This is a genomic window from Mesorhizobium abyssinicae, from assembly GCF_049887195.1.
Taxonomy (GTDB): Bacteria; Pseudomonadota; Alphaproteobacteria; order Rhizobiales; family Rhizobiaceae; genus Mesorhizobium; species Mesorhizobium abyssinicae.
Genome location: NZ_JARAKC010000009.1, coordinates 108,275 through 162,025 on the forward strand (window position 1 = coordinate 108,275; position 53,751 = coordinate 162,025).

Annotated in this window: 63 protein-coding genes and 3 pseudogenes (2 of these 66 only partly in view); 41 read left to right on the plus strand and 25 right to left on the minus strand. The window is 64.8% G+C overall.

The features are described from left to right. Positions 1 to 52, minus strand: the start of a protein-coding gene (locus PU724_RS20565) for a YciE/YciF ferroxidase family protein (RefSeq protein WP_127285780.1). The gene continues 470 nt to the left of window position 1, outside the view; only the first 52 of its 522 coding nucleotides appear in the window; its start codon is at positions 50 to 52; its stop codon lies off the left edge, out of view. A 281-nt stretch (positions 53 to 333) separates the two neighbouring features. Here PU724_RS20565 and PU724_RS20570 point away from each other — a divergent pair, with 281 nt between their 5' ends. Continuing rightward, on the plus strand, positions 334 to 1,053 hold the full coding sequence (locus PU724_RS20570; RefSeq protein ID WP_127285778.1) for a Crp/Fnr family transcriptional regulator: 720 nt from the start codon (positions 334 to 336) through the stop codon (positions 1,051 to 1,053). A gap of 3 nt (positions 1,054 to 1,056) precedes the next feature. On the opposite strand, the gene PU724_RS20575 is transcribed toward PU724_RS20570, so the two are convergent. Together PU724_RS20575 and PU724_RS20580 are read right to left on the minus strand one after the other, a co-directional pair. Then, positions 1,057 to 1,338 (minus strand): hypothetical protein, encoded by a 282-nt coding sequence (locus PU724_RS20575; protein ID WP_426213561.1) that lies wholly within the window; start codon positions 1,336 to 1,338, stop codon positions 1,057 to 1,059. 8 nt (positions 1,339 to 1,346) lie between these two features. Beyond that, positions 1,347 to 1,655 (minus strand): DUF982 domain-containing protein, encoded by a 309-nt coding sequence (locus tag PU724_RS20580; protein WP_127285776.1) that lies wholly within the window; start codon positions 1,653 to 1,655, stop codon positions 1,347 to 1,349. 545 nt (positions 1,656 to 2,200) lie between these two features. Between PU724_RS20580 and PU724_RS20585 the strand changes: the two genes are divergently transcribed. Beyond that, on the plus strand, positions 2,201 to 3,172 hold the full coding sequence (locus PU724_RS20585; protein ID WP_354423488.1) for an SDR family oxidoreductase: 972 nt from the start codon (positions 2,201 to 2,203) through the stop codon (positions 3,170 to 3,172). A 35-nt stretch (positions 3,173 to 3,207) separates the two neighbouring features. Here PU724_RS20585 and PU724_RS20590 read toward each other — a convergent pair whose 3' ends face one another. Continuing rightward, positions 3,208 to 3,363, minus strand: a complete 156-nt coding sequence (locus PU724_RS20590) for a hypothetical protein (RefSeq protein ID WP_292106416.1) — start codon at positions 3,361 to 3,363, stop codon at positions 3,208 to 3,210. A gap of 307 nt (positions 3,364 to 3,670) precedes the next feature. Between PU724_RS20590 and PU724_RS20595 the strand changes: the two genes are divergently transcribed. The 3 genes from PU724_RS20595 (at position 3,671) to PU724_RS20605 (ending at position 5,863) form a co-directional block, all read left to right on the plus strand. Next, positions 3,671 to 4,027 (plus strand): SPW repeat protein, encoded by a 357-nt coding sequence (locus PU724_RS20595; protein WP_127285774.1) that lies wholly within the window; start codon positions 3,671 to 3,673, stop codon positions 4,025 to 4,027. Between the two features lie 176 nt (positions 4,028 to 4,203). Beyond that, entirely contained in the window at positions 4,204 to 4,371 is a 168-nt protein-coding gene (locus tag PU724_RS20600; protein ID WP_426213564.1) for a hypothetical protein, read from the plus strand. Between the two features lie 130 nt (positions 4,372 to 4,501). After that, positions 4,502 to 5,863 (plus strand): RtcB family protein, encoded by a 1,362-nt coding sequence (locus PU724_RS20605; RefSeq protein ID WP_483238247.1) that lies wholly within the window; start codon positions 4,502 to 4,504, stop codon positions 5,861 to 5,863. Between the two features lie 116 nt (positions 5,864 to 5,979). On the opposite strand, the gene PU724_RS20610 is transcribed toward PU724_RS20605, so the two are convergent. Further along, a complete protein-coding gene (locus tag PU724_RS20610; RefSeq protein WP_354423485.1) occupies positions 5,980 to 6,534 on the minus strand; it encodes an RBBP9/YdeN family alpha/beta hydrolase in 555 nt (184 codons plus the stop codon). 111 nt (positions 6,535 to 6,645) lie between these two features. On the opposite strand from PU724_RS20610, the gene PU724_RS20615 reads away from it, so the two are divergent. The 4 genes from PU724_RS20615 (at position 6,646) to PU724_RS20630 (ending at position 9,738) form a co-directional block, all read left to right on the plus strand. After that, on the plus strand, positions 6,646 to 7,116 hold the full coding sequence (locus tag PU724_RS20615) for an Lrp/AsnC family transcriptional regulator (protein ID WP_127285772.1): 471 nt from the start codon (positions 6,646 to 6,648) through the stop codon (positions 7,114 to 7,116). Positions 7,117 to 7,203: 87 nt separating this feature from the next. Next, entirely contained in the window at positions 7,204 to 7,689 is a 486-nt protein-coding gene (locus tag PU724_RS20620; RefSeq protein WP_354423483.1) for a hypothetical protein, read from the plus strand. Continuing rightward, positions 7,673 to 8,569, plus strand: a complete 897-nt coding sequence (locus PU724_RS20625; protein ID WP_292106403.1) for an HTTM domain-containing protein — start codon at positions 7,673 to 7,675, stop codon at positions 8,567 to 8,569. Before PU724_RS20620 ends, PU724_RS20625 begins: the two co-directional genes overlap by 17 nt. Further along, on the plus strand, positions 8,566 to 9,738 hold the full coding sequence (locus PU724_RS20630) for a hypothetical protein (RefSeq protein ID WP_354423481.1): 1,173 nt from the start codon (positions 8,566 to 8,568) through the stop codon (positions 9,736 to 9,738). The genes PU724_RS20625 and PU724_RS20630 overlap by 4 nt, the downstream gene beginning before the upstream one ends. A gap of 123 nt (positions 9,739 to 9,861) precedes the next feature. Here PU724_RS20630 and PU724_RS20635 read toward each other — a convergent pair whose 3' ends face one another. Further along, positions 9,862 to 10,644 (minus strand): hypothetical protein, encoded by a 783-nt coding sequence (locus PU724_RS20635; protein WP_354423479.1) that lies wholly within the window; start codon positions 10,642 to 10,644, stop codon positions 9,862 to 9,864. A 192-nt stretch (positions 10,645 to 10,836) separates the two neighbouring features. Next, a complete protein-coding gene (locus tag PU724_RS20640; RefSeq protein WP_354423477.1) occupies positions 10,837 to 11,307 on the minus strand; it encodes an Lrp/AsnC family transcriptional regulator in 471 nt (156 codons plus the stop codon). 151 nt (positions 11,308 to 11,458) lie between these two features. Here PU724_RS20640 and PU724_RS20645 point away from each other — a divergent pair, with 151 nt between their 5' ends. Continuing rightward, on the plus strand, positions 11,459 to 12,214 hold the full coding sequence (locus tag PU724_RS20645; RefSeq protein ID WP_354423475.1) for a tryptophan 2,3-dioxygenase family protein: 756 nt from the start codon (positions 11,459 to 11,461) through the stop codon (positions 12,212 to 12,214). 315 nt (positions 12,215 to 12,529) lie between these two features. Beyond that, positions 12,530 to 12,952, plus strand: coding sequence for a DoxX family protein (locus PU724_RS20650; protein WP_187331521.1), 423 nt, complete (start codon positions 12,530 to 12,532; stop codon positions 12,950 to 12,952). Positions 12,953 to 13,054: 102 nt separating this feature from the next. On the opposite strand, the gene PU724_RS20655 is transcribed toward PU724_RS20650, so the two are convergent. Beyond that, the gene (locus PU724_RS20655; RefSeq protein WP_127286845.1) at positions 13,055 to 13,360 is read right to left on the minus strand and encodes a hypothetical protein; all 306 of its coding nucleotides are present in this window, start codon (positions 13,358 to 13,360) and stop codon (positions 13,055 to 13,057) included. A 76-nt stretch (positions 13,361 to 13,436) separates the two neighbouring features. Continuing rightward, on the minus strand, positions 13,437 to 13,706 hold the full coding sequence (locus PU724_RS20660; RefSeq protein WP_127286844.1) for a hypothetical protein: 270 nt from the start codon (positions 13,704 to 13,706) through the stop codon (positions 13,437 to 13,439). 483 nt (positions 13,707 to 14,189) lie between these two features. Between PU724_RS20660 and PU724_RS20665 the strand changes: the two genes are divergently transcribed. The 9 genes and pseudogenes from PU724_RS20665 (at position 14,190) to msrA (ending at position 19,683) form a co-directional block, all read left to right on the plus strand. Further along, entirely contained in the window at positions 14,190 to 14,630 is a 441-nt protein-coding gene (locus PU724_RS20665; RefSeq protein WP_354423473.1) for a hypothetical protein, read from the plus strand. Next, a complete protein-coding gene (locus PU724_RS20670) occupies positions 14,623 to 14,979 on the plus strand; it encodes a hypothetical protein (RefSeq protein ID WP_354423472.1) in 357 nt (118 codons plus the stop codon). Before PU724_RS20665 ends, PU724_RS20670 begins: the two co-directional genes overlap by 8 nt. Next, positions 14,939 to 15,577: pseudogene (locus PU724_RS20675) on the plus strand (terminase large subunit domain-containing protein); the annotation flags it as partial. The gene PU724_RS20670 and the pseudogene PU724_RS20675, both read left to right, overlap by 41 nt. Before the next feature lie 340 nt (positions 15,578 to 15,917). Next, positions 15,918 to 16,970: pseudogene (locus PU724_RS20680) on the plus strand (phage terminase large subunit family protein); the annotation flags it as partial. After that, complete coding sequence (locus tag PU724_RS20685; protein WP_354423469.1) at positions 16,967 to 17,170, plus strand: hypothetical protein; 204 nt, start codon at positions 16,967 to 16,969, stop codon at positions 17,168 to 17,170. The pseudogene PU724_RS20680 and the gene PU724_RS20685, both read left to right, overlap by 4 nt. A 105-nt stretch (positions 17,171 to 17,275) precedes the next feature. Next, positions 17,276 to 17,515 (plus strand): ABC transporter permease, encoded by a 240-nt coding sequence (locus PU724_RS20690; RefSeq protein ID WP_128274808.1) that lies wholly within the window; start codon positions 17,276 to 17,278, stop codon positions 17,513 to 17,515. A gap of 178 nt (positions 17,516 to 17,693) precedes the next feature. After that, entirely contained in the window at positions 17,694 to 18,017 is a 324-nt protein-coding gene (locus tag PU724_RS20695; protein ID WP_127392067.1) for a hypothetical protein, read from the plus strand. 117 nt (positions 18,018 to 18,134) lie between these two features. Beyond that, a complete protein-coding gene (locus PU724_RS20700; protein WP_292101695.1) occupies positions 18,135 to 19,034 on the plus strand; it encodes an ankyrin repeat domain-containing protein in 900 nt (299 codons plus the stop codon). Positions 19,035 to 19,164: 130 nt separating this feature from the next. Beyond that, positions 19,165 to 19,683, plus strand: coding sequence for a peptide-methionine (S)-S-oxide reductase MsrA (msrA, locus tag PU724_RS20705; protein WP_127287090.1), 519 nt, complete (start codon positions 19,165 to 19,167; stop codon positions 19,681 to 19,683). A 287-nt stretch (positions 19,684 to 19,970) separates the two neighbouring features. Here the strand turns inward: msrA and PU724_RS20710 are convergent, their stop codons facing one another. Then, entirely contained in the window at positions 19,971 to 20,165 is a 195-nt protein-coding gene (locus PU724_RS20710) for a hypothetical protein (protein WP_126055200.1), read from the minus strand. A 168-nt stretch (positions 20,166 to 20,333) separates the two neighbouring features. On the opposite strand from PU724_RS20710, the gene PU724_RS20715 reads away from it, so the two are divergent. Then, positions 20,334 to 20,603 (plus strand): hypothetical protein, encoded by a 270-nt coding sequence (locus PU724_RS20715; protein ID WP_127311448.1) that lies wholly within the window; start codon positions 20,334 to 20,336, stop codon positions 20,601 to 20,603. Positions 20,604 to 20,611: 8 nt separating this feature from the next. Here the strand turns inward: PU724_RS20715 and PU724_RS20720 are convergent, their stop codons facing one another. The 4 genes from PU724_RS20720 to PU724_RS20735 form a co-directional block, all read right to left on the minus strand. Next, positions 20,612 to 21,121, minus strand: a complete 510-nt coding sequence (locus PU724_RS20720) for a hypothetical protein (protein WP_354423466.1) — start codon at positions 21,119 to 21,121, stop codon at positions 20,612 to 20,614. 511 nt (positions 21,122 to 21,632) lie between these two features. Next, the gene (locus PU724_RS20725; protein WP_127311446.1) at positions 21,633 to 22,103 is read right to left on the minus strand and encodes a GFA family protein; all 471 of its coding nucleotides are present in this window, start codon (positions 22,101 to 22,103) and stop codon (positions 21,633 to 21,635) included. 171 nt (positions 22,104 to 22,274) lie between these two features. Next, complete coding sequence (locus PU724_RS20730) at positions 22,275 to 22,565, minus strand: hypothetical protein (protein WP_292350521.1); 291 nt, start codon at positions 22,563 to 22,565, stop codon at positions 22,275 to 22,277. Between the two features lie 43 nt (positions 22,566 to 22,608). Continuing rightward, the gene (locus tag PU724_RS20735) at positions 22,609 to 22,776 is read right to left on the minus strand and encodes a Thivi_2564 family membrane protein (protein WP_127287442.1); all 168 of its coding nucleotides are present in this window, start codon (positions 22,774 to 22,776) and stop codon (positions 22,609 to 22,611) included. Positions 22,777 to 23,149: 373 nt separating this feature from the next. Between PU724_RS20735 and PU724_RS20740 the strand changes: the two genes are divergently transcribed. Continuing rightward, the gene (locus PU724_RS20740; protein ID WP_354423464.1) at positions 23,150 to 24,544 is read left to right on the plus strand and encodes a PAS domain S-box protein; all 1,395 of its coding nucleotides are present in this window, start codon (positions 23,150 to 23,152) and stop codon (positions 24,542 to 24,544) included. A 39-nt stretch (positions 24,545 to 24,583) separates the two neighbouring features. On the opposite strand, the gene PU724_RS20745 is transcribed toward PU724_RS20740, so the two are convergent. Then, positions 24,584 to 24,838, minus strand: coding sequence for a hypothetical protein (locus PU724_RS20745; protein WP_127286440.1), 255 nt, complete (start codon positions 24,836 to 24,838; stop codon positions 24,584 to 24,586). Between the two features lie 268 nt (positions 24,839 to 25,106). Here PU724_RS20745 and PU724_RS20750 point away from each other — a divergent pair, with 268 nt between their 5' ends. The 6 genes from PU724_RS20750 to PU724_RS20775 all read left to right on the plus strand — a co-directional run bounded on the left by PU724_RS20750 (position 25,107) and on the right by PU724_RS20775 (position 31,578). Continuing rightward, entirely contained in the window at positions 25,107 to 25,352 is a 246-nt protein-coding gene (locus PU724_RS20750) for a hypothetical protein (protein ID WP_127286441.1), read from the plus strand. Positions 25,353 to 25,537: 185 nt separating this feature from the next. Then, positions 25,538 to 26,764, plus strand: coding sequence for an anion transporter (locus PU724_RS20755; RefSeq protein WP_292350519.1), 1,227 nt, complete (start codon positions 25,538 to 25,540; stop codon positions 26,762 to 26,764). Between the two features lie 160 nt (positions 26,765 to 26,924). After that, a complete protein-coding gene (locus tag PU724_RS20760; RefSeq protein ID WP_292172793.1) occupies positions 26,925 to 27,923 on the plus strand; it encodes a LacI family DNA-binding transcriptional regulator in 999 nt (332 codons plus the stop codon). Further along, entirely contained in the window at positions 27,920 to 29,437 is a 1,518-nt protein-coding gene (locus tag PU724_RS20765; RefSeq protein WP_354423461.1) for a sugar ABC transporter ATP-binding protein, read from the plus strand. Before PU724_RS20760 ends, PU724_RS20765 begins: the two co-directional genes overlap by 4 nt. Further along, complete coding sequence (locus PU724_RS20770; protein WP_354423459.1) at positions 29,437 to 30,510, plus strand: ABC transporter permease; 1,074 nt, start codon at positions 29,437 to 29,439, stop codon at positions 30,508 to 30,510. The genes PU724_RS20765 and PU724_RS20770 overlap by 1 nt, the downstream gene beginning before the upstream one ends. A 78-nt stretch (positions 30,511 to 30,588) precedes the next feature. After that, on the plus strand, positions 30,589 to 31,578 hold the full coding sequence (locus tag PU724_RS20775) for a substrate-binding domain-containing protein (protein WP_320254276.1): 990 nt from the start codon (positions 30,589 to 30,591) through the stop codon (positions 31,576 to 31,578). A 57-nt stretch (positions 31,579 to 31,635) separates the two neighbouring features. Here PU724_RS20775 and PU724_RS20780 read toward each other — a convergent pair whose 3' ends face one another. Continuing rightward, positions 31,636 to 33,132: a helicase HerA domain-containing protein gene (locus PU724_RS20780; protein ID WP_354423457.1), complete on the minus strand. Its 1,497-nt coding sequence runs from the start codon at positions 33,130 to 33,132 to the stop codon at positions 31,636 to 31,638. Between the two features lie 237 nt (positions 33,133 to 33,369). On the opposite strand from PU724_RS20780, the gene PU724_RS20785 reads away from it, so the two are divergent. Continuing rightward, the gene (locus PU724_RS20785; RefSeq protein ID WP_292172633.1) at positions 33,370 to 34,662 is read left to right on the plus strand and encodes a mechanosensitive ion channel family protein; all 1,293 of its coding nucleotides are present in this window, start codon (positions 33,370 to 33,372) and stop codon (positions 34,660 to 34,662) included. A 172-nt stretch (positions 34,663 to 34,834) separates the two neighbouring features. Beyond that, on the plus strand, positions 34,835 to 35,836 hold the full coding sequence (locus PU724_RS20790; RefSeq protein ID WP_127310275.1) for a L,D-transpeptidase family protein: 1,002 nt from the start codon (positions 34,835 to 34,837) through the stop codon (positions 35,834 to 35,836). 79 nt (positions 35,837 to 35,915) lie between these two features. On the opposite strand, the gene PU724_RS20795 is transcribed toward PU724_RS20790, so the two are convergent. Further along, complete coding sequence (locus PU724_RS20795; RefSeq protein ID WP_127286070.1) at positions 35,916 to 36,188, minus strand: hypothetical protein; 273 nt, start codon at positions 36,186 to 36,188, stop codon at positions 35,916 to 35,918. A gap of 434 nt (positions 36,189 to 36,622) precedes the next feature. Here PU724_RS20795 and PU724_RS20800 point away from each other — a divergent pair, with 434 nt between their 5' ends. Genes PU724_RS20800 through PU724_RS20810 form a run of 3 tightly spaced genes read left to right on the plus strand, consistent with a single transcriptional unit; the run spans position 36,623 to position 38,801 of the window. Further along, positions 36,623 to 37,978 carry a selenium-binding family protein gene (locus PU724_RS20800; RefSeq protein ID WP_127310274.1) on the plus strand — a complete coding sequence of 452 codons (1,356 nt, stop codon included), beginning with the start codon at positions 36,623 to 36,625 and terminating at the stop codon, positions 37,976 to 37,978. Next, positions 37,975 to 38,346 (plus strand): 2Fe-2S iron-sulfur cluster-binding protein, encoded by a 372-nt coding sequence (locus tag PU724_RS20805; RefSeq protein WP_128275456.1) that lies wholly within the window; start codon positions 37,975 to 37,977, stop codon positions 38,344 to 38,346. Before PU724_RS20800 ends, PU724_RS20805 begins: the two co-directional genes overlap by 4 nt. Before the next feature lie 5 nt (positions 38,347 to 38,351). Further along, entirely contained in the window at positions 38,352 to 38,801 is a 450-nt protein-coding gene (locus PU724_RS20810; protein ID WP_189347483.1) for a CoA-binding protein, read from the plus strand. A 40-nt stretch (positions 38,802 to 38,841) separates the two neighbouring features. On the opposite strand, the gene PU724_RS20815 is transcribed toward PU724_RS20810, so the two are convergent. The 3 genes from PU724_RS20815 to PU724_RS20825 form a co-directional block, all read right to left on the minus strand. Next, entirely contained in the window at positions 38,842 to 40,071 is a 1,230-nt protein-coding gene (locus tag PU724_RS20815) for an NAD(P)-binding domain-containing protein (RefSeq protein WP_354423453.1), read from the minus strand. Positions 40,072 to 40,127: 56 nt separating this feature from the next. Next, complete coding sequence (locus PU724_RS20820; protein ID WP_127286161.1) at positions 40,128 to 40,685, minus strand: OsmC family protein; 558 nt, start codon at positions 40,683 to 40,685, stop codon at positions 40,128 to 40,130. Positions 40,686 to 40,936: 251 nt separating this feature from the next. Beyond that, on the minus strand, positions 40,937 to 41,590 hold the full coding sequence (locus PU724_RS20825; protein WP_354423451.1) for a TetR/AcrR family transcriptional regulator: 654 nt from the start codon (positions 41,588 to 41,590) through the stop codon (positions 40,937 to 40,939). 80 nt (positions 41,591 to 41,670) lie between these two features. Between PU724_RS20825 and PU724_RS20830 the strand changes: the two genes are divergently transcribed. Then, on the plus strand, positions 41,671 to 42,564 hold the full coding sequence (locus PU724_RS20830; RefSeq protein ID WP_354423449.1) for a crotonase/enoyl-CoA hydratase family protein: 894 nt from the start codon (positions 41,671 to 41,673) through the stop codon (positions 42,562 to 42,564). Here PU724_RS20830 and PU724_RS20835 read toward each other — a convergent pair. The 5 genes from PU724_RS20835 to PU724_RS20855 form a co-directional block, all read right to left on the minus strand. Beyond that, a complete protein-coding gene (locus tag PU724_RS20835) occupies positions 42,525 to 42,839 on the minus strand; it encodes a cupredoxin domain-containing protein (RefSeq protein ID WP_127286164.1) in 315 nt (104 codons plus the stop codon). The two genes, PU724_RS20830 and PU724_RS20835, sit on opposite strands and share 40 nt — an antisense overlap. Further along, positions 42,836 to 43,360, minus strand: a complete 525-nt coding sequence (locus tag PU724_RS20840) for a DUF4142 domain-containing protein (protein ID WP_127311607.1) — start codon at positions 43,358 to 43,360, stop codon at positions 42,836 to 42,838. The genes PU724_RS20835 and PU724_RS20840 overlap by 4 nt, the downstream gene beginning before the upstream one ends. Before the next feature lie 86 nt (positions 43,361 to 43,446). Continuing rightward, positions 43,447 to 44,124 carry an RNA polymerase sigma factor gene (locus PU724_RS20845; RefSeq protein ID WP_127311608.1) on the minus strand — a complete coding sequence of 226 codons (678 nt, stop codon included), beginning with the start codon at positions 44,122 to 44,124 and terminating at the stop codon, positions 43,447 to 43,449. A gap of 85 nt (positions 44,125 to 44,209) precedes the next feature. Next, a complete protein-coding gene (locus PU724_RS20850; RefSeq protein WP_354423446.1) occupies positions 44,210 to 45,289 on the minus strand; it encodes an HPP family protein in 1,080 nt (359 codons plus the stop codon). A gap of 216 nt (positions 45,290 to 45,505) precedes the next feature. After that, on the minus strand, positions 45,506 to 46,675 hold the full coding sequence (locus PU724_RS20855) for a cystathionine beta-lyase (RefSeq protein ID WP_354423444.1): 1,170 nt from the start codon (positions 46,673 to 46,675) through the stop codon (positions 45,506 to 45,508). A gap of 308 nt (positions 46,676 to 46,983) precedes the next feature. On the opposite strand from PU724_RS20855, the gene PU724_RS20860 reads away from it, so the two are divergent. From PU724_RS20860 to PU724_RS20890, 7 genes and pseudogenes are all read left to right on the plus strand, one after another. Further along, entirely contained in the window at positions 46,984 to 47,619 is a 636-nt protein-coding gene (locus tag PU724_RS20860) for a DUF1326 domain-containing protein (RefSeq protein ID WP_127287197.1), read from the plus strand. 7 nt (positions 47,620 to 47,626) lie between these two features. Next, positions 47,627 to 48,505, plus strand: coding sequence for a DUF2182 domain-containing protein (locus PU724_RS20865; RefSeq protein WP_354423442.1), 879 nt, complete (start codon positions 47,627 to 47,629; stop codon positions 48,503 to 48,505). Between the two features lie 439 nt (positions 48,506 to 48,944). After that, positions 48,945 to 49,973 carry an amino acid ABC transporter substrate-binding protein gene (locus tag PU724_RS20870; RefSeq protein ID WP_127284736.1) on the plus strand — a complete coding sequence of 343 codons (1,029 nt, stop codon included), beginning with the start codon at positions 48,945 to 48,947 and terminating at the stop codon, positions 49,971 to 49,973. 63 nt (positions 49,974 to 50,036) lie between these two features. Further along, the gene (locus tag PU724_RS20875) at positions 50,037 to 51,224 is read left to right on the plus strand and encodes an amino acid ABC transporter permease (RefSeq protein WP_127391495.1); all 1,188 of its coding nucleotides are present in this window, start codon (positions 50,037 to 50,039) and stop codon (positions 51,222 to 51,224) included. 4 nt (positions 51,225 to 51,228) lie between these two features. After that, entirely contained in the window at positions 51,229 to 52,386 is a 1,158-nt protein-coding gene (locus PU724_RS20880; protein ID WP_128346499.1) for an amino acid ABC transporter permease, read from the plus strand. 74 nt (positions 52,387 to 52,460) lie between these two features. Continuing rightward, positions 52,461 to 53,264, plus strand: coding sequence for an amino acid ABC transporter ATP-binding protein (locus PU724_RS20885; RefSeq protein ID WP_127284739.1), 804 nt, complete (start codon positions 52,461 to 52,463; stop codon positions 53,262 to 53,264). Between the two features lie 103 nt (positions 53,265 to 53,367). Next, positions 53,368 to 53,751, plus strand: a pseudogene (locus tag PU724_RS20890) (TIGR02117 family protein); it runs 283 nt beyond the window's last position.

A 53,751-nucleotide genomic window follows, 5' to 3' on the forward strand; every position in this document is an offset into this window, starting at 1 on the left:
CGAACAGGCTCTCCAGGCCGTTCGCCGCGCCGGACGAATTCTTCCTTGCCATCATTTTGCTCCATCGGTTGATGCGACTTGAGGGGGCAAAGAAACGGCGCCTGTGAAATCGCAAGCGCCGTTTCCTTGCATCACGATAAGCGCGGCCGGGAACAGATGTTCCCTCCGAAATATTTCGTGAACCCAAGCCGCGGACGGCGCGGCGCGCAGGCCTGGACGGCTCTCCTGTCTGCAAGTCTGCCGGCGCGCATGCCGATCGTCATCCGCACGGTGCTGCAACCAGGCGCCGGTTGCGGCGTTTGCTCTTGGCGGTGCACGCAGGATCGGAACCGAATGCTCGAATCCCTCTATCTGAACCTTGGCCAGCACGACCTCCTCTCGGAGGCGGAAAAGGAATTGCTGGCGGGTGCCATCTCGACCGAACGACATGTCGCCACGGGGCAGGACATCGTTTCCGAAGGGTCGAGGCCGATCCACAGCACCCTTATCCTCGACGGCATTGCCGCGCGCTACAAGGTGCTGGAGGATGGCGGACGGCAGTTCACCTCACTGCAGGTCCCCGGCGATTTCGTCGACCTTCACGCCTTCCTGCTGAAGACAATGGACCATGGCATCATCGCGCTCTCGCCCTGCCATGTCGCCGCCGCCGACCACGCCAAGCTGCGCGCCATCACCGAGCAGGCGCCCCATCTCACCCGGCTGCTGTGGCTGGACACGCTCGTCGACGGGGCCATTCACCGAGAGTGGATCGTCGCCATGGGCCGGCGTTCGAAGACCTCGCATCTCGCCCATCTCATCTGCGAGCTGTTCGTCCGTCTCCAGGTCGTCAAGCGCACGTCCGGGATGAGCTTCCAGCTTCCCTTGTCGCAAGCCGAACTGGCCGACGTGCTTGGGCTTTCGGTCGTCCATATGAACCGGGTCATCGGCATGCTGCGCAATATCGGCCTGGTCAGCTGGTCGAACTATACCGTGACCATCCTCGACTGGGATCTGCTGGTGGCGATGGCCGAGTTCGACCCGACCTATCTCAGCATGAACCGCGAGCCGCGTTAGACGTCAGGGCGGATCGCGAAGCACCGACTTCCAGGCAGCGACCGACGCTATGTCGACAGTGACCAGGCCGCCCGCCTTGAAGGTCACCCTGCCTTTGTCGTGGTCGACCTCAGTGACGTGACCCGCGATGGTGATCCGGTCGCCGGCCTTGGCGCCGGCCGGCGGGTCGATCGCACAGGGATAATTGTGGGTCGGGATGCGGACCCGCGCGCGACCGCTGCCGAGCAGCGTAAGCACGGTGGCGTTCACGATCACTTCGTCGCCGATCCGTACATCCCAGGCCATGGCGTGGTTCAATCGGGCTCTCGGTCGGGCTTGCTGCCCGGCGACCACAACTGGTCCAGCATGGTAAGCGCGGCACTCGGTGCGGCCGGCCTCAGCAGTCCTTGCTCGGCGGCGGCCTTCTTGAAGGCTGCGAAGGCGACGGCGGGCCGGCAGATCCCTTCGAGCGCGTCATCCACCAGACGCGCCGCCGCGACATAGGCCGGCGCGTCCTTATCCTTCCATGCCCGGGCGAGCGCCTTCTTCGCCTCGGCGATGGATGAAACGACCATCGAGCCGCCGTCGGCGAACCTGATCGTCAGGGGCAGGAACCGGCTCATCGCCGTTCACCAGCCGAACCACTCCCTCGTTCGCCACAGCAGCCCCGCGAAGGGCGCGATCGTGAAGGCGACGATGCCAAGCACCAGAAGCGGATGAGTCATCTCAAGCGATCTCATGTTTGCCGATTTCATCTCTGCCGATTTCATGCCTGCCCATTTCATGGTCTGCTTGTCTCCGCCTTGGCTGCGTCGAGTGGCTACATGTTGCTTGCCGGCCGGATCGGCGGCTGCGGCCGAAATGGTGGCCGCGGTCGCGGCTTCAGCGGGACGTCGGCGAGCGCGTCGCGGCTCGGCCTGAAGGGAGCCGGCGACGCGGCCGCGCGTTGGCGCAGCAAGGTGGAGGACAATCTGCCGATCAGATTTCGAACGTCCATGGGCTCCTCCCAGTGCCCCCCGCCGCAAATGAACTACCACTTCGCGCCTGCCGGCCGCATTTAACTTTGATGTATCCGCGGGACTGGCGGACCCGGTTCATTGCGGCCAGGTTTCGCCCGCCAACCTTTTCGGCCGGCATGCGTTGTCCCTTCGAACCGAAGGAGAAACCGATGCTGACAAGGTCCGACACGTCGAAAGCCGCCCAGAAGCAGCGCCGGGTGCAGCGCAAGGTCGATGCGCGCGACCGCCGCAGCCCGAAGGCTAAGGAGCCGCCCGCCATGCAGGCCGGCGCCCGCCGCTATCCCGAACCGCCCTTTCCGAAGCAGCATCATCCGAAGCCCGGCCAGGAGTGGGCGATCGAGCCGGCGCCGCTCTACGACGCGCCGTTCTGGCAGGGCTCGAAGAAACTCGACGGCAAGGTGGCGCTGATCACCGGCGGCGATTCCGGCATCGGTCGCGCCGTGGCGGTGCTGTTCGCGCGCGAAGGCGCCGACGTTGCCATCGCCTATCTCAGCGAGGATCGCGACGCCGAGACGACGAAGCGCGCCGTCGAGGCCGAGGGCAGGCGCTGCCTGGCGCTGCGCGGCGATGTCGCCAAGCGCGCCTTCTGCCGCAAGGCGGTCGAGCAGACCGTGAAGGCATTGGGTGGCCTCGACGTGCTGGTCAACAACGCTGCCTTCCAGGTTCATTCGACCGATTTCGCCGACCTCACCGAGGAGCATTTCGACACCACGCTGAAGACCAATCTCTACGGCTATTTCCAAATGGCGCAGGAGGCCGTGCCGCGCATGAAGCCGGGCTCGGCCATCATCAACACCGGTTCGGTCACCGGCATCGAGGGGTCGAAGCATCTGGTCGACTATTCGATGACCAAGGGCGGCATCCACGCCTTCACGCGCGCTCTGTCGGGCAACCTGATCGGCAAGGGCATCCGCGTCAACGCGGTGGCGCCGGGCCCGGTCTGGACGCCGCTCAACCCTTCGGAGAAGGAGGCCGAGGATGTCGCCCAGTTCGGCGCCAAGACGCCGATGAAGCGGCCGGCCCAGCCGGAGGAGATCGCGCCGGCCTATGTGTTCCTCGCCTCGCCGCAATGCTCAAGCTACATCACCGGCGAGATCCTGCCGATCGTCGGCGGCTATTGAGGAGGCTTGCGTGATCTTGAGATGCGGGGAGGGGCCTAACCCTTGCGCTTGCCTTCGGAGGGTGCCTTCACGATGACCTGCGCCTCGCGCATTATCCGGAGCGCCTCGTCGCGGGTCAGGCCGCATTTGCGGGCGAAGTAGGATGCCTCATAGGCCTCGGCCGCGGAGGCAGCCGGGATCGCGGAAAGCATCGGTCTTGGTTTCTTCTTGGCCATCGGTTCACGATACCACGAATCGTTTAGTCAGCTAATATGGCAACTTTGTTTGCCAAAGCAAATTTTTGCTATTTGCAATGCCGTCATGGGCGAACGTGCCGATGGCCCGAGGGTTCCTCCAAAAAAGCGACGCATCTCCAGCCGGCGGCACGGAGGCCGCGGGTCAGGCAAAAGTAGCCTAAACCTTGAAGGATTTTGAAACGTAATTATATCAATGACTAAGCGTGCTCTTGCACGCGAAACGTAGTGCTTTGGTCAAGCTTCATCTTCATGGAGGTTGTCTATGGCAATGATGATGGAAGGAAAGAGGGGCCAGGATTGGATCAATCTTGTCCTCGCGATCTGCCTGTTCATCTCCCCCTGGATCATCGGGTTCGCCGCTGAGACGATGCCCGCGTGGAACGCCTGGATCGTAGGCGTTGCGCTCGGCGCGCTGGCCTTGGCGACGCTTTCGGTGTTCGCGGAGTGGGAAGAATGGGTCAATCTCGTCCTCGGCCTTTGGCTGATCGTCTCACCCTGGCTGCTGGGCTTCATGGCAAACGCCAACGCGATGGCGACCCATGTTGTCCTCGGCATTCTGGTGGTTGCCGCATCGGCCTGGGCGGTCTGGGATGTCCATCATCCGCACGCGCATGCGTGACGGGTGATTAACTGGGAGCCCGCCGCGCGAGCGGCGAGCTCCTTTGAAGCAATTCCAGGAAAAGTGTGCGGCCCGTCCGGGACTGCGCAGGAGACATGCCGGGGCATGGGCTGAACGCCGGTGGCCGCGCCTTCACGAATTGCTGCAACCGGAAAGCATTTCGTGCATTCTTGGGAATGGCCTCGATGCTCCGCCCCGAAACGCCCGCGAAATGCTGCTCCTACTGCGGCGGCCGCGACCACGAATTCGATGACTGCCCCAAGCGCAAGGCCGATGCCGAGAAGCAAAAAGAGACGGCGCGCGAAGAGTTGGATCGCGCGGGCGAAAGATCTCCCTCGAACTGAGCGCGTCGCCGCCGCCGTCTGATCATGGCATGGCCACGGCGCTTCCGGCGCGATGGCGGTTCTGCCGGCTGGATCGCGCGGGCGCGATGTGGTAATCACCGCGCCTTTTTGGCGACGGGGAACGGCCGTGATTACCGGCAAGGATCTCATCCAGTGGGGCTTCAAGCCTGGGAAGTGGTTTCCCGGGGCGATTGACGATGCCCGGCGCATGGAGGGCGAGGGCAGGTCGCAGGACGAGATATTCGCCCATCTCCAGACGCTCATGCCGGTCGAGATGATGCCGCGCACCAACGCGCTGCCGTTCGGCGTTTTCCTCGAACCCGAGAATGATGTCGAGCGAGAAAATCTCGGGCTGGTCGTGGAAGCGATGGACGCGCTTCTGCGCACGCCGACCGTAGTGTCAGGTGTCGTCATGCCTGACGCATGTCCGGCCGGCACCATTCCGGTCGGCGGCGTCGTGGCGACTAGGAACGCCATCCATCCCGGCTTCCATTCGGCCGACATCTGCTGCTCGATGGCCATCACCGTCTTCAAGCGCAACGACGACCCGAAGAAGATCCTCGACGCCGCCTTCGAGATCACGCATTTCGGTCCCGGCGGCCGCAAGGACCAGCGCGGCTGGGCGATGCCCGCCGAGCTTTCGGCGCGCTTCAAGGCCAACCGGTTCCTCTCCGACGTGACGGCGATCGGCGACAGCAATCTCGGCACGCAGGGCGACGGCAACCACTTCCTCTATGTCGGGCATCTGCGCTCGACCGGACAGCCGGCGATCGTCACCCATCACGGCTCGCGCGGCCCGGGCGCCATGCTCTACAAGCGCGGCATGGCGGTTGCCCGCCGGCATACCGCGATCGTCTCGCCGAAGACGCCGCCGGGTGCCGCCTGGATCGAGGCCGACACGCCGGACGGCCGGGCCTATTGGGACGCGCTGCAGGTCATTCGCGAATGGACCAAGCAGAACCATTTCCGCATCCATGACCGCATCCAGGCCAAGCTCGGCAACCAGATCGCCGACCGCTTCTGGAACGAGCACAATTTCGTCTTCCGCCGCGACGACGGGCTTTTCTACCACGCCAAGGGGGCGACGCCCTCCTTCGCCGGCTTTTCGCCGGACGATGACGGCCGCACACTGATCCCGATGAACATGAGCGAGCCGATCCTGATCGCCGGCCATGCCGACAAGAAGGCGGCGCTCGGCTTTTCGCCGCACGGCGCAGGCCGCAACATGAGCCGCACGCGCTATCTGCGCGAGGTGATCGGCAGCCGCAACTTCGACGATGTGGTGAAGGCCGAGACGAACGGGCTCGACATCCGCTTCTGGCTCGGCACGCCGGACCTGTCGGAACTGCCGGCTGCCTACAAGAGCGCGAGCCAGGTGGTCGGCCAGATCGAGCGGCACCGCCTTGCAACGATCGACGACTTCGTCGACCCTTACGGCTCGATCATGGCGGGCGACTGGCAGAAGGACATGCCCTGGCGGGACCGGAGGTGAGTGGCTCGTGAGTGCCTGCGGCCATCCTCCGGTGCCCGCGGAGGCGGCAGCGACGAGCTTCAGCGCCCCGTGCACTTCGCCGCCTTGCTCAGGTCATCGTTCGTCGCTTCCGCCAACTAGGCCCCTGCCGTCTCGCTTTGCACCTCGCTCGCGAAAGCCGCCAACAGGTCCATTCCCTCGGTCCAATCACCCAGTCCGCTGTCGCCATTGATGTGGCCGAGCGCTCCCGCAACATGGAGGCCGCTTCCCCATTGCGCGGCCTTTGTCCCGGCATGATCCAGCGAGCCGTAGGGGTCGTCGCTGCTGGCGACGATGAGCGAGGGAAAGCGGAGCCGTCCCGCCGGCGCGCCGGCAAAACCGCGCACCGAGGCCGGAAAGGCCTGGCTCGCCGGATCGGGAACCGCGACCAGGAAGGCGCCGGCGCAGGCATCCTTCGAGACAAGCTGCCAATGCGCGACCAGCAGGCAGCCGAGGCTGTGGGAAATCAGCACAGGCGGGGCATTCGCCGCCGCCACCGCAGCGTCGAGGGCGCCGATCCAGTCGTCGAGATCCGGCTGCTCCCAACTTGCCGGGCTGAAGCGGCGCATGGCCGGGTTCGCCCGCTGCCAGCGCGTCTGCCAGTGTGCTTCGCCCGATCCGCCGATGCCGGGCACGATGATGAATTCGTTCATGGACTGCCTATTCCTGTCGATGCGATGCCGGCAATTCTAGGCCTTCCGCCAGCCGGCGGAATGAGAGATCATCGGAAAGCAGGCAGGTTTCCCGATGGATTGAAGGCAGGCATGGCAAACGGCGAGACAAGAGCGAGGCTCGACCCCACCGACATGGCGATCGTGGAGATCCTGCAGGAGGACGGCCGCATCGGCATTTCCGCGCTTGGCCGGCGTGTCGGCCTGTCCCAGCCCGCTACTTCCGAGCGGGTGAAGCGGCTGGAAGAGCGCGGCATCGTCTCCGGCTATCGCGCGGTGGTCGACCCGACCGCCCTCGGGCTCGGCACCATGGCCGTCATCCGCCTGCGCACCACGCATGAGCACATCCAGGCCTGCCTGAAGAAATTCGCGCAGATGCCGGAGGTGATCGAGGTCCTGCGCGTGACCGGGGAGGACTGTTTCCTGGTCAAGGTGCTCGTCCCGTCGCCGCCCGATCTCGAGGCAATCGTCGATGGCATCGGCCGCTACGGCGCGGTGACCACGAATGTGGTGCTGCGGGCCGAGCCGCCGAAGCGGCTGGGGCGGGAGCTGGTCATGAGATGAGCGCCGAGGTGCAGTCTACCGCCGCCAGTGGCGCACCGCGCATCGGCCACAAACGCGGCCTCGAGCCCTGACTTTTTCTGGGGGGAGTTGAAAAACGGGCGTCGAACCGGTCTATATCGGGGCGGGGGTGCGCGGGTGACGGATATCGTCTCGATCAGGGTGAGTGCGGAGCCTGCCGGGCGGCTGTCGGCAGGGCGCTTGCGGTTGTTCGCATTCATCGCCATCGCCGCGTTCATGATCGCCGGACCGGTAGCGGAGCAGGTCTTCGGGGTCCGATCGGCATGGCTGCGGTCCTGGACCATGTTCAGCGCGATCGGGATGGGCGTGATCGACGCTTCCTTCGAAATCCGCCGGCCCGACGGCGCGCTTGTCCCGCTCGACCGCTTCATGCTCGGCGCCTCTCGCCACGGCAGGCTTAAGCGGATCGAAAGCCGCGACGGACTCGCTTCCGTCATCAAGCGGCTCTGCACGGCCGCCGGGCAGGGCGCCGACATCCGCGTCCGCGCGCGCCAGGCCGCGCGCGGCGGCTGGCAGACCATCCATAGCGATGCTGAAAATGCCTGCGCCGACTGACGCTATCGCCGGCTGGCGTCCGATTGATGCCGTGGCGGCACGCTTCGTCGGCTGGGCGGTCGACACCGAGGGCTCGTCGCGTTCGTCCGCGTTGATCCGCATCGGCCTGGCGATGCTGTTCTGGTCGCGCTGGGCGGGCGAACTGCTGCTCTACATCGACCAGTCGCCGGCCGGCCTGTTTCTGGCCGTCAACTTCTTCACGGCGACAGCGCTGCTCTTCGTCGGCTATCACAGCCGCATCGCCGCCGTCTGGACCGGCTCGGTCGGGCTGGCGATGTACTATTATTTCGGCTTCCAGCTTGGCCACGAGCCCTGGACCCACCATCATATCTATCTGCTAGCCGTCGCAGCCCTTCTGATCGCTCTCACCCCCTGCGGCCGCTCCTATTCGCTGGACCGCTACCTGGCGGTGATGCGCGCCGAACGCGCCGGCCTGCCGCCGCCGGCGGAACGCGGCAATCTGTGGGGGCTAAGGTTGATCGTGGTGCAGCTCTCGGTGCTCTATTTCTTCGCCGCCTTCGACAAGTCGAGCTACGCCTTTCTCAGCGGCGCGCGGATCGAGCAGATATTCCTCTGGTACTACGCCGGCTCGGACTATCCGGCCGGCCTTGCCTGGCTCGCAATCGTCGTTTCCGTCGCCGTGGTCGTGCTCGAATACTGCCTGGCCTTCGGCCTGCCGTTTCGCCGCAGCAGGCGCTACCTGGTCCTGCCTGGCCTGGCCTTTCACGCCATCATCTATCTGACGCTGCCGGTCTATACGTTCAGCGCCACCATGGCGTTGCTCTATCTCGCCTATTTCGATGCCGATGCCGTCGACAAGGTCATTGCGCGTCTCCAGGGGAACGGATTGGCAGGGACTGCCGGAGAGGAAATTTCGTGAAGCGTGGTTTGTTGTTTTCGGGCGCACTCGTGGTCGCGGGGGCCATCGGCCTGGCCATGGTCTGCGGCGCGGCCCGTGCCGGCAGTGCTGAAGCCTATTATCCCAAGCGCGCGTGGGGTTCCTTCAACGGCGGCCAGATGAACACGTCGCTGCTCGTGTTCCGCGACCTCAACAGGAACGGCGTCTACGATCTCGGCGACCGGCCGATGTCGCGCGCGGCCGTCGAGCTCGACAAGCCGAACGGCAGCAGCATCATGCGGTTGACCAATGTCGACGGCTTCGCCAATTTCCGGATGTCGGTCATCCAGCGCGATCTCGAAGTCGTCGACCCCGGACATTACGCGTTCCGGGTCGTGCCTCCGCCGGGCTTCTCAGTCACCACCGGCAACGCCTCGCAGGAAAGCGACTATGTCGTTTCGCCCGGATCGCCGGGCGATATGATCGCGCTGCGCACGACGCACCCGGTCGGGCTCGCGGCGGATCTGACGATCAGCGGCGCTGTCGCCGCCGGATCGCGCGTTTCCTTGACAGGGCCGGACGGCGTCACGGCCGCTGCCAAGGTCGGACCGGACGGGCGCTTCAGCGCTCCCGCGACATCGGGCGAATGGCTGGTAGACGTCTCGGTCGGCGGGGCGACGCAGCGCCGGCACGTTGTCGTCGGCGCGGCGCCGGTGGTGCTCTCAGCGTTTTCAGGCAAGGGCGGACCTGAGGAGGAGCCGCTGCCCAACCAGCATATTGTAGGCTTCGACGACCTGATGACGTCGCCCGGCGTGTTCGAAATTCCGTCCGGTTATGGCGGGCTCAACTGGTACAACCTCGTTGCCATGCACCAGAGCTTCACCGCAGGCCCGGGCTACATCAACACCACCATGTCGGGCGAGTTCATCGCCTACAACAGCTCGGGACACCCGGCGCAGGTGTTCAGCGACAAGCCGTTCGATTTCACAGGCGCCTATTTCGGCGTGGGCTGGGACGACGCGGAGGGCGAGACGCTTGTCCTCAAGGCCTGGCGGGGCGACCAGCCTGCCTATGAGGATCAGTTCGTGCTGTCCGCTAACGGGCAGGTCTACTTCGCGGCCGACTACAGACGCGTCACGCGGCTCGAGATCCGGACACTGCATTACTGGCAGGCGGCGATCGACGATTTCGCCTACCGCACGGGTCAGTAGCGGTTCAGGGAGCGACCCGCCGCGTTCCGACGTTTGCCCGGCTCCGGGCCTGATGTTTGTCGCACGGGCGCAATGCATCAAAACGGGAACCTGAAGCGCGACGCCCTTCAAGGCCAGGCCGGATCAGCAGGACGATCCCTGGGAGGTTGCGCAGGAACGCGGGCCGCCATCCGAATGGCCGGTATCGTGACGGCTGCCGCCATGTCCGCCGGAGTTGCCATTGCCGCCCGAGCTGCCATTGCCGCCGGAACCACCGTTTCCTCCGGAACCGCCATTACCGCCGGAACCACCGTTTCCACCGGAGCCGCCGTTTCCACCGGAGCCACCGTTTCCACCGGAGCCGCCGTTTCCACCGGAGCCACCGTTTCCACCGGAGCCGCCGTTTCCACCGGAGCCACCGTTGCCGCCGGAGCCGCCATTCCCACCGGAACCACCGTTTCCACCGGAGCCGCCGTTGCCGCCGGAGCCACCGTTTCCACCGGAGCCGCCATTTCCACCGTTGCCGCCGTTCCCGCCGTTTCCACCGGCGTCGCCACCGTTGCCGCCGTTTCCACCGGCGTCGCCACCATTGCCGCCATTGCCGCCATTGCCGCCGTTGCCGCCTGCGGAGCCACCGTTGCCGCCGTTGCCGCCATTTCCGCCTGCGGCTTGCGCCAGAAGAGCGCGCTTGGCCTCCTGCAACTGGGCAGCCGGATCCATCGACCGCTGGAATCCGTCGCGCGGCCCCGGCAGCACCGACGCCGCCCGAGGTGCCGTCGGCAGCAGCATGGTCGACGCGAGCAGCGCCGCTGCCAGTACATGGCGCGCAGTAATGGCATTCGCCCTGAATGCGAAAAGCCGCGGCAGTCCTCCCACCGCCCGCCCGGCAGGCTCCGCACTGATTCTGATCGAGATCACATCCACCACCCGCGATTCCCCGTCCCTACATAGACCGGTTCAACGCCCGTTCCGAAACCCTCCCAGAAAAAGTCAGGGCTCGACGCCGCGCGTGCGCGGCCGGCATCCGCGGCCGGCATCCGGGGTGAGATTGGGCCTCAGGCCGGCCTTGGGCCATTTTCCTGGCGGGGGTGCTGCTCTCAAGTCATCTGGTTTGCGCGCTCATCTCCTCAGCGCATGCGTTGCCGCATCGGCAAACGAGATGTCGCCCTTGATCTCGCGCATCGCCATCGAGGTGATGGTGCGGCGCACGCCGGGCAGCCGGCTGAGCTCCTCGCGCAGCATGCGGTCGAGCGCCATCATGTCGACGGTCACGATCTGTAACAGATAGTCGGCCTCGCCGGTCGTGGCGTAGCAGCGGCGGATCAGAGGATGCCGCTTCACCGCCGCCTCGAAGGCGTCCGACACCTCGAAGTCGATCGACACCTGGATGAAGGCCTCGATGCCGAAGCCGATTGCCGCCGGATCGACGCGGGTGGAATAGCCGCGGATGACGCCGGCGTCCTCCAGCGCCTTGACCCGCTTCCAGCACGGCGTCTTGCTCAGCCCCACCGACTCGGCCAGTTCGCCGAAGGAGAGGCGCGCGTCGCGCTCGAGCGCCGCGACGATCTTGCGGTCGAGGGTATCCAGCATGGATCGTTCTCCAGGTATAGCAATATTGCAAGCATTCGTCCTTCAATTCTTGCCATTTGGATAACAGAAAGGAACAATGTTCAAGCCCAAAGGGTCTATCATCGATTTCAGGACCCAACACATGCCCCGGGCCGGGGCAGGGAGAAGAACCATGCTGAAGTCGGAATATCACGCCCGCATCGAGGCGCCGGAGATGCGCGACTACGGCGTCTATCTGCAGTGCGACAAGCTTCTGCAATGCCAGAAGCCGCTGGCCGAAATGGTCAATGCCGACGAACTGCAGTTCCAGATCGTGCACCAGGTCGAGGAGCTGTGGATGAAGCTCATCGCCTACACGCTGGCCGACGTCCTCGACTATCTGGAGAAGCAGGACACGCACCGCATCGTCACCCTGATGGGCCGCGTGCACCGGCTGATGCGGCTGATGACGGCTCAGCTCGACGTGCTCGAAACCATGTCGCCCAAGGAATACCAGCAGATCCGCCTGCAGCTCGGTAATGGCAGCGGCCAGGAATCGCCCGGCTTCAAGCTGCTCTTGCGCATGCCGCCGGATCTCTGGCGCGGCTTCAAGGCTGCCTATCTCGACGGCCGCGGGCTTTCCGTCGAGGATATCTATGACGCGCGCTACGATCATGGCGACGCCTATGTCGTCGCCGAGGCGCTGATCGAGTTCGACGAACTGTTCCAAAAATTCCGTGCTAACCACCTCTACCTCATTCACCGCTCGATCGGGCTGGGCTCCAGGTCGCTGAAGGGCCGCCCGGTGGAGATGCTGGAAGGCGGCGCCCGCCACCGCTTCTTCCCCGAGCTCTGGGATATACGCTGCGACATGACCGACCGCTGGGGTGCCGAGTACGGCACGGTCAGGGAGTCGATCAGCCATTGTCCCCACGCGAAGGCGGGGTAGGGCGGCGCCGCGAGACGATCGCACGCCGAGTTCCTTCGCGCCCCCCTCTGTCCTGCCGGACATCTCCCCCACTTGGGGGGAGATTAGTTGTTTCGGCGCCCCCGCTTGTCCTGCAACGTTGGCGATTGGCGAAAGCTGGCGTCACATCTGATCTCCCCCCTTGTGGGGGATATGTCCGGCAGGACAGAGGGGGCGCTGTCCCGCCGACGTCGGCCTTGTTTGGCCTCAAGGGCAACAAAATTTCCCGACCCTGTCGGAACCATCGCCCTTCCTCCGTCCTTGGAGCATCAACAAGCTTCAATCCGGAGGACTATCGTGGAAAATGTTCAATCGACCTGGCAGACCGCAGTCATCCTCATCGCCCGCCTGATCTTCGCCGCCATGTTCGCGATGGGCGTGGCCTTCAAACTCATGGATATCGGCGCCACTGCCGGCTACATCGCCGCCGCCGGCTTCCCGTTCCCGCTGTTCCTGGCCTGGTGCGCGGCGATCCTGGAGACGCTGCTGGTGATCGCCTTCCTCACCGGCGCCTTGCTGACCCCGGCAGCGCTGATCGGCGCGGTCTACGTCACCTTCCTCGGCTTTGCCTTCCACGGCCCTTCGCACTGGGCCGGCAACCAGGCCGAGTTTGGCGCCTTCATGTCGCATTTCCCGTTCGCCGCCGGCCTGCTCTTCGCCGCCGTTCACGGACCGGGCAGCGTGCTTTCGCTGCGCCAGGGCTGGCCGGGCAGGGCGTGAAACTCATTCCTTCTCCCCGTTAACGGGGAGAAGGTGCCCGAAGGGCGGATGAGGGGCCGCGCCGGCATCGACAGTTGGCCGCCCCGAGATGCACCCACTCCCTCACATCTGATCGTTGTAAGGTTCCTTCATCTGGCCGACCATGCGGGCGAGCTTCGAGAAGGACGGCATGTCCGCCTCCGGCTGGCAGCGGTTGGCGAGCTCCAGGAGCCGGATCGGGAAGTTGACGGCATCGCGGCTCGATGCCGACATGCCTTCGGAGCGTTCCTCGCCGGTCTCGCTGGCCTCGGCCCGGCGCAAGGCGATGTCGATCTCATCGACGGTCAGCACTCCCTTGCGCACCAGCACTTGGTTGATCGACGCGACGGCCATCAACAGGCCCTCGAGCTGCAGATTGGCGACGTTCATGGCGGTTCCTCCCCATTGGTTTGCGCTTTAACGCGCGAAGGGGCGTTTCCGATCCGATGTAGTCAGGTGGCTCACCCTACGCCTCCAGCAGGCGCTCGCCATATTCCTGCCAGAGCGCCCTGACCTCGCGGCCGCCGAGCGGCGGGGTGGCCCGGTCGCCGTAGGAGATGGCGACGGCGCTGAGATCGTACTGGCCGTCGGACCGGACGATGAAGCGGATCGCCTCGCCGAGCGGCCTCGAGTGGAAGACCGGATCGGCCTGGCCCGTGCCAAGACTGCGAACGCCAGAAATGATTGCCGGCTGATGCCGCATCCTGAAGACGGATGCCATGGCGGGTCTGTCCATGCTGCTTCCCCCGAGTCTCCGGGGCAAAATGATCCCATAAGCGCCGGCTAATGGCCAGACGGGGTCAAAACCATGTTGTGAATACCGCAGTGCCAGCAGGGGCGGTGAGGGGGGGCAATTATTCCTAGGAAAATTTACCCATAACCTATTGCCCGCTGCAGGCAGCTATGCTACTCTTTTGTCCATGGTGCTGATTTGCGCCAACGACCCGCCGCGAGGCGGGTTTTGTGTTTCAGCCTTCCTCGATCTTAGTCCTCCGGGTCAAAGCTGGCGGGACAGCGCCCCCCTCTGTCCTGCCGGACATTTCCCCCACGAGGGGGAGATTGGCAGCTTTGCCGCCGGCTCTCACCTTTGCGACCTTGGAAGTTGGCGAAGGCCGTCATGATTGCTGATCTCCCACCCGTGGGGGAGATGGCCGGCAGGACAGAGGCGGCGCGAAGGACCGCGCCTCTCAGATCAATCCACACCACCCACGAGCGCCCCATGCCCCGCTACGCCACCATCATCACTGCCGACGACGGAAGCGACACCGTCAGCGCCATCGGCATCTTCGAGGGCGCCGCCAGGCCGCTGCGCCCCGGATGCGAGGAAGTCGTGCCCGGCGTGCTGATCGGCATGGTGCGCGGCGGGCCGGTCGACCCGGTCGGTGGGTTCGGTTTTCCGTTGGGGGCGCAGGGCGGTCGAATGATCGGCATCGCCAGGATGGCGAGGCCCGACAGGCGCGAGCCGGCCGCCGCCCGGATCGAAGCCGCGCCGACCGGCGCGGCGGCATCTGCCGAGGGCGATGCGCCCAAGCCGGTGCGCAAGCCGGCCAAGCCAAGGCGCGCCAAATCCGGCAAGCGCCGGAAGCCGGCCGGCAAAACCGCCAAGCCGGCGGTCGCAGCTGCGCCCGGCAGCAACGAACCGGACGGGTCCCATGGCTGATGCGCCGTTGCGGTCGCGCCGCGCGCGCAAGCCGGCAGGCGTTGCTGGACGCCCGAAGCGGACGAAAAAAACCATCGGCGATGATTTCACCGCCGCTTTGCGCCAGGATTTCCGCGATCATGGCGCCGGGGTCATCGCCAAGGTCAGGGCGGAAAAGCCGGACCAGTATCTGAAGATCGTGCTGTCGGTGCTGCCCGGCCCGAAGGACCCCGATCCCAACACTCTGGACACGCTGAGCGATGAGCAGATCCGCGCCCGCATCCGCGCCCTCGAAGCGATCGTCAGGCCGTTCCTCGGGGACGCAGTACCTGGCGCTGCTGACGGAGCTGGAGCGCCGCCGCCGCGCTAACCTTTTGGCCGCCTACCGGCCGTATCCCAGGCAGGCGGAGTTCCATGCCGCGGGCGCCTTGAACCGCGAGCGGCTGTTCATGGCCGGCAACCAGCTCGGCAAGACCAGGGCAGGCGGCGCCGAATGGGCGATGCATCTCACCGGACGCTACCCGGACTGGTGGCGTGGCAAGGTGTTCGACACGGCCGTGCGGCTTTGGGCCGCCGGCGTCACCGGCGAGGGAACGCGCGACAACCCGCAGCGCGTGCTCATCGGCCCGCCGCAGCAGCGGGCCGACTGGGGCACCGGCATGATCCCCGCCGACGCGATCGCCCATACCGTGATGGGACGGGGCGCACCGGGGGCGCTGGACAGCGTCGTCGTGCGTTGGGGCGGCGGCGGTGACGTCCAGGCCTCCGAGAGCGTGCTCTCCTTCAAGTCCTACGAAAAGGGCCGCGAGAAATGGCAGGGCGAGACCCTGCACGGCGTCTGGTTCGACGAGGAGCCGCCGCTGGACATCTATAGCGAGGGCCTGACGCGCACCAACGCGACAGGCGGGATAACGATCGTGACGTTCACGCCGCTCTTGGGGATGAGCGATGTGGTGTTGCGGTTTTTGAATGCGGGGGAGATGGGCGAGCAACGTCTCAAGTAGGCGTCTTCGCTACCCCCTCTATACGGCATTGGAGGTTGGCGAAGGCCGCGGAGCGCATAATCTCCCCCCTTGTGGGGGAGATGCCCGGCAGGGCAGAGGGGGGCGCTGTCCCGCCAGCCTCTCAAGGTGCCTCCCTCCACCCTTTCGACGGTTCGAAGGGCGGAAAGTTCCGCAGTTCCGCAAGTCGAGTTCCTTCACGCCCCCCTCTGTCCTGCCGGACATCTCCCCCACGAGGGGGGAGATTGGCAGCTTGGCCGGCGGGCGCCAATGCCACAAGGGGAGAAGGGAAAGGACCGCCATGTCCCGACACGTCACCTTCATGACCATCGACGACGCCGAGCACTACACGCCGGCCGAGCGCGCGGCGATCATCGCCGCCTATCCCGAGCATGAGCGCGAGGCGCGGGCGAAGGGCGTTCCGGTGCTGGGCTCGGGCCGCATCTTTCCGGTGCCGGAGGAGATGATCGCCTGCGAGCCGTTCCGGCTGCCGCGCTGGTGGCCGCGCATCGGCGCGCTCGATTTCGGCTGGGACCATCCTTCGGCCGCGGCCGAGCTTGCCTGGGATACCGAGGCTGATGTCGTCTATGTCACCAAGGCGGCGCGCGCCTCGCAGCAGACGCCGGCGATGCAGGCGCTCGCCCTGAAACCCTGGGGCGACTGGCTGCCATGGGCCTGGCCGCGCGACGGCCGCCGCGAGACGCTGGAAGGCGCCGGCACCGCGCTCGCCAGGCAATACGCCGCGCACGGGCTGAACATGCTTGCCAGCCACGCCCGCTTCGCCGACGGCTCGGTCTCGGTCGAGGCCGGGCTGATGGAGATGCTCGACCGCATGCAGTCCGGCCGCTTCAAGGTGTTTTCGACGCTGCTCGACTGGTTCGAGGAATTTCGCCTCTATCGCCGCTTCTACTGGGATGCCGTCGCCGGCGCCGAACTCCCCGCCGGCCTCGACTATGCCGTTTTCGACTTTGCCGTGAACAGCGGGCCGGGCAGGGCGGCGAAATACCTTCAGGCGATCGTCGGCGCCACCGAGGACGGCCGGATCGGCCCAGCCACGCTTGGCGCCGTCAGGGCCCGGCCCGCCGGTGTCGTCATCGATGGGCTGTGCGACGCGCGTCTGGCGTTTCTCAAGCGGCTGTCGACCTGGCCTACCTTTGGCCGGGGCTGGAGCCAACGGGTCGGCTCGGTACGGGCCGAAGCGCTGCTGTTGTCGGTGGCCAAACCGCCGGCCCCGTCCGCGCCTTCGGCTGAAGCCGCGCATCCGGAGGCAACGGCCAATCCCGCCGCGCCCGCCGGCAAGGCGTTCTGGCGGTTGTTGCTCGCCATCTTCAAAACCATTCTTGGAGGCAAGAAATCATGATTGCCGTCATCATCCGCATCGCGCTGCGCTACGGCGCGGCGATCCTCGTCGCCCGCGGCCTGCTCGGCGCCGGCGACGCCACCGCCCTGTCGGGCGACCCCGACATCCAGATGGCGCTCGAAACCGGCATCGGCCTGGCAATCGGCCTCGGCACCGAGGCCTGGTACGTGCTCGCTCGCAAGTTCCACTGGCAAAGGTGAGGGGGGGCAAATGAACGAGGTCTTGACCGAACTCCTGCGCCAGGCGCTGCCCTGGATGGCGGGTGCGCTCCTCATCGTTGCGGCACTTGTCGTGTGGTGGCTGTCATGACGGCGCTTCTCTCTTTCCTGTTCGACAATCCCGCGATCCTTGGCCTGCTGGCCTCCGTCATTGCCGCGCTCGGCTGGGGCTTTCGCCAGCGGTTAGCCGGCGCCGAGGCCGAGCGCAGCAGGCAGGCCAAAGCCGAGGCAGCGGCCCGCGCGCTCGCCGACCGGGTCGACAACGACATCGGCGCTCTGCCCGCGGGCGCCATCAAAAAGGAGTTGAAGGCATGGGCAAGGGATTGATTGTCATGCTGCTTACCGCGGCTTTGGCCGGATGCACCACGAGCACTGGCGGCTTCTGCGCCGTTTCCAGGCCGCTGCGCCTCTCCGCCAAAGCCGTTGACGCGCTTTCGGACGAGGAAGCAAGGGCGCTGCTTGCGCACAATCGCAAGGGCCAAAAACTCTGCGGCTGGAGGCCCTGATGCAGGATCTGTTCGATCTCTTGGGCATCAAGGGCCCTGTGGTGGCCGCGGGGCTGGCAGGCGGCGCATTGCGGGCCCTGTCGCGTCACCGCTACAAGCTGCGCGAAATGATCGCTTCGCCGATCTGCGGCGCGCTTGCCGCCGCCTATCTGACGCTGCCGGCTGTGGCCTGGTTCAAGGCAAGCGGCCTGCCGATCCCCGATCCTGCCGACGACACCACGACCTTGGCTGCCGCCTTCCTGATCGGCGTCTCGGCGATGTGGATCTCGGACATTCTGTTCGAGGTCGTCGTGCGGAAATTCAAGCCGACAAGCGAAGAGTGATCTGCCGCGCCGCGCGCTCCTTGGTCTTCGAATAAGCATCTGCTAATGTTTGTTCTGTGCATGGAGCCGCAATCGGAGCCAAACCTGTGCGCTTTTTCTGACCAATGAGAGGGCACAATGATCAAGCTGGGACGCATCTGCGTAGTAAGGACTTTGTGGGTCCTTTGGCTTTTTACACTGCCCGCCCAGGCGAACAACTTGAATGATCTTGTCAAGAAGGGCGACGTCGCAGCGGTGGCTTCCGCCTTGGACAAAGGCGCCGCCATTAACGAAATTGACGGTGTTACGGCGCTCTACATCGCCTGCGAAAAAGGAAATGTCGAGTTAGCACAACTTCTGATCAAGCGTGGGGCGGACGTTAGCCTGCCCGTCAGTTGGCAAAGAACGCCGCTCTACGCCGCCAACAAGGGCGGGTACGCTGACATCGTGAAGCTGTTGCTCGACAACGGGGCCGACCCAAATCAGGTGGCGAAAGCGCAAACGCCGCTTCACGTAGCTGCCGAGAATGGCTGCCTCCAGTGCGTCATCCATCTCGTGGACGCCGGAGCAGCGGTCAACGCGCTGACATCGAATGGAAGTCCACCCATACATCTGGCCAAGCTGAGTGGTCACGACGACGTCGTGGCCTACTTGCGCAGTCATGGCGCCAGCCGACCGGCCATTGCGCCGATTTCGGCACGACTTGCATCGGCAAACGCTGAATCGGGCAAAGAACTTTTCGGCAAGACGTGCGGGACTTGTCATCTTGTCGTGCCGGGGGTCAAGAATCCCAAGCCCAATCTGTGGGGCATCGTGGGGCGGCCGAAGGCCTCGCAAGGCGATGTCGAGTATTCGTCGAGTCTAAAGGACGCCGGTGGCGATTGGACTTTTGAGGAACTCAATTTGTTCATCTCAAATCCCGCGCTCGCGTTGCCTGGAACAGATATGCTTTTCCCGGGCCTGCAGGACGAGAAGCAGCGAGCGGACCTCATCGCATACCTGCGGACCTTGAGTGACACACCGTTGCCGCTTCCCTAGAATTGGTTTTCATGTCCTCCCGTCCTCAATCCAGGCGGCTGTCGTTGCTGCGGCCTTACCAGGACGCTTGAGCGGCTGGACGAAGAGCGCCACAATCCCCATCTATGGAGAAATCCAAGGGAGATATGATATGGCGACTTCCACCGAACGAGCGGTGCTTGCTGGCGGCTGCTTTTGGGGCATGCAGGATCTGATCCGGCGCTATCCGGGTGTGATCTCGACCCGTGTCGGCTACAGTGGCGGCGACGTGCCCAACGCCACCTACCGCAACCACGGCACCCATGCGGAGGCCATCGAGATCATTTTCGATCCGGCCAGGATCAGCTACCGCACGCTGCTCGAATTCTTCTTCCAGATCCACGATCCGACGACCAGGAACCGTCAGGGCAACGATGTCGGGATGAGCTATCGCTCGGCGATCTACTATACCAGCGACGACCAGAAGCGGGTTGCCGACGACACCATCGCCGATGTCGAGGCCTCGCACCTGTGGCCGGGAAAGGTCGTCACCGAGGTCGCGCCGGTCGGCCCTTTCTGGGAAGCCGAACCCGAGCATCAGGACTATCTGGAGAAATATCCGAACGGCTATACCTGCCATTTCGTCAGGCCGGGGTGGAAGCTTCCGGTTCGTGAAAAGGCGGCGTCGTAAGCCCGATCGGTGCTTGGCAGGTTTTTCCCGCCTGCGCCGGAACATTAGTTCTGGCTAAGAGTTCATCCCCCGGCAGCGCGTAACGGTTTGCTGCCTGATCGGGGCCGGCATCCCGATCCAGCCCGCGTCCCCTGCGAGAGGCGCGGGCTTGCTTGTGTCCATAACTCGATTTGGACTTGCCGATCCCACCAATTTCGCCCGTCGTGCCAGAAGGCACGGCGGGCTTTTTTGCGTTCAGGTCCCGGCAACGCCCATGGCTCACGCCGCGGCCCAATACCGTCCCGGATCTAGCCCTTGGCGCGACGGCCGTCGCTTTCATGGTTCCCGATCCAGTGCGCGCGGATGCGGTCGCTGGTTTCGAGATAAGCCATGTCGATCAGATAGGTCAGAAGCTTCTCGCCATCGGCTTCGGCTTTCTGACGCAGTTCACGCAAGATCCCCTGCGCAAACTGCAGGTTTTCCATTTTGCTCGGCTGGTCCATCGCTGCCCCCAATGTCTGCATGTGAATTCTGGCTGACTGTTGCTTGCATCAAGATTTTGGCGAGACTCACGGCGAAGCTGTGCTCGGTTGTGTCGGCGTCCGATCAACGAAGCTGTTGGACATTCTTCGGAAATGTCGATATTTTGCGCGACCAATCGGACCGCGACGATGCACGAAGACGAGGGCAGCACTCCTGACAAGTTGCAAGCCATGCTGGATGTGATTGCCAGGAACGGCCCTTCGAGCCACAGCGAGCAGTCCGATATCGGCAAGCTGAAGGCAGACGCGGCCAGCGCGGCCGCAGTGTTGGTTCAATTCTACGGCGACACGGCGCTCGAACGTGCCAAGTTGCTTGAGCGGCGCTCGCCGCAGTCCCATTTCGCCCGCCTGGTCACTGCCGAAGTCAGCAAGCACGGCAAGGGTCCGCCCGGAAGCTAGGGTGCGCGCTAGGAGGATTTGCGCCTCCTCGATCCGCCGCCAAGACGCAGCTGCACCTCTTCGTGGGCATTGTCCAGCAAGTAGAACAGCAGATCCTGTCCGATCGACTGCGAGATTTCCTTGGCCTGCTCGATATGCTGATGGATCTCGCGCAAGGAGGCCTCCTCGCAATCCTCTTCTTGCGTCAGGTCGACGAACCAGCCGGGATAGACAGCCGCTTCTCCAAGGCTGTCGACATAGCATTGGCCGACTGCCAGGATCTTGCGAAGGCCCATCTTCTCCGAACGGACTTTGCAGACCTCGCGGAAGCTCGATCGGCGCTCTACCGCCCGGCGGATCGCAACATTGACCCGCAGCCGGTCCTCGGCCTCGATGCTTTCCATGCATCTTTCGAGGGGAGCGCCACGCGAGAACTCCTCGAGCGTGAGTCCGAAATAGTCGGAGAGGTTGGCGTCACCGTAGACACGGTTTCGCTTGATGTCCCAGGTCCAGAACCCGTCGATCGGTGGATATCGCAAATGAACGCTGCGACCTCCTGCAGGCATCGCCGCCATGAAAACCGCCCCGTTCGGCTTCAAGATTCGCAATAGTATGTAACATAGGCGAAAAGAAACAAGGTGGCCTTTTGTACAAGACCATCAAGGATCACGTTGCGTCAGAGGGTTTGGGTACTTGGGTAGCGTAATTGATGTCGTGAAAAAAATAACTTGGGGAGAATTTTCTTTCATGGAAAGAATGTCTGGCCTGGTAGCGCAACCATAACTTGGTACTTCACAAGATAACCAAGCTACAAGACTGGCAAAACAATAGCAAAGGTTGTGCCGGTCTGCCTGAAGAACAACTCCGCAGGGCTGCGAGGCCGACGCGGCAATGTTGGGAACGTTGCCTGAACCGCGCCGGCCAAAGCGGTTTCCAGAAGTCCACCGCAAGTCGAATCTTAACTGAGCATTGGGGCAGCGGCAAACCGACCATCGGTTGCAAAATGCAAGCCGATTTACCCGTCGATCCAGATGGAAGCTGGCCTGCCTCTTAGGCCAGCTTGCGCTGGAGTAGGTTGTCCGAGGGCGCCTCGTTACTGTCCGCCGTAGTTCCCGGCTCGTCTGCCGGCGATTCGCCATCGACGCGATCGTGTTCGAATTGCTGCGCGCCGGGCAACGGCTGCAGCCAGTGTTCGCGCCTCACGATCCACAGTTCGTAGGTGGGCTCGAGCTCCGTCGGCGCCACATCTAGGCTACCGAGCATCACTTCGACTTCCTCCTCGCCGACCGTGGTTACGCGGCCGCCGCAGGTCGGGCAGAAACTTCTGCCGCCATAGGTGCTGACGATGCCGGCCGTCTCGAAGGCTTCGAGCGGCCAGATGGCGAAGGCCTGGTAGGCCGATCCGCTGGTCTTGCGGCAATCCTTGCAGTGGCAAAGCCCGATCCGAAGCGGCTCGCCCGTCACCGAGAACTGGACACCGCCGCATAGGCAGCTGCCGCTGCGCCTGACATCACTGGACATGGCTGTTTCCTCCTGGGTCGCGCCGCTCTGGTCAGCCGGCCGCGACAACATGCCGGGAAATGTCTAACCCGAATCAATTCGCGCGAGGCGCAAACGGTTCCACGCTGCGCGCGGCGGCGAGGGCGACGCCACCGCAATCAGTTTGCGCAAGTTGTCAGCTTTCGCGAGTTTTCAGTTCGGGAAGTCGAAAACCGGCTCCTGGCAGCGGTAGACGCGGCACTGGCCGTCGCGCGTCGGAACGGAGGCGGCGGTGGGCACCTCCGGCCAGTCGCATTCATTGCCGAACTGGCGCACATAGCGCTCGTAGGTGTTTTGGCCGGTGGTCAGCACGGTCGCACGCTGGCTGTGGATCAGCGACCGTACCTGTTCGCAGCTCATTGCACGCGTGTCGGGGCGGGCATGAGCCGTGGCGGCGGCACACAACAACGCGCCGGCAATCCATGCGATCGAACGAGCCTTCATCGTCGGCAACCCCAGCTTGAACTTCCTTCTCTTAGAGAAAGGATCAGAAAACGGCCAGATACTTCAACAGCGAAACGATGCCGATGATGATAACGACGATCTGCGCGATCTGTCGCGTGCGGCCGTCAAGCGGGAGGCGCTGGACGAGGTAGAGCACGAGGATGATCACCAGGAACGTGATCAGGATGCCGATGAGCGCCGATGAAGCCACGTCCTGTCTCCCTGGTATCGTTTCGAGCTCAAAAGCAAACGTCGTTGCGGCCGGATCGGTTCCCCCGGCCGGAAACGGCGGAGGCCGCGAAGCCAGGCGGCTCGCGGCCTCGGTTCGGCGCTACGCCGGTTACTTGCCGCAATGATTGTCGGTCACCGTCGGCGTGCTTGTCCCGGGCGATGTCCCGGTTGCATCAGGCTGCGCGCCCTGCGGGCCGACCGGACAGTTCTGATCCGGGGTCGGGCTCGTCGCATAGGGGCGGCTCATGCCGTCGATGCTGTAGGTCGGTGTGGGAGCGCGCCGGGGAACCGAAATCCCTCACGCGCATTCCTTGTCGAGTTAATTTTTCCAGCATCGAAAGGCGAGGGGGTCGGTGGATACGATTGAACATGGCGGCATCGGGCTCCCGGGCGCCCATGCCTTCGATCTGCTGCAGGCGCTGCCAGTCGCCGTCTACACCACCGACAAGCAAGGCCTCATCACTTTCTTCAACGAAGCCGCGGCCGAACTTTGGGGGCATCGTCCCATCATCAACGAGGATCGCTGGTGCGGGTCGTGGAAGCTGCGTCATCTCGACGGTCGCAAGATGGCGCACGACGAATGCCCGATGGCCATTGCCTTGCGCGAAGAAAAGGACGTTCGCTGGGGGCGGGCGATTGCCGAGCGGCCCAACGGAGAACTCATCCCATTCAGCGCGCATCCCGTCCTGCTTCGCAACGAGACCGGTGACACGATCGGCGCAATCAACACCTTGCTTGACCTGCGCACCCAGACCATGGCGGACGAAGCCCGCACGCGGCTTGCCTCCATTGTCGAGTCATCGATGGATGCGATCGTTTCAAAGGACATAAACGGCATCATCACCAGCTGGAACGACGCGGCGCAGCGCCTCTTCGGCTACACGCCGGCGGAGGCGATCGGCCGGCCGGTGACGATCCTCATCCCGCCCGACCACCTGGACGAGGAGGTCTCGATCATCACCCGCATTCGCGCCGGCGAGGTCGTGCCGTCCTACGAGACGGTGCGCCAGCGCAAGGACGGCACGCGCATTCCTGTTTCGCTGACCGTCTCGCCGATACGCGACGGCATCGGCAGGATCATCGGCGCGTCCAAAATCGCGCGCGACATCAGCTCTCATAAGGAGAGCGAACGGCGCATCCGCCTGCTCATGCGCGAGGTCAACCATCGCGTGAAGAACCAGTACTCGGTCATCATCTCGATGATCCGCGAGACGAGCAAGCAAGCCAGCAGCCCGGAGGTCTTTCTGGAACAGGTGCGCGAACGCATCCTGGCGCTTTCGGAATCGCATGATCTGCTTGTCAATGCCGAGTGGCGCGGCGCGACGGTCGCCGAACTGGTCGAGGCGCAGGTAAGGGTCTTCGCGGCGCAGTCGCGCCTGTCGGCAAAGGGGCCGGTGATTATGCTCAAGCCGAACGCCGTCCAATATCTCGGCATCGCCTTCCACGAACTGGCGACAAATTCGGCAAAGTACGGGGTCTTGTCTAACCCGGTCGGGCAGGTCGAGATCGAATGGGCCATAACCACCGCCGCCGATGGCGAGGAAACCTTCGGGCTTGTCTGGCACGAGCACGATGGACCGCCCTTGGACGGAGAGACACGTCGCGGATTCGGATCGGTTGTGCTGAAACGGATCGCGCCGCAGGCGCTGGGCGGCACCGGACAGCTGGAGTTCGGCGAGCACGGTGTAAGCTGGAGGCTCGAAGCGCCTTTGCGATACGTGAAAAACTCTCTTGACGAGATGGATTGACGGCGCGACCGGCCGAAACTTCGTGCTGACATCCTCTCCTTACTGCGTCGCCGAACAGGCGCGCTCGGCCATCTCGGCGACAAGCGCGCAGTCGAACTCCATGGCTGCCCCATACGTTTCGGCTATTTGCACGACCATATATTCGAGGTCTTCGCGCGCGACGTTTTCGTCGAGGTTTCGCAGACGCACACGCTCAGCCACGACAGCGACATTGACCACGCCCGTGGAATGGATCGCGGCCAGGACCAGGGAGTTGAGGTCTTCTCGCAATTGGCTTGAATAGCTGTCGCGCATGGCAGTTGCCTTCCGGTGAGGCGTTTTCCCTCATTTTCGAGCATGCGCCCGACACATTGCGATAGCAAGCGCAATGTCAAAAATATTGAAATAAAATCAATTAGTTAGTATAGCCTGTTGATTGCTTGGTCGATGCCTTGTCCCCATCGTTGGGCCTTTGCGCCGATCACCCATCGCTCACCCTTGACGGGATGTGCGTCAAATCCTAATTTTACTGTTAGTGAGCCAGATACTAACTCACTGCATTTTGGTCTTGGCGGAGGCACAAATGGGCGAACTGGAACGACCTGAACGGCTCCAGATCATGCTGACGGCTGACGAATTGGCTGCACTGGAAAACTGGCGCTTCGAAAAGCGTATGCCGAGCCGGTCGGCGGCCGTGCGGGAACTGCTACGGCGCGGCCTTGCCGCGGAAGGGTTCCTCAAGGCCGAGCAGGGGCTGAAATCGCAGGAGTTTGGAATTCTGGAGCCGGAACGCAACGATAGCGCCGAGGGCAAGCCGGTTGCAGACTAGCCACTGAGCAAACCCGCCTGTCTTGTTCGGACGCCGCGGCCTTATCGTCGGGTCGCACGAAAAGTTTCAACCGCACAACCGCTTCCACCGCTTTCGCTTTGCCGCCCGCTTGCTAAAGGTGGAGCGAAGAATGCCGCCGGGCAGAATCTGCCGGGGAGCGGCGAGTTCGGACGGAACTTCTGCCAATGACATGGACTGGCGCGGCGGCACTTTTGATCCTCATCCTGACCTATGCCGGTGTCGCCGTTGGCCGCTTTCCGGGCCTGCGCCTCGATCGCGCCGGCATTGCGCTGCTCGGTGGCGCAGCCATGATCGCCGTCGGCGCGATCAGCATGGAGGATGCCTACCGCGCCATCAACTTCGACACCATCACGCTGTTGCTCGGCATGATGATCGTAGTCGCGCATCTGAAGGTCTCGGGCGCCTTCCGCGCGCTCGGCGGCTTCGCCATCGAGCATGCGCACGCGCCGTTCATGCTCCTGGTCATGGTAACGCTGCTGACCGGCGTGCTCTCGGCCTTCCTGGTCAATGACGCAATCTGCCTGGTGATGGCGCCGATTGTCGTCCATGTCACGCGCGTCATCAACCGCAACCCGGTGCCGTATCTGATCGCCACCTGCACGGCCTCCAATTGCGGCAGTGTCGCCACCATCACCGGCAACCCGCAGAACATGGTGATCGGCGCGCTTTCCGGCATTTCCTATCCTGCCTTTTCGGCCGCTCTCGCGCCGGTGGCGCTGTTCGGCCTTCTCGCCGTCATCGTCATCTTGCGCATCGCCTACCGCGCCGAATTCGCCCGCACCGTGGACCTCAGTCCCGAAGTCTATCGCGGCCGCATGCTGCCGGGTCAGGTGCTGAAGGCGGTTGTCGTCTGCGTCATGCTGGCGGTCGCGTTCTTCGCCGGCGTTGCGGTTGCCAAGGCGGCGCTGATTGCCGGCGCCTTCCTGCTCGTCACCCGCGCGATCAAGCCGCATCGCATCTACCGGGAGATCGATGGCCCGCTGCTGTTCATGTTCGCCGGCCTGTTCGTGGTCGTGGCCGGCGCCGAAAAGACGCTGCTGACGCCCGAGATGATCGCCTGGGCGAAAAACATCGGACTCGACGATGTCTGGCGGCTCTCCGGCTTCACCGCCGTGCTCTCCAACATCATGAGCAACGTGCCGGCGGTGCTGGCGTTGAGGCCCTTTATCCCCGGGCTTGAAAACCCCGAGCGCGCCTGGCTGGTGGTCGCGATGAGCTCGACGCTGGCCGGCAATTTCACGCTGCTCGGCTCCGTCGCCAACCTGATCGTCGCCGAGCAGGCCAAGGCGGCGGGCAAGGAGCTTTCCTTCTCCGCCTTCTTCAAGGTCGGCCTGCCGCTGACGCTGGTCACGCTTGCCGCCGGCACGGCCTGGTTGGCTTTCACCACCTGATTTCCAAGTTTTCAGCCCGCGACAAAAATTTGTCGCGGGCTTTTATCGAATCGATTGCGCAAACGTTTCGATGGCTCTATGGTTTCCATAAATCCGCCGAAGAGCGGTTGGGAAACGCAATCAAGGGAGGAGCGCTTGCGGGCACTCCACACGAGCCGTCATGCCGACAATGGCTGAGGTCGCGCGCCGCGCCGGCGTCTCGGTTTCGACCGTCTCGCACGTTGTCAACGGTACCCGATTTGTTTCGCCCGAGAAGGCGAGACTGATCAACGACGCCATCGCCGCCATGGGCTATCAGCCCAACGAACTGGCGCGCTCGCTGAAGGTCGCCTCGACCCGCAGCGTCGGGCTCGCCATCTCGGCGATCTCCAATCCTTACTTCACCGACATCATCTGCGCGGTCGAGGCCGAATGCGCCCGGCTCGGCCTGATGGTGTTCCTCTCCGACACGCAGGAAGACCCGAACCGCGAGCTTCAGGTGGTGCGCGCCTTCCACCAGCGCCGCGTCGATGGCGTCATCCTGGCGCCGTCCGGCTCGCCCGAGCGCGCCATAGACTATCTCGCCGAAAAGAAGCTGCCCTGCGTTTTGATCGACCGCTTCGCCGACGACCGCTTCGACCAGATCGGTGTCGAGAACGACACGGCGATGCATGCCCTCATCGACCATGTCGTGTCCTTCGGCCACAAGCGCATCGGCTACATTGCCGGCCAGCCGGGGCTGGCCACCACACGCGAGCGCATCGAGGCGTTTCGCGCATCGCTCGCCGCCAATGGACTTGAATGCCTGCCGCGCTATGTCTCGCCGGAGAATGTCGACACGGCGAGCGCCACGGCATCGACGCATGCGATCCTGGCCTTGCCGACGCCGCCCACCGCATTGGTCACCGGCAACAACATGACGACGATCGGGGCAGTCCGCGCCATCCGCGAGAAGGGTCTTTCGATCCCCGGCGACCTGTCGCTGGTCGGCTTCGACGATTTCGAATGGGCCGACTGCTTCGAGCCGCGCCTGACGCTGGTCGAACAGCCCTGCACCGAGATCGGGCACCAGGCGGCGGCGCTGCTCAGCGAGCGCATCGCCTCCAGCCACGCAGCACCGCGTGCCGTGCGGCTGCAGGCAAGGCTGCAGGCACGCCAGTCCTGCGCGAGGCCGAGATGAGCGCGCCGCTGCTTTCGGTCACCGGCGCGGTGAAACGCTTCGGCGGCGTGCAGGCGCTGCGCGGCGTCGACTTCGACCTCAAGCCGGGCGAGATCCACGCGCTGCTCGGCGAGAACGGCGCCGGCAAGTCGACGCTGATGAACCTTCTCTCTGGGGTCTACACGCCGGACGAGGGCGAAATCCAGATCGACGGCAAGCCGGTCACCTTCAACAACCCGCGCGAGGCCCAGGCAGCCGGCATCGCCACAATCTTCCAGGAACTCGACCTGGTACCGTCGCTCGATGTCGCGGCGAACCTCTTCCTCGGCCGCGAATTGATGCGACCGGGCGGCCTGCTCGACGTGCCGGCGATGCGCCGCGAGGCGAAGCGGCGGCTTGAGGCGATCGAACTCGCCATCGACCCCGCGCGCCTCGTCGCCGACCTCTCCATCGGCCAGCGCCAGGTGGTGGCGATCGTCAAGGCGCTGTCCTATGCCTCGCGCGTGCTGATCATGGACGAGCCGACGGCCGCGCTCACCGTCGGCGAGGTCGAGCGCCTGTTCGACATCATGCGCAAGCTCGCCGCCAGCGGCGTCGGCATCGTCTACATCTCGCACCGGCTGGAGGAAGTGCCCGAGATCGCCGACCGCGTGACGGTGATGCGCGACGGCCGCGTTGCTGGCATCACCGAGCCACATGCGCCGCAGGCCGAGCTGGTGCGGCTCCTGGTCGGGCGCTCGCTCGACGAACTCTACCCCGTACGCGCCAGAAGCGCCGGCAAGACGTTGCTCCGCCTCAAGGATGCCAGCTTCAGGCTCGCCCGGGAAAGCGCCGGCTGGCAGCCGCCGAGCGGGATTTCGCTCGAGGTCAAGGAGGGCGAGATCGTCGGCCTGGCCGGCATCATGGGAGCAGGGCGCACCGAACTGCTGTCCGCGCTCTACGGCACCGGGCTCGCCGGCCGCTGGCAGGGCGAGGTCGCAGTCGACGGCAAGGCCGTGAAACTCGACTCCATCGACGCGGCGCGCAAGGCCGGCATCGCCTTCGTCACCGACGACCGGCGCGGCAGCGGCCTGATGCTGCGGATGGCCGTCGGCCTCAACCTGGTCATGTCGGTGATCCGCCGCATCTCGCCGGCCGGCCTGATGTCGCCGCGCCGCCAGGCCGAGGCGGTCAAACAGTCGTTCGGCCAGTTCGACATCCGGCCGAGGAACCCGGACATATCGGTCGGCGCGCTGTCGGGCGGCAACCAGCAGAAGGTGGTGCTGGCCAAGGAAATTCTCGGAAACCCGCGTCTGCTGCTTCTCGACGAGCCGACCCGCGGCGTCGATGTCGGCGCCAAGGGCGAAATCTATGCGCGGCTGAGAGCCCTCGCGGCGCAGGGGCTCGGCATATTGGTCGCCTCCAGCGAGATGCCGGAGCTGATTGGACTTTGCGACCGCATCGTGGTGCTGCGCCAGGGGCGCAACGTGGCGGAATTCATTGGCGGCGTCGACGAGCACACCGTGCTTGCCGCGGCAAACGGCAGGGAGGCCTGATGTCGGACCAGAAGATTTCGGTGGCTGCCAGCCCGGCAGCTTCAAGCCCTTCGGTACCCGCTGCTCCGGCGGCGAGGCGCGTCGACCCGCTGGCGATCATCGTGCGCTTCCAGAGCCTGATCGGGCTCGTGCTGGTGGTGATCGGCGGCGTCATCTTCTCGCCCCGGCGACACGGCGAGATCCTGTTCCTCAACCCCGACAATATCGCCAACATCGTGCGCGCCGTGTCGGAGACCGGCATCATCGCCATCGGCATGACCTTCGTCATCATCACCGCCGGCATCGACCTCTCGGTCGGCGCGGTGCTCGGCCTCTCCGCCGTCGTCACCGCAACGATGATGATCTCCGGCGGCTTCGGGCTGATCCCGACCATTATGGCCGTGCTCGCCATGGGCATCGTCTTCGGCGTCGTCCAGGGCACGATCTCCACCCGATTCCGGCTGGAACCGTTCATCGTCACGCTCGCCGGTCTGCAGGCGGCGCGTGGCCTTGCGCTCATCGTTTCCGGTAACCAGTACATCAACATCTCCTATGGCGACGGCCCGGGCCTGGCGCCGCCGGTGTTCGCGGTGCTGGGCGAGCGGCTGTTCGACAACACCGTGCCGGTGGCGACCATCGTCTTCATCGCCTTTGCCGCGATTGCCATGGTGGTTCTCAACACCACGCGTTTCGGCCGCTACGTCTTTGCCGTCGGCGGCAACGAGCGCGCCGCGCGCATTTCCGGCGTTCCGGTGTCGATGGTGAAGATCTCGGTCTATGCCATCACCGGCTTTGCCTCGGCGCTTGCCGGCATTGTGCACGCCGGCCAGTTCAACTTCGGCAGCGCCAATGATGGTATGGGCTATGAACTGACGGCGATCGCCGCCGTCGTCATCGGCGGCACCAGCCTGTTCGGCGGCGCCGGCTCGATGGGCGGCACCGTCGCCGGCACCATCATGCTCGGCGCGCTCGCCAACATCCTTCAGCTCAACAACATCACGCCAGCCACGCAGCTGCTCGCGACCGCCGCGATCATCGTGCTGGCGGCAGTGCTCCAATCCCTCGTTCGCCGCCGCGAGGGATTGGGCAGGTAGGAGGCCGGCGGCAAGCATACCCCCGAGACTGAAACCATAGGTCTGTCCGCCCCCGGCCAGACGAGGAGGAGAGTGAGCATGAAAACCACACTGAGAGGATCGAAGCGTGCCCTCAAGGCCGCGCTTCTGGCAGGCGCAGGCCTGTGCATCGCCAGCACCGCCCAGGCCGCCGACCCGATGGTCAAGGCCTGCGCCAAGGACGGCCAGTTCATCATCGGCTTTTCGCAGGCCAACAACGCCGAGCCCTATCGCCAGCACGTCAATGACGAGCTGACGGCCGCGGCCAAGGACGTTCCGCAGTTCACGCTGCAGATCGCCGACGGCGCCGGCAACGTCAACACGCAGACGTCGCAGGTCGACAACTTCATCACCCAGAAAGTCGATCTCCTGCTGATCTCGCCCTTCGAGGCCGCCCCTCTGACGCCGGCCGTCAAGCGCGCCATGGATGCCGGCATTCCGGTGATCGAGCTCGACCGCAAGACGGTCGGCGATCCCGGCAAGGACTACACCGCCTTCATCGGCGGCGACAATTACAAGATCGCGCTCGAGGCCGGGAAGTACACGGCAAAGACGCTGCTGCCCGATGGCGGCGAGACGGCGGTTCTGGAAGGCCTGCCGAGCTCGACGCCGGCGGTGGAGCGCCTCAACGGCTTCAAGGACGGCGTGAAGGAGAACGCCAAGATCCAGGTCGTCGCCGAGCAGGCCGCCGACTGGGTTCCGGATAAAGCCCAGACCGCCTTTGCCGCCATGCTGCAGGCGCATCCCGACATCAAGGTGCTCTACGCCTCGAACGACATGATGGCGGCGGGCGCGCTGCTGGCTGCCAAGGGCGCCGGCAAGGACGTCAAGATCATCGGCACCGACGGCCTGCCAGGCCCGGCTGGCGGCATCGAGGCCGTCGCCAAGGGCGACTGGGCGGCGACCTTCACCTATCCGACCGGCGCCAAGGAAGCGATCGAGATGTCGAAGAAGATCCTGCTCGACTGCGCGACCTCGGTGGAGCCGACCGTGACGGTGGAGACGACGGCGATCACGGCGGAGAACGCCAAGCAGCTGATGGGCAAATAGGCAGCACGCACGCCCCGATGGCGATAAGGCAAGGCCCCGCAAGGGGCCTTGTTTTCGTTACGAAACGCCCAGCTCCGCCTCCTCGGCATTGGGATCGCCCGGCGCCGTCGCCCAGGCGAGCTCGACCAGCGTCACGGTGCGCCGGCCGGTGCCGTCGAGTTGGCAGACGATGAGGCCCTGCTCCTCGATATAGGTGAGCAGGCGGCGCGCGCGGCGCAGCGAGTGCGAGCCATAGGCGCGCGCGATCGCCGCGTCGCTCGGGCAGGGTCGGGCCTCCTTTGCCGCGCGGGCGATCATCATGAACACGCCCTGCATGTCCTCGGGCAGTAGCGAGGCGCGCACCGAGACGTCGCGCCAGGCGTCGTCTTCCGCCATTTCGGAGCCGAGGCCGGCCCGCGCCCGCGTCAGCATGCGGCGGAACTCGGCAAGGTCCGGCACCACCGAGGCCAGGCCCTCGATCCGGCAGCGGACGACGAACTCCTGATAGAGCACGCCGATGACGCGGAAGCCGGCATCGGGTTCGGCGAGCACGGCACCGAGCACGCGGTCCATCCGTTCGCGCCGCTCGGCAAGGTCCGCAGCGCTGGGTGCGGCCTCCGCCGGCTCGGGGCGGATCTCCAGCGCCGCCGATTTCGCCGCCATCAGCTGGTCGAGCAGGTCGGGCGAGGGCGCCCGGCGCTGCGGCCTGACCGTCTCGGGCGGCGGCGCGGCGAGGATGATCGCGCGCGCATCCTCCAAGGCCGCCTCCGGCAGCGGCATCAGCCGCGGCGTGCCGTTGCGCGGTTTTGTATCGGTCGGGCCGATGCGCAGGCCGAGCGGACGCCGCGACAGCGCCGGACCGAGCGCCATGAACTGCCCGCGCTCGAGGTCGCGAAACGCCTCCGCCTGTCGCCGCTCCATGCCGAGCAGGTCGGCGGCGCGCGCCATGTCGATGTCGAGGAAGGTGCGGCCCATCAGGAAGTTGGAGGCTTCCGCCGCGACGTTCTTGGCAAGCTTCGCCAGCCGCTGCGTGGCGATGATGCCGGCCAGCCCGCGCTTGCGGCCGCGGCACATCAAATTGGTCATCGCGCCGAGCGAAAGCTTGCGCGCCTCGTCGGAAACCTCGCCCGCCACCGCCGGCGCGAAGAGCTGCGCCTCGTCCACCACCACCAGCATCGGATACCAGTGGTCGCGCGCGACCTCGAACAGCCCGCCCAGGAAGGCGGCGGCGCGCCGCATCTGGTTCTCGGCGTCGAGCCCCTCGAGGTTGAGGACGGTGGAGACGCGGTGGATGCGCGCCCGCTCGCCGGCCGCCTGCAGGCCGCGCTCGGTGTGCTCCTCGGCATCGATCACCAGATGACCGAAGCGCTCGGCGAGCGAGACGAAGTCGCCTTCAGGGTCGATGATGGTCTGCTGCACCCAGGGCGCGCTCTGTTCGAGCAGCCGGCGCAAGAGATGCGACTTGCCGGAGCCGGAATTGCCCTGCACCAGAAGCCGGGTCGCCAAAAGCTCCTCGAGGTCGAGGGCCGCCGTGGCCCCCGCGCTCGTCTCGCCCATCTCGATCGCAACCGTCATATTTCGACTCGAATACCTTTACTACGGCGACAGGGCTTATCAACCGAAGCGCGGCGGGTCGAGCGCGCCGGGCGGCGATCGCCACGTGTTCCCCAGCTCTTCGGTGACTGTCCACGTCTGGCCGCGAAAACCCCGTGGGCGCAGGTCAGGGGCCGAGCGAAGTCCGCTTGACCATTCTCAAGCCCGGCGACATTGTGGACCACAAGTTGCAGTTCCTTAGCCAAGTGGTCGTGGCAAATGGATTTTCGCGACGCCATCGACAGATCGCAGGCCTGGGCCGGCGGATGGTTCGACTATGCCGCCACGCCGTGGTTCGTCTATCAGCTCGGCATCATCGCCGCACTGTTCGCGCTGGCCAAGCTCGCGGCGCTGCGCGTCGAGCCGCTGGTAGAGGGCCAGGCGCGCCAGATCAAGGGCCATCCCGGACTGTTGCGGGTGGTGATCGCCCTGCTGCGGCGCACCGACTGGATCCTGTTCACGCTCTTCCTGTTCGCCGCGCTCAGCCTGCTGCGCGCCGTCACCTGGCCAAGCCGCACCCATCTCATCCAGGTCGCGCTGCTGCTCGCGCTGGCGTGGCTGTTCGCGACGGTGCTGTCGCGCATCATCCGCAACCGCCTCGTCGCGCGCACGCTGGGCTGGCTGGCGTGGATCTATGCGGCCCTTGTCATCCTGCACGTCAGCGACGACGCGGCCACCGTCCTCGACAGCCTGGCAATCCCGCTCGGCGCGGTTCGGCTTTCTGCGCTCATGGTGCTGAAGGCGGCGCTGCTGCTGGTCGCGACGGTCTGGCTTGCGGTGGTCGTCGGCAATTACATCGATGAGCGTGTCCGCCTCTCCGAGGAGCTGACGCCGTCGATCCGCGTGCTTATCGGCAAGGTGGCCAAGATCGGCCTCGTGCTGGTGGCCGGCGCCGTGGCACTTTCCGCCGTCGGCCTCGACCTGACGGCGCTGACGGTGTTTTCCGGCGCCGTCGGCGTCGGTCTCGCCTTCGGCCTGCAGAAGGTCGTCTCGAACTTCGTCTCCGGCGTCATCATCCTGCTCGACAAGTCGATCAAGCCGGGCGACACCATTTCGCTCGAAGGCACCTTCGGCTGGATCCGCGAATTGCGGGCGCGCTTCGTCTCGGTGGTGACGCGCGACGGCCGCGAGTTCCTGATCCCCAACGAGGACTTCATCACCCAAAGGGTCATCAACTGGTCGTTCAGCGACAACCTCGTCCGGCTCGACGTGAACTTCGGCGTCTCCTACGACGCCGACCCGCATAAGGTCAGCGAACTGGCGATCGAGGCGGCGATCAGCGTCGGCCGGGTCGAGGCCGACCGGCGGCCGGTCTGCTGGCTGACCGATTTCGGCGACTCCTCGCTGAACTTCGTCCTGCGCTTCTGGATCCGCGACCCCCAGCAAGGCCTGACCAATGTGCGCGGCAAGGTGCTGCTGGCGCTGTGGGATACGTTCAAGGCGAATGGCATCAGCATTCCGTATCCGCACCGGGAGATCATTATGAAGCCGGGCGCGCCCAGCGGGCGATAGGGGCGGGTGGCGGGGCGTTACATGGCGAGATTGCAAGACCCTCGCCAGAGTTCTTTTCATCGCCGGCTGGAGTGCCTCATCTGGTCAGGTTCTCCCCTGCAGCTGCGAGTGAACGGAACCAGAAGAGCCCTGCCGCGTCATAATACAAGCAGGTTTTCGTGGAGTGACCTCGATGCCCCGGCTCGTTCTGTTGGTCGCTGTGGTGCTTGCCCTCGCTTGCGGCGGGGCAGGGGCGGCCAAGCTGGACCCAGCCACCGTCAACGAGGCGCAATTCACCGTCGAGGAACCGAAGGGCTTCAGCCCCGTCCTGCTGAAGGCAGAGATTCTTCTGGATCGCGCCCGTTTCTCGCCAGGCTTGATCGAGGGCCGTGCATCGGAAAATTTCGCCAGGGCGGTCAGGGCCTTTCAGACGGCGAACGGATTGCCGTCGGACGGCAAGCTCACGCGCGAGACCTGGGACAGGCTGATGGCAACCTCCACGAGCCCGGTCCTGGTTGCCTATGAGTTGACGCGCAAGGATGTGCGCGGACCTTTCACCAGGCATATCCCGGCCCGGCTGGAGCGGATGGCCCGCCTGCCGAGGCTCGGCTATCACAATGCGACGGAGAGGCTGGCGGAGCGCTTCCATATCAGCGAGCAATTGCTCAGGCGGCTCAATCCGGGCATCGGCTTCAGGAAGGTCGGCACGAAATTGCTGGTGCCGGATGTTGGCCGGGGGGATCCTCCCGCCGCCATTGCCGGTGTCGAGGTCGACAAGGGCGCGCGCCAGGTGCGCGTGCTTGATCCTTCCGGCAAATGGCTCGCGGTCTTCCCGGCTTCGATTGGCAGCGACGAGAAGCCGGCGCCGACTGGCGAGGCGGAGGTCAAGCGCGTGGTGCGCAATCCGACCTATCACTACGATCCGGACTTCGCTTTCAAGGGGGTCAAGGCAAAGCGGCCATTCACCATTGCTGCCGGCCCCAACAATCCCGTGGGTTCTGTCTGGATCGATCTCTCCATTGAGAGCTACGGCATTCACGGCACGCCCGAGCCCGGCAAGATCGGCGCGACCTTCTCGCATGGCTGCATCAGGCTGACCAACTGGGATGCCGGGGACCTCGCGGCCATGGTGAGGAAAAGCACGAAGGTGAGCTTCAAGGACGAAATGGCGAACGCAGGCGACACGCCTCAGTAGTGCAACAGGCGCAACGCAGGACAGGCTCGCGCGTTGGCGGCGGGCGCATTCCAGCAGGCGATGAAGTCATCTGATCTCATCAATACGCGAGCAAGGCCTTTCCGTATTTGGCCCACAGCTGCTCGCAGTCTCTGGCTCGAAGGGATGGCGTTCCCAGGTCGCCGTACAAAACCATCGCGGCACGGACATCGTAGCCCAGGATCTGAGCATTGGCGAGGAACTGGACGGCCTCGCCCAGACGGCGGACGTCGACAGCGGCATCGGTTTTGTTGGCGCTGTCAACTACCCCCAGGATCTCGGCCGCCGTGTTCCTGACTGCCAAAACAGCCGCCATCGCATCTTCGGTCATCATGTGGCCTGCCGACGAATCGTTTCATTCACATCCCTCGGCATCAGTGGCACAACACTGCGCGGCATGTCCTGAACGCGCCGAACGCTTCGCGACATTTGTTGATTGCACCTTGACGCGAACCACTCGGCCTGTTCACGCGTCAACCCGATGAGGCATTGGCTGGCGAATCCCGCCGGCTCGTTAACGATCGTGTCAAATACGGCCCAAGTGTCGGTTGGCTCCCGGACCACCACGAATCTCATATTAGATACTCCTAATTAAACAACGCGCGAGGAGCGCCGCTGTTCCACCGCGCGGTGCCGTGCCGCCGAGTTGTCATCACGGCGCAGGCTCCACCGCCGCCCCAGCCGTAGCGCCAGCGCCGAGCATGCACTAACATTCCAGCCTAACCCCCTTGGGGCTGGCCGGCGATCTGTTCAAATGGGGAAGTACCCATGACCAATCATTGCTGTGGACCGGGCTATGCTTCTCCCGCCGAGGCGATGCGGGCGCCGCGCGAAAAGCTGCTCTATACGATTGCCATCTACACCGGCACGGGCATTCAGAAGCCGGACTATCTGTGCACCATCGATGTCGACCCGCAGAGCCCGACCTACAGCCAGGTGATTTCACGCCTGCAAATGCCGGGCATCGGCGATGAGCTGCATCATTCGGGCTGGAATGCCTGCTCGTCGTGCCATGGCGATGCCAGCATGGAGCGGAAATACCTGATTGTGCCGGGGGTGCGCTCGTCCAATCTGCATATTGTCGATTGCGGCACCGATCCCCGCAATCCGACCTTGTTCAAGGTCATCGACGGCGCCGAGATCAAGGCCAGGACCAATCTGTCGGCGCCGCACACGGTGCATTGCCTCGGCTCGGATATCATCGTCTCCATGCTTGGCGACGCGCAAGGCAATGCCCCCGGCGGCTATCTGCAGCTCAGCAAGGAGTTCGAGATCGTCGGCCGTTGGGAAAACTCCATGGGCGGCATCAAGTTCGGCTATGATTTCTGGTACCAGCCGCGGCACAACGTGATGGTCAGCTCGGAATGGGCCGCGCCCAACACCTTCATGCCCGGGTTCGACCTCGAAGAGGTCGGCCATCTGAAATATGGCCGCGAGATCCATTTCTGGGATTTCGAGAAGAAGGAGCCAAGGCAGACATTCTATCTTGGTGAGGACGGCCTGATCCCGCTGGAAGTGCGCTTCCATCACAATCCCGACAGCAGCCACGGTTTTGTCGGCGCGGCGCTTTCCGCAAACATCATCCATTGGTGGAAGGACGCGGCGGGCGATTGGCAATGGGAAAAAATCGTCGACGTCGAGAATGAGCCGCATCCCGAATGGCCGATCCCGATACCCGGCGTGATCTCGGTCATCCTGCTCAGCATGGACGACAGATACCTCTATCTGTGCAACTGGCTGCATGGCGACATCCGCCAGTACGACATCTCCGACCCTCACAACGCCAAGCTTACCGGACAAGTGTGGATGGGCGGACTGCTCGGCCGCGCGCCCGAGGTCAATGGCGTGAAAGTCACTGGCGGGCCGCAGATGATCCAGCTCAGCCTCGACGGCAAACGCCTTTATGTGACGACCTCGCTGTTCTCGACCTGGGACAACCAGTTCTATCCGGAAATCCGCACCAATGGCGGCTGCATGCTGATGGTCAATTGCGATACGGAAAACGGCGGCATGGCAATTGATCCGCGCTTTGTCGTCGATTTCGGCAAGGAACCGAATGGCCCGAGCCGCTGCCACGAAACCCGTTATCCCGGCGGCGATTGCACGAGCGACATCTGGGTATGACCAGCTTCACCATCACGCTCGCCAACCAGGGCGGCGCGGCCTTTGCGGTCGATCGCCGCAAGCCGCTCCTGCAGAGCCTGCGCGAGCAGGGCGTGGACCTGCCTTACGGCTGCAAGTATGGCGGCTGCATAACCTGCGCGGCCAAGATGATCAGCGGCAAGGTCGATCAGAGGGCGCAGGTAGCGCTGAACAACCGCCAGATCGCGAATGGCTACATCATCCTCTGCGTTGCCCGCCCGCTGAGCGACTGCACGCTGGAGGTCGGCGTCGAAAGCCATGACAGGCTCTACCGCAACCCCTTCCTCGACCCCCTGGCCGCGCATGAGTTGAAAGCCGATATCGCGACCCCGCTGGACGACAAGAAATGACCCATATGAACCACGATGAGCCCTATCCGGAGGCTTATCTGCAAGAAATCCTGAAATCGGTCAAAACCATCGCGATGGTGGGCGCCAGCCCCGACAAGACCAAGTTTTCCTATGGGGTTCTGAGGGTGCTGCACGAAACCGGCTACGACATGATCCCGGTCAACCCCAGTTCCGGCGTCGAGGAAATTCGCGGACTTAAAGTGTACCCGTCGCTGGCGGCGATCGACCGGCCTGTCGACATGGTCGAGGTGTTCCGCCGCTCCGAGGATCTGCTGGAGGTCGCGCAGGAAGCCATCGCCATCAATGCCAAGGTGCTGTGGGGCCAGATCGGGGTGAGGGATGACGCTGCCGCCCGGCTGGCGGAGGAGGCGGGCTTGAAAGTGGTGATGAACCGCTGTCCCAAGATCGAATTGTTCCGCCCCTTCTGGAAGCCGAAGCTGCATTTGGGGATATGACTGCAGGGTCGCGGAATTCGGCGGTTGACGAGTCGACGCCCTAGCGGATCGAACCTTGCCTCAGATACGCCGCCAGATGGTCGCTGAGGTCACGCGCGTCGTCGCCGGCGCCGTCGATCAGCGCGGACTTGCGGCGGCGCAGGAACTGCATTCCCATCAGGTAGAGGCCCGGTTGGTCGGCCACCCCGCCGTCGTGACGGACGTGGCCCCAGCGGTCGAGGACAGGCAGCTCCAGCCAGGAGTAGTCCGGCCGGTAGCCGGAGGCCCAGATGATCGTCCTGATCGCGCCGCCGGCGAGATCCAGGCCGAGTGGCGGGTTGTCCTCGACACGGGTCGGCGGCGGGCGCTCCGGCGGCCCGACCGTCGCGTCCAGGCCGTTGTCGCGCGCCCATTCGTCGATAAGGTCGAGCAGCCGGGCCATCTTGAGATCGGACAGCGCGCACATGTTGCGCAACGACCCGGCAAACTGCGCCTTGCCGTCCTCTGTGATGCCGGCGAGACGGCCGACCAGCCTGACGCCGCGGTCGAGCAGCGCGTTGAGGTCGAGGGTGGTGCGGTCGGGCGTGCCGGCAAGCTGCAGCGAAGGCACGCGCCGCGCCCGCCTGATGTCGTCGACCTCGTCGTAGCGCTCGTCGAGCACGCCGGCGGCGTCCATCCACCATTCCAGGTCCCTGCCGCGATAGATGCGGGGCGCCCTTATGTGCTCGCCCACCGACAGCGTCACCTGACGCCCCGAACGCTGCAGTTCCTGTGCGATCTGGGTGCCGCTCGACGACGCGCCCACCACCATCACACCGCCGTCGGCGACCTGGCCCGGATTGCGGTAGGACTGCGCCGTCAGCATGGCGACCGACGGCGGCACGCGGGCGGCGAAATCGGGCAGGCGCGCGATGTTGCAGGCGCCCGACGCCAGCACCACGGTCCGGCACCGCCGCTCGCCGCGGTCCGTGCGCACCAGGTATCCCGTACCGTCGCCGCGCACCGAGGTAACTGTCGTATGGGTTTCGACCGGCGCCGAGATCGCCCTGGCATAGCTGCCGAGGAAGTCGATCACCTCGGGCAGCGTCCGGTAGCCGTCCGGGTCGTCGCCGTCATAGCGGAAGCCGGGCAGCCGGCTCTGCCAGTTGGGCGTGAGCAGCCGCAGCGAATCCCACCGCTCGGTGCGCCAGCTATTGGCGATCTCGCCGCGCTCGAGCAGCACATGGTCGATGGAGCGCTCCGCGAGGCAGCGGCTCATCGCGAGCCCCGCGTGCCCTGCGCCGACGATCACTGTGGTGACGGAACTAATCGCGCCCTCTCAGCAAAAGCTACGGCTCGAACCGCCCTTCAGTTCACCACGACCGTGACGTTCGTCGGATTGGTGACGATGTCATAGACGGCCGACCGCTTCTGCGACTGGGCGACGAGCGCCTCGATGTCCTCGCGCTTGGCGTCGGCGTCGATGGCGTACTTCACCGTGATACCGCTGAAGCCGTTGCGGACGTCGCTGTCGATGCCGAGTATGCCGGCGAGATCCATGTCGCCTTCGATGGTGGCCTTCACCGACTTCAACTGGATGTTGCGGTTCTGGGCAACTGCGGCGATGCCCGCGGTCAGGCAACTGGCCAGCCCGACCAGCACGTATTCGACAGGCGTGGCGCCCTGATCCAGGGAAGCGAAGACCTCCGGATGGTCGGCGTCGAATGCGAAGGTGGTCTTGCGATGCTGGTCCTGGCCGAGACCGTAAAAACTCTCGACCGTCGAGTGGCTGTGGGTGCCATCCTTCCATTCGCATGCCGCGCGCCACTTGAACTGCGCGGCCTCCGGGGCGTTGGTAAGCGCTTCTTTTGCGGCGAGCAGCGCCTCTACGTTGACGCCATTGTCGGCCTGTACTGCGGAAGCCATGATTATCCTCCCTACCTTGCACTGGCTGAAAAACCCGACCGTTTCACTGACCTCTTGATCAGCTTTGGCCGTGGGGCGGGCATGGTATGGGCAGCCAGGCGTTTCGACAAGTCGTTTCCGGCGGGTGCGGGGTCGCCCTTCGGAGCCAGAAATAGCTATTTCGATCAGGCCGTCCCGGCCCGCGCTGGTCTCGCGCCCGCTTGCCGCCGGCTCGCTGGTGGCGCCATCCGAAAAGCGCGTGCCGACCGGCCTCAGCCTTTCGATCCTGGCGCCCGACCGATCACCCGCCCACGCCGCCGCGATGATCGACTGGCTGCTGGCGGAGCCGGCTCTGTCATCCTCACCTTGACCAGCGTCGCCGCGGCGTGGCCGGCGGCACCGATGTAGTCGGGATCGTGGTGGATCAGCATGCTGGAGAAGGCGCCGTCCATCAAAAGCACGATCTCGCGCGCCAACATGCCGGGCTCGCTGACGTTGTGGCTTGAAAGCTCTGCGGCCAGCCATTGTTCGAAATTGGTCTTGTGGCGCGACCCGGCCTTGACCGCCGGGTGTCCGGGCATCGCGGCGAACTCGGCGGCGGTGCGCAGATAGCCGCAGCCTTTCCATTTCGGGTGCTTCGCCACGCGCGCCAGATTGGTGAAGATCGCCGCGACTTTTTTGTCGATGCCGCCCTCGGCGGCGTCGAACCAGCCGCCCATCTGCTTGATGTTGGGTTGGTCGCGGCCGTCGAGATAGGCGGCGATCAGATCGTCCTTGCTCCTGAAATGATAGTAAAGCGTGCGCTTGGTCAGCCCCGCCTTTTCGGCCACCGCGTCGACGCTGACCCGAGCGACGCCTTCGGCATAGAACAGCTTCGTCGCCGCATCGACGATGCGTTTGCGGGTGGGGCTGGCGGGCTCGCTCATGTCGCAAGTATACCGACTAGTGAATATACACACAACGCAAAAGCTGATCCTTTCCGGCAGTTCCATGCCGGAGAGAAAAAATGACCGAGCTTGTGCTTTGCGAAAACCACGACCGCGTCGCGGTGCTGACGCTCAATCGCCCCGAAAAACTCAACGCCTTGAATTACGCCTTGATCGATCGTCTGCTCGAAATGCTCGACAGGATCGAGACCGACGACGCCGTTCGCGCCGTCATCCTGACCGGAGCAGGCGAGCGCGCCTTCTCCGCCGGCGCCGACATCCACGAATTTTCGATCAGCGTCGCCACCGGCGCGGATGTAGCTCTGCGCGACTTCGTCATGCGCGGCCAGCGGCTGACGGCGCGGCTCGAAGCCTTCCGCAAGCCGGTCATCGCCGCCGTCAATGGAATTGCCTTCGGCGGCGGCTGCGAGATCACCGAGGCGGTGCCGCTGGCCATCGCCAGTGACCGCGCGCTGTTCGCCAAGCCCGAGATCAACCTCGCCATGCCGCCGACCTTCGGCGGCACGCAGCGCCTGCCGCGGCTGGCCGGCCGCAAGCGGGCGCTGGAGTTGCTTCTGACGGGCGAAACCTTTTCGGCGGAGCGCGCCGTCGAGCTCGGCCTCGTCAACAGGATCGTGCCGCACGCCGAGCTGATGCCTGCGGCCCGGGATCTCGCCCGGCGCATCCTCAGCCATTCGGCGACCGCGGTGGCCGGCATTCTCACCGCGGTGGCGCGCGGCATCAACCTCGGCATCGCCGAGGGTCTGCTGGTCGAGGCGGAGCAGTTCGCCCGGCTGGTTCCGACCGCCGATCTGCGCGAGGGCCTTGACGCCTGGATGGAGCGCCGCAAACCCGCCTTTGGCGGTTCGTGGATGCACATCACCCGGCCAAGCGAGGCAAGGCGCGCCTCGGTGGCAATGGACCGCGCGGCGGCTCAGGGCGAAACGGCTACCCGGCCCCGCATGTTGGGATGAAAGCGGCAGAAATAGTCGACCGCGCCGGCTTCCTTGAGGGTCGTCTTTCCCGTCGATTTCGGCGGGATAATCACCTCCCAGCCGCCTTTCACCGTGGCCGTGTGGGCGAACGCATCCTTGTTCACCCACTCGATCGTGTCGCCGACCCTGGCCGTAACGCTTGCCGGCGAGAAGACGAGCTTGTCGATGGTCACCGTGATCGTCTCCGCCGGCGCCGGGCTGGCGGTGAGCGCCAGCGCCAGCGCCGCTAATGCCGGCCGTGTCAGCGCCGTCATTTCAGGCTGCCGGCGACATGCTCGGCATGCTGCTGATGCCCCTGGAAGATCTTCAGCCCGGTCTCCAGCAGGCTCTTCAACTCGGCATTGCTCGCCGACGGGATGAGCAGGGTCTCCAGCGCCCCGTTGACCTGCTTGTGGTAGGCCACCTCATTCTCGACATAGGCCTTGTCGAAGGCCGCGCCGTCGAGCTTCGCGAGCTTGCCGCGTTCTTCGGCCGCCGCCTTGGCCAGCGCCTGGCTCGTGGCGTTGTCCTCCGGCGTGACATTGAGCTTCTTGACCAGGTCGAGCGCCTGCTTGTTCACCGCCTCATGGTCGCGCACCATGTCGTTGGCGAAATCCACGACCTCCTTGGTCTTGGACTTCTCGATCGCCAGCTTGGCCGCCTCGATGTCGATCGTGCCCGCCGTATAGGCGATGTGGGCGATCTGCGGATCGGTCGGCTTGTCGGCGGCCTGCGCCAGCGGCGCGGCGCCGAGCATGAGCAGGGCGGCGAGGGCAACGGTCGATCGGGTAAACATGGCATCTCCTTCGCCCGGTGGTGCCGGGCTCGCGTTCTTCGGTTAACGCTGATTGGATGCGGGAAGGCCCGAAACGTTCCCGGGAATCAGCCCTCGATCCCCAGTCTTTTCATCACCGCCTCGGTCAGCCGCTCGCAGCGGCGGCCGGCGAAGGGGAAGGCGTCGAGCAGCACCGGGCCGATCTCGTCGTCCAGCGCCTTGCGCACCAGGGCGCGCGCCCGGTGCAGCCTCGTCTTGACGGTCTCGGGCTTGACGCCGAGCAGGTCGGCGGTCTCGTCCATGCTGAAGCCCTCTATGACGCGGGCGATGAACACGCTGCGGTAGACATCGGGCAGGCTGTCGGTCGCCCGTTCGACAAGTGCGAGGATCTGCCGCTGCGCCATCGTCCGCTCCGGATCGTCGCTCGCGTTGAGGGGAAACGGGATGATCTGCGCATCCGGATTCTCAGGCATCGCGACGGTGCGCTTTCGTTTCCGCAGCCGGCCGAGCGCCTCGTTGATGACGATGCGCGACAGCCAGGTCGAGAGCGAGGCATCGCCGCGAAAGGCGGCGAGGCTGGCGAAGGCGCGGACATAGGCCTCCTGGACGATGTCCTCGGCCTCGGCGTCGTTGCGTACCACGCCGCGCGCGATGCGGTAGAGCCGCTGGTTGTGCGTCTTGATGATCAGGCGGAAGGCGTCCGCCTCGCGCGCCAGCGCACGGCGCACAAGCGCCATGTCGCCAGATGCTGTTTCGGGCGCCGCGACAGCGGCAAGCTTCCTCATCATGCCCCGATCTCCTTGCACAGACGCTCCATCGGGACATTGGACGCGCTGGCCGCAAAAAGGTTCCCGGATTTTGGCGCCTATGTTAAGCCGCCGCCAGGCCCTTGTCTGCCGTCTGCACGCGCGCGGCTGCGGCCAAAAGGTCGGTCTGCGTGATCAGGCCGAGGATGCGCCGTTCGCCATCGACGATCACCGCCGCATGGCTGCGCCCGTCGGTCAGCACCGGCAGCAGGCTCATCGCCGGCGTGTCTGGCGAGGCGGTGCCGGCCTTCGACATCACGCCCTTCACCGTGTCGGTGGCTTTCGTCAGCTCGCGCAGGCCGACGGCGCCGACCAGCCTCGCTTCGGCATCGACCACCGGCAAGGTGCGGATGTTGTGGTCGAGAAGCTGCTGCCGCGCCGCGTCGGCGGAAACATGTTCCGGCACCGAGATCACGTCGCGCGACATGATGTCTTCGCAAAGCAGCGTGCGATGCGTGCGCACCATCGCCTGCAGCTCGACTTGCCTGAGCAGCCGTTCGAGGTCGTCGCGCCCGATGTCGAAGGTCTCGTCGAGCGCGGTCAGCGCCGCGTCGATATCCTCGGGCCGGAAGCCGACGCGCTCGCGCGGCGCCGGATCGGCGGTGCCGTGGCTGTTGGCGGCGGGTGTGGCGACATGCGGATAGTTGCGCCGCGCCAGCCGGTGGAAGAGGAAGCCGAGCGTGACCAAGATGGTCGAGTTCAGCGCCACCGGCACGAACGGGAACAGGAAACCGGCGCTGATGACCGCCGGACCGCCGAGCACGGCGGTGAGCGCGGCGGCACCGCCCGGCGGGTGCAGGCATCGCGTGAACGACATCGCCGCGATCGCCAGCGCCACGGCAAGGCCGGACGCGATCACCGGGTCGTGCACGAAATGCGCCACGGTGACGCCGACCAGCGCCGAGATCGAATTGCCGCCGATGATCGACCAGGGCTGCGCCAGCGGACTCGCCGGCACGGCGAAGAGAAGCACGGCCGAGGCGCCCATCGGCGCCACCAGCAGCGCCACATGCGGGCCGCCGCCCATCGCCAGCCCGCTGATCACGCCGGTCAGCGCGATGCCGATCGTGGCGCCGATGCAGGCCAGCAGCCGCTCGCGCAGCGTTGCGCCGGCAAGGATGGGGACAAAAAGGCGGAACGCCATGGCAAATCCTGAATGCAAGAGAAATTGCGGTGCCCGCAATGCAGCCGCGGTCGCGGATTTGGAAGCCAAACCAATCCGCGCATTTGCGATTGCGGAGAATATTATTGCGCGACGCGGGTCAGAGGGCTGTCGCCTGCGGCCTTCGCTTTCTCAATCGCGCCAAGGCCTTGCGGTCGTGTGCGGACTCGATCCCTCAAGCCGGGTTGTGTTCGCAGGTCAGGCCGTAGCCGCCGCCGCCAGTCCGCGCAACAGGTCGGCCTTGAGGTCGTCGACGTCCTCGAGCCCGACCTGGAGGCGGACCAGCGGCCCCTCATAGGAGCCCTTGGCGACGGTGCGGTCGCCGAGGAAGACCGGCACCGCCAGGCTCTCATAGCCGCCCCAGGAATAGCCAAGGCCGAAGATCTTCAGCGCGTCGAGAAAGGCGTGCTGCGCCTTCTGCCCGCCGCCCTTGAGCACGATCGAGAAGACGCCGCTCGAGCCGCAGAAGTCGCGCTTCCAGAGCGCGTGGTCGGGATGGCTCTCCAGCGCCGGGTAGAGCACCTGCGCCACGCCGGGCTGCTCCTCGAGCCAGCTCGCCAGGGCAAGCGTGCTCTTCCGGTGATGCTCGAGCCGGACCCCCATCGTGCGCAGGCCGCGCAGGACCTGGTAGATGTCGTCCGGGCCGGAGCAACAGCCAAGCGTGCAAAAACCCTCGTAGAGCTGCTTCCAGTACGTCTCGTTGGCGGAGACGGTGCCGAGCAGCACGTCCGAATGGCCGGCTGGGTATTTCGTCGCCGCATGGATCGAGATGTCGACGCCATGGTCGAGCGGCTTGAAATAGAGCGGCGTCGCCCAGGTGTTGTCCATCATGACGATGGCTCCGGCTTGATGCGCAGCCTTGGCGATCGCCGGGATGTCCTGCACCTCGTAGGTGTTCGATCCCGGCGATTCCGTAAACACCACCTTGGTGTTGGGCTTGATCAGCGCGGCGATGCCGGCGCCGATGTGCGGATCGTAATACTCGACCTCGACGCCCAGCCGCTTCAGCATCGTGTCGGCGAAGTGCCGTGTCGGGTGATAGACGCTGTCGACGATCAGGAGATGGTCGCCCGCCGCGAGGAAGGTGAGCAGCGGCACCGTCACCGCCGCCAGGCCGGAGGGTACCGCGATCGTGCCGGCCGAACCCTCCAGGGCGTCGACGGCCTGCGTCAGCGCGTCCATGGTCGGCGTGCCGCGCGTGCCGTAGGTGTATTTCTGGCTGCGCGCCGCCATCGACGCCGCGTCGGGATAGAGCACCGTCGAGGCATGCACGACCGGCGGATTGACGAAGCCGAAATAGTCGCGCGGATTGTTGCCGGAATGGGCAAGCCGCGTGTTGATTCCCATTTCGCCGTTGTCTTTTGCCATGTCTCTCGCCTGTGGTGGGGGTGACGCCAGCCATAATGCGGCGGCTCGGACCACGCAACCGCCCGGTGCCCGCCAGTCGGCGGTGTTTCAATGTGCCAAATCCTTGCCGGGCGGACCGCGGCGGAGCCCGGCTTAGGCGCCGGCGATCGGACTTTGATCCGACTATCAGGCCGTGTGGGAACGTTATATGTTACACGTCTAATATGATCATTGCCGGGTTGCCTTGATGCGCGCCGGACAATTTATCTGGCCGCGGTCCCGTCTCCCCCGCAATGCAGGCACTTCGCGCTAACCAAGGGAGGACTGTGATGCCCGACGTCAAGTGGACGATGAAGGCACGCGAATTCGTCAACTGCAACTGCGCCTATGGCTGCCCGTGCCAGTTCAACGCCTTGCCAACCGAAGGGTTCTGCCAGGCGGTCGTCGGCATGGAAATCGAAAAGGGCCAGCACGGCGACACCAGGCTTGACGGCTTGCGCTTCGCCGGCGTCTTTCGCTGGCCGGGTGCGATCCACCACGGCAAGGGCGAGGCCGCGGTGGTCATCGACGAGCGGGCAACGCAGGCGCAGCGCGACGCGCTGCTTCGCATCCTGAGCGGCCAGGATACCGAGCCCGGCGCCACCATCTTCCAGGTCTTCTCGACGACGCTGGAGAAAGTCCACGATCCGATCTTCGCCGCGATCGACTTCAACGTCGACATCGATGCAAGGACGGCCCGGTTGAGCGTGCCTGGCATTGCCGAGGGGCACGGCGAGCCGATCAAGAACCCGGTTACCGGCGCCGAGCATCGGGCGCGCATCGACCTGCCGCATGGCTTTGAATACACGCTCGCTGAAGCCGGACGCGGCTGGACCAAGGCGACCGGCCCGATCAAATTCGAGGTCGCGGACACGCACAGCCACTTCGCCGAAATCCACCTTTCGCAAAGCGGCGTCGTGCACTGACGCCGCCATGACCGACACGGCGCTCGAGGCGGTGCTGCGGCGCGACCGCGCGGTCGTCGCCGCGGCGCTCGTCGTCATTGCGGTGCTCGCCTGGGCCTATGTGCTGTGGCTCGCAGCCGACATGAGCATGCCCGCCACGCCCGCGCAGGCGGGCGGCGACATGGCCGGCATGAACATGTCCGATCCGAGCACCATGGACATGAGCGGCATGGACATGCCGGGCATGGATATGGGCGAGGCGGTCGCGCCGGCTTTCCGCGCCTGGGCGGCGGCCGATTTCGGCTTCATCTTCGCCATGTGGGCGGTGATGATGGTCGGCATGATGACGCCGTCGGTGGCGCCGATGCTGCTGCTTTATGCCGGCGTCGGCCGCAAGGCCGCGGCGAGCGGGCGCACCATCGCGTCGACGGGATGGTTCTTCAGCGGCTATCTGCTGGTCTGGATCGGCTTCAGCCTTGCCGCGACCGGCGCGCAATGGCTGCTCGCCCGTCTCGCCTTGCTCGATCCGATGATGGCGACCAACAGCGGCATCCTCGGCGGCGTCATCCTGATTGCCGCCGGTATCTACCAATGGACGCCGATGAAGGGCGTCTGCCTCAGCCAATGCCAGGCGCCGATCGCCTTCCTGACCAGACATGGCGGATTCCGCACCGCGCCGCTAGGCGCGCTGCGGCTGGGTATCGCGCACGGCGCCTATTGCCTCGGCTGCTGCTGGGCGTTGATGGCGCTGCTGTTCGTCGGCGGCGTCATGAACGTGCTCTGGATCGCGGCGATCGCCATCCTCATCCTGCTGGAAAAGACTGTCCCGACGGGCCGGGCGCTCCCGCGAATCTCCGGCGCGGTGATGGTGGCGACCGGCGTCTGGCTGCTCGCCGGCGCCGGGTGATCGTCCGCCTGCTGATCTTCATGCATGTCGATCTGTATTGATGAATGCAGCCGTCGTCCGGTTCGCCCGTGGCGGTCGCCGGCGAGGTCTTCCCCAATGAAGCAGGAACAAACGCCAGGCTGATCTTTGCCGGTGTTGGGCTCATGCGGAAGGGCAGACTTTGCCGACTCTGGTTGCACGCTCCGGCTAATTTGCGGGCGCGTTTGGCCGCAATTCGGGCATTTGCGGCAATCGGTTTTCAAACTCTTTGGGAAACGGTCATTTCCCTTGACCTCACAGGAATAATCGCCTTCGATGCAGTTCGTGAATGGGAGGCAGCGCGTCGGTTGCGATGCGGGGATCCGGGAGTGGCCGGAAAGGGAGCTGCGTTCACACGGGAAAAAGATCAGGGTCGCCTGAGAACAGGGTCACCTGTAAAACAGAAAAGGGTATGTGGGTCATGAAACATATTGCATTCGGCATTCTCGGCGCCGCCGCGCTTGGGTTTACGGCATCGGCGGCTTCGGCCGGCACGCTCGACACTGTCAAGCAGAAGGGCTTCATCCAGTGCGGCGTCTCCACCGGTCTGGCCGGCTTCTCGGCGCCGGACGACAAGGGTGACTGGCAGGGCATCGACGCCGACTTCTGCCGCGCCGTCGCGGCCGCCGTCTTCGGCGACGGCTCCAAGGTCAAGTTCACGCCGCTCAGCGCCAAGGAGCGCTTCACCGCGCTGCAGTCGGGCGAGGTCGACATCCTGTCGCGCAACACCACCTGGACCATCAATCGCGACACCGCGCTTGGTCTGAACTTCATCGGCGTCACCTACTATGACGGCCAGGGTTTCATGATCAACGCCAAGAAGCTGCCGGGCGTGAACTCGGCGCTGCAGCTTTCGGGCGCCGCCGTCTGCGTGCAGAGCGGCACCACGACCGAGCTCAACCTCGCCGACTACTTCAAGTCGAACAAGATGGAGTACAACCCCGTCGTGTTCGAGAAGCTGGAAGAGGTCAACGCCGCCTATGACGCCGGCCGCTGCGACGTCTACACCACCGACCAGTCGGGCCTCTACGGCATCCGCCTGACGCTGGGTTCGCCGGCCGACCATGTCGTGCTGCCCGAGATCATCTCCAAGGAGCCGCTCGGCCCGGCCGTGCGTCAGGGCGACGACCAGTGGTACCACATCGTCAAGTGGACCTATTTCGCGCTGCTCGACGCCGAGGAACTCGGCATCACCAAGGCCAATGTCGAGGAGATGAAGGCCTCCGACAACCCCGAGATCAAGCGCGTGCTCGGCCAGGAGGCTGACACCAAGATCGGCACCGATCTCGGCGTCTCCAACGACTGGGTCGTGAACATCGTCAAGGCTGTCGGCAATTACGGCGAAGTGTTCGAGAAGAATGTCGGCTCGGGCAGCCCGCTCAAGATCGCGCGCGGCATCAACGCGCTCTGGACCAAAGGCGGTCTGCAATACGCTCCGCCGATCCGCTGATCGAAATGTGATCCGGGAGGCAGGCTGTCTGCCTCCCGGTTTCTCTTTCCAGGGGACGGTCGCATGGCATCGCAGGAAATCCTTCGCGAGGAGCCGAGCAGGGCTTCCTTCATCAATGACCCTAAGGTACGCAGCCTTTTCTTCCAGACGCTGGTCATCGTCATTCTGTTCGGCTCGGTCTGGTGGATCGTGCAGAACGTCATCGACAATCTGGCACGCCTGCACATCGCCTCCGGCTTCGGCTTCCTGAAGGGGCGGGCTGGCTTCGATATCTCGGACACGCCGATCGCCTATACGTCGGATTCGACCTATGGCCGCGCCATCATCGTCGGGCTGATCAACACGATCATCGTCGCCGTCGCCGGCATCATCACCGCCACGATCATCGGCTTCGTCGTCGGCATCGGCCGTCTCTCGCAGAACTGGCTGATCCGCAAGATCTGCACGGTCTATGTCGAAATCTTCCGCAACATCCCGCCGCTGCTGGTCATCTTCTTCTGGTATTCCGGTGTGCTCGCCGTGCTGCCGCCGCCGCGCGAGAGCTACAACCTGCCCTTCGGCTCCTTCCTCAACCAGCGCGGCTTCTATTTTCCGCGCGCCGTCTGGGGTGACGGCTCCTGGCTGATCCTGGTCGCCTTCCTCGTCGGCCTGGCCATGGCGTGGTTCGTCGCCCGCACGGCCCGCCAGCGGCAGATGGTGACCGGTCAGCAGTTCCCGGTTTTCTGGACGTCGATAGCGCTGATCGCCGGCCTGCCGCTGCTTGCCTACGCGCTTAGCGGCTTCCCGCTGAGCTTTGATTTTCCGAAGCAATCGACCTTCAACCTGACCGGTGGCTTCCAGGTCAAGCCGGAATTCCTGTCGCTCTATCTGGCGCTGTCCTGCTATACGGCGGCCTTCATCGCCGAGATCGTGCGCGCCGGTATCAGGGGCGTCAGCAGAGGCCAGACCGAGGCCGCCGGGGCGCTGGGGCTGCGCTCGGGCCCGATCCTGCGGCTGGTCGTGGTGCCGCAGGCCATGCGCATCGTCATCCCGCCGCTGACCAGCCAGTATCTCAACCTGACCAAGAACTCCTCCCTGGCGATCGCCATCGGCTATCCCGATCTCACCGCCACCGCCGGCACGGTGCTCAACCAGACCGGCCAGGCGGTCGAGGGCGTGCTGATCATGATGATCGCCTATCTGGTGCTGAGCCTCGTGACCTCCGCGGTCATGAACGTCGTCAACGCCAGAATGGCATTGGTGGAGAGATAGGACCATGCAGGAACACGATATGTCCTGGGTGCGTACCGAGATGGCTCTCGCCCAGCCGGCGCCGCCGAGCGAGCGCGGGCTCTATGCCTGGGTGCGCAAGAACCTGATCGCCACCCCCGGCGACACCATCCTGACCATCCTCGGCATTCTCATCGTCGCCTGGATCCTGCCGCAGGTCATCAACTGGGCTCTGCTCAATGCCCAGTGGACGGGTCCGGATCGCACCGTCTGCGCCACTGTCGCGCAAGGCGGCATTCAGCCGGATGGCTGGAGCGGCGCCTGCTGGGCCTTCGTCAACGCCAAGTTCGGCCAGTTCATGTTCGGCCGCTATCCGATCGAGGAGCGCTGGCGGCCGATCCTCGTCGCCATCCTGTTCGTGGCGCTGCTGGTGCCGATGCTGATCCCGCGCGTGCCGCGCAAGGGATTGAACGCCATCCTCTTGTTCCTGGTTCTGCCGATCGTCTCGTTCTTCCTGCTGATCGGCGGCGTGTTCGGCCTGCCGCATGTCGAGACTTCGCTGTGGGGCGGGCTGCTGGTCACGCTCAGCCTGTCCTTCGTCGGCATCGCTGTCTCGCTGCCGCTCGGCACGGTGCTCGCGCTCGGCCGGCGCTCCAAGATGCCGGCCATCAAGTTGCTGTGCGTCATCTTCATCGAGACTGTGCGTGGTATCCCGCTCATCACGGTGCTGTTCTTCGTCAGCGTCATGCTGCCGCTGTTCCTGCCGGAGGGCGTCACCTTCGACAAGTTCCTGAGGGCGCTGATCGGCGTCTCGCTGTTTGCCGCCGCCTATATGGCGGAGGTGGTGCGCGGCGGCCTGCAGGCGATCCCGAAAGGGCAGTATGAGGGCGCCGATTCGCTCGGCCTCGGCTACTGGCAGAAGATGGGGCTGATCGTGCTGCCGCAGGCGCTGAAGCTGGTCATTCCCGGCATCGTCAACACCTTCATCGGCATGTTCAAGGACACCAGCCTGGTGCTGATCATCTCGATGTTCGACCTGCTCGGCGTCGTCAAGCAGAACTTCTCCGACGCCAACTGGGCGACGCCGCAGACCGCGAAATCCGGCCTGGTGTTCGCCGCCTTCGTGTTCTGGCTGTTCTGCTTCGGCATGTCGCGCTATTCAATGTACACGGAGCGCCGGCTCGACACCGGCTACAAACGCTGATGCAGGTCGCCCAAGAGGTATTGCGGTTTTGGGGTAACGACATGCATCAAAAACAACGATAAGGGGAATTGGCCATGACCACCGAAAACGCCGTCAGCGCGGACGACCTCAAGGTCGATGCCAAGAAGATGCACATCTCGACGACCGACGTCGCCATCGACATCGTCGGCATGCACAAATGGTACGGCGAGTTCCATGTGCTGAAGGACATCAACCTCAAGGTGATGCGCGGCGAGCGCATCGTCATATGCGGCCCGTCCGGCTCCGGCAAGTCGACCATGATCCGCTGCATCAACCGGCTGGAGGAGCACCAGAAGGGCAAGATCATCGTCGACGGCAAGGAACTGACCAACGATCTGAAGAAGATCGACGAGGTGCGCCGCGAGGTCGGCATGGTGTTCCAGCACTTCAACCTGTTCCCGCATCTGACCATTCTGGAGAACTGCACGCTGGCGCCGATCTGGGTGCGCAAGACGCCGAAGAAGCAGGCCGAGGAGATCGCCATGCATTTCCTCAAGCGCGTCAAGATCCCTGAGCAGGCCAACAAATATCCGGGCCAGCTTTCGGGCGGCCAGCAGCAGCGCGTGGCGATCGCGCGCTCGCTGTGCATGAACCCGCGCATCATGCTGTTCGACGAGCCGACCTCGGCGCTCGATCCGGAAATGATCAAGGAAGTGCTGGAGACGATGGTGGGTCTGGCCGAGGAAGGCATGACCATGCTCTGCGTCACCCACGAGATGGGCTTTGCCCGCAAGGTCGCCAACCGGGTGATCTTCATGGACCAGGGCCAGATCGTCGAGCAGAACACGCCGGCCGAGTTCTTCGACCATCCGCGCCACGAGCGCACGAAGCTGTTCCTGTCGCAGATCCTGCACTGAGCGGTTCCCATATCGAACGCAGAAGCCCGGCCGCAATGCGGCCGGGCTTTTTTCATATGCACGGGCCGGAGCTATCGGCCCTGATGCGGCAAAGGTGTCGTCGATGAGAAGGTTCTGGCGTTTCCTTGTCGGCCTGCCGGCCGCGTTCGCGCTCGCCGCGGCGCTCGGCACGCTGGTGCCGCGCCCGCTTTGGCCGGCGGCCGCAGCGGGCGAGGGCAGCAGGCGCATCCTGGTGCTGAGCAACCCGATCCACACCGACATCGCCATCCCCGTCGATGAAGAGGTGCGCCGGCGTTTCCATTTCCTCACCGATGCCGGCATCCCGGCCGACGCTCCGGAGGTGCGCTACATCGTCTTCGGCTGGGGCGGCCGTGCCTTCTACCTGGAAACGCCGACGTGGTCGGAGCTGAAGGCGGTGCCGGTCCTCAAGGCGCTGACGCTCGACGCCTCGGTGATGCATGTCGATGTCGCCGGCGCAATCAGCGAA

Bases quoted from the DNA above. Each gene is read 5' to 3' on its own strand.
- PU724_RS20715 (WP_127311448.1), top strand. From the start codon at position 20,334: ATGCACGAAGACGAGGGCAGCACTCCTGACAAGTTGCAAGCCATGCTG.
- PU724_RS20645 (WP_354423475.1), top strand. From the start codon at position 11,459: ATGCTGAAGTCGGAATATCACGCCCGCATCGAGGCGCCGGAGATGCGC.
- PU724_RS20615 (WP_127285772.1), top strand. From the start codon at position 6,646: ATGGCAAACGGCGAGACAAGAGCGAGGCTCGACCCCACCGACATGGCG.
- PU724_RS20575 (WP_426213561.1), bottom strand. From the start codon at position 1,338: ATGGCCTGGGATGTACGGATCGGCGACGAAGTGATCGTGAACGCCACC.
- PU724_RS20785 (WP_292172633.1), top strand. From the start codon at position 33,370: ATGGATTTTCGCGACGCCATCGACAGATCGCAGGCCTGGGCCGGCGGA.
- PU724_RS20860 (WP_127287197.1), top strand. From the start codon at position 46,984: ATGCCCGACGTCAAGTGGACGATGAAGGCACGCGAATTCGTCAACTGC.
- PU724_RS20845 (WP_127311608.1), bottom strand. From the start codon at position 44,124: ATGAGGAAGCTTGCCGCTGTCGCGGCGCCCGAAACAGCATCTGGCGAC.
- PU724_RS20830 (WP_354423449.1), top strand. From the start codon at position 41,671: ATGACCGAGCTTGTGCTTTGCGAAAACCACGACCGCGTCGCGGTGCTG.
- PU724_RS20810 (WP_189347483.1), top strand. From the start codon at position 38,352: ATGAACCACGATGAGCCCTATCCGGAGGCTTATCTGCAAGAAATCCTG.
- PU724_RS20880 (WP_128346499.1), top strand. From the start codon at position 51,229: ATGCAGGAACACGATATGTCCTGGGTGCGTACCGAGATGGCTCTCGCC.
- PU724_RS20580 (WP_127285776.1), bottom strand. From the start codon at position 1,655: ATGAGCCGGTTCCTGCCCCTGACGATCAGGTTCGCCGACGGCGGCTCG.
- PU724_RS20725 (WP_127311446.1), bottom strand. From the start codon at position 22,103: ATGTCCAGTGATGTCAGGCGCAGCGGCAGCTGCCTATGCGGCGGTGTC.
- PU724_RS20790 (WP_127310275.1), top strand. From the start codon at position 34,835: ATGCCCCGGCTCGTTCTGTTGGTCGCTGTGGTGCTTGCCCTCGCTTGC.
- PU724_RS20840 (WP_127311607.1), bottom strand. From the start codon at position 43,360: ATGTTTACCCGATCGACCGTTGCCCTCGCCGCCCTGCTCATGCTCGGC.
- PU724_RS20865 (WP_354423442.1), top strand. From the start codon at position 47,627: ATGACCGACACGGCGCTCGAGGCGGTGCTGCGGCGCGACCGCGCGGTC.
- PU724_RS20835 (WP_127286164.1), bottom strand. From the start codon at position 42,839: ATGACGGCGCTGACACGGCCGGCATTAGCGGCGCTGGCGCTGGCGCTC.
- PU724_RS20685 (WP_354423469.1), top strand. From the start codon at position 16,967: ATGATTGCCGTCATCATCCGCATCGCGCTGCGCTACGGCGCGGCGATC.
- PU724_RS20570 (WP_127285778.1), top strand. From the start codon at position 334: ATGCTCGAATCCCTCTATCTGAACCTTGGCCAGCACGACCTCCTCTCG.
- PU724_RS20885 (WP_127284739.1), top strand. From the start codon at position 52,461: ATGACCACCGAAAACGCCGTCAGCGCGGACGACCTCAAGGTCGATGCC.
- PU724_RS20800 (WP_127310274.1), top strand. From the start codon at position 36,623: ATGACCAATCATTGCTGTGGACCGGGCTATGCTTCTCCCGCCGAGGCG.
- PU724_RS20805 (WP_128275456.1), top strand. From the start codon at position 37,975: ATGACCAGCTTCACCATCACGCTCGCCAACCAGGGCGGCGCGGCCTTT.
- PU724_RS20655 (WP_127286845.1), bottom strand. From the start codon at position 13,360: ATGAACGTCGCCAATCTGCAGCTCGAGGGCCTGTTGATGGCCGTCGCG.
- PU724_RS20670 (WP_354423472.1), top strand. From the start codon at position 14,623: ATGGCTGATGCGCCGTTGCGGTCGCGCCGCGCGCGCAAGCCGGCAGGC.
- PU724_RS20585 (WP_354423488.1), top strand. From the start codon at position 2,201: ATGCTGACAAGGTCCGACACGTCGAAAGCCGCCCAGAAGCAGCGCCGG.
- PU724_RS20770 (WP_354423459.1), top strand. From the start codon at position 29,437: ATGTCGGACCAGAAGATTTCGGTGGCTGCCAGCCCGGCAGCTTCAAGC.
- PU724_RS20710 (WP_126055200.1), bottom strand. From the start codon at position 20,165: ATGGACCAGCCGAGCAAAATGGAAAACCTGCAGTTTGCGCAGGGGATC.
- PU724_RS20625 (WP_292106403.1), top strand. From the start codon at position 7,673: ATGCCTGCGCCGACTGACGCTATCGCCGGCTGGCGTCCGATTGATGCC.
- PU724_RS20795 (WP_127286070.1), bottom strand. From the start codon at position 36,188: ATGATGACCGAAGATGCGATGGCGGCTGTTTTGGCAGTCAGGAACACG.
- PU724_RS20590 (WP_292106416.1), bottom strand. From the start codon at position 3,363: ATGCTTTCCGCGATCCCGGCTGCCTCCGCGGCCGAGGCCTATGAGGCA.
- PU724_RS20820 (WP_127286161.1), bottom strand. From the start codon at position 40,685: ATGGCTTCCGCAGTACAGGCCGACAATGGCGTCAACGTAGAGGCGCTG.
- PU724_RS20665 (WP_354423473.1), top strand. From the start codon at position 14,190: ATGCCCCGCTACGCCACCATCATCACTGCCGACGACGGAAGCGACACC.
- PU724_RS20750 (WP_127286441.1), top strand. From the start codon at position 25,107: ATGGGCGAACTGGAACGACCTGAACGGCTCCAGATCATGCTGACGGCT.
- PU724_RS20775 (WP_320254276.1), top strand. From the start codon at position 30,589: ATGAAAACCACACTGAGAGGATCGAAGCGTGCCCTCAAGGCCGCGCTT.
- PU724_RS20660 (WP_127286844.1), bottom strand. From the start codon at position 13,706: ATGGACAGACCCGCCATGGCATCCGTCTTCAGGATGCGGCATCAGCCG.
- PU724_RS20780 (WP_354423457.1), bottom strand. From the start codon at position 33,132: ATGACGGTTGCGATCGAGATGGGCGAGACGAGCGCGGGGGCCACGGCG.
- PU724_RS20610 (WP_354423485.1), bottom strand. From the start codon at position 6,534: ATGAACGAATTCATCATCGTGCCCGGCATCGGCGGATCGGGCGAAGCA.
- PU724_RS20745 (WP_127286440.1), bottom strand. From the start codon at position 24,838: ATGCGCGACAGCTATTCAAGCCAATTGCGAGAAGACCTCAACTCCCTG.
- PU724_RS20690 (WP_128274808.1), top strand. From the start codon at position 17,276: ATGACGGCGCTTCTCTCTTTCCTGTTCGACAATCCCGCGATCCTTGGC.
- PU724_RS20765 (WP_354423461.1), top strand. From the start codon at position 27,920: ATGAGCGCGCCGCTGCTTTCGGTCACCGGCGCGGTGAAACGCTTCGGC.
- msrA (WP_127287090.1), top strand. From the start codon at position 19,165: ATGGCGACTTCCACCGAACGAGCGGTGCTTGCTGGCGGCTGCTTTTGG.
- PU724_RS20700 (WP_292101695.1), top strand. From the start codon at position 18,135: ATGATCAAGCTGGGACGCATCTGCGTAGTAAGGACTTTGTGGGTCCTT.
- PU724_RS20825 (WP_354423451.1), bottom strand. From the start codon at position 41,590: ATGAGCGAGCCCGCCAGCCCCACCCGCAAACGCATCGTCGATGCGGCG.
- PU724_RS20730 (WP_292350521.1), bottom strand. From the start codon at position 22,565: ATGAAGGCTCGTTCGATCGCATGGATTGCCGGCGCGTTGTTGTGTGCC.
- PU724_RS20855 (WP_354423444.1), bottom strand. From the start codon at position 46,675: ATGGCAAAAGACAACGGCGAAATGGGAATCAACACGCGGCTTGCCCAT.
- PU724_RS20875 (WP_127391495.1), top strand. From the start codon at position 50,037: ATGGCATCGCAGGAAATCCTTCGCGAGGAGCCGAGCAGGGCTTCCTTC.
- PU724_RS20640 (WP_354423477.1), bottom strand. From the start codon at position 11,307: ATGCTGGATACCCTCGACCGCAAGATCGTCGCGGCGCTCGAGCGCGAC.
- PU724_RS20755 (WP_292350519.1), top strand. From the start codon at position 25,538: ATGACATGGACTGGCGCGGCGGCACTTTTGATCCTCATCCTGACCTAT.
- PU724_RS20595 (WP_127285774.1), top strand. From the start codon at position 3,671: ATGGCAATGATGATGGAAGGAAAGAGGGGCCAGGATTGGATCAATCTT.
- PU724_RS20760 (WP_292172793.1), top strand. From the start codon at position 26,925: ATGCCGACAATGGCTGAGGTCGCGCGCCGCGCCGGCGTCTCGGTTTCG.
- PU724_RS20870 (WP_127284736.1), top strand. From the start codon at position 48,945: ATGAAACATATTGCATTCGGCATTCTCGGCGCCGCCGCGCTTGGGTTT.
- PU724_RS20850 (WP_354423446.1), bottom strand. From the start codon at position 45,289: ATGGCGTTCCGCCTTTTTGTCCCCATCCTTGCCGGCGCAACGCTGCGC.
- PU724_RS20600 (WP_426213564.1), top strand. From the start codon at position 4,204: ATGGCCTCGATGCTCCGCCCCGAAACGCCCGCGAAATGCTGCTCCTAC.
- PU724_RS20695 (WP_127392067.1), top strand. From the start codon at position 17,694: ATGCAGGATCTGTTCGATCTCTTGGGCATCAAGGGCCCTGTGGTGGCC.